Annotated in this window: 52 protein-coding genes and 1 tRNA gene; 24 read left to right on the forward strand and 29 right to left on the reverse strand. The window is 66.2% G+C overall.

Going from position 1 to position 55,752, the window contains the following annotated elements:
• Nucleotides 1-251 precede the first annotated feature (251 nt).
• From HUK65_RS00005 to cysS, 4 genes are all read right to left on the reverse strand, one after another.
• Nucleotides 252-341, reverse strand: a tRNA-Ser gene (locus HUK65_RS00005).
• A 56-nt stretch (nucleotides 342-397) separates the two neighbouring features.
• Complete coding sequence (locus HUK65_RS00010) at nucleotides 398-1,171, reverse strand: squalene/phytoene synthase family protein (RefSeq protein ID WP_179904065.1); 774 nt, start codon at nucleotides 1,169-1,171, stop codon at nucleotides 398-400.
• Nucleotides 1,172-1,269: 98 nt separating this feature from the next.
• Nucleotides 1,270-2,898 carry a citramalate synthase gene (cimA, locus tag HUK65_RS00015; protein ID WP_179904066.1) on the reverse strand — a complete coding sequence of 543 codons (1,629 nt, stop codon included), beginning with the start codon at nucleotides 2,896-2,898 and terminating at the stop codon, nucleotides 1,270-1,272.
• Complete coding sequence (gene cysS, locus HUK65_RS00020) at nucleotides 2,895-4,550, reverse strand: cysteine--tRNA ligase (protein ID WP_179904067.1); 1,656 nt, start codon at nucleotides 4,548-4,550, stop codon at nucleotides 2,895-2,897. Before cysS ends, cimA begins: the two co-directional genes overlap by 4 nt.
• A 217-nt stretch (nucleotides 4,551-4,767) precedes the next feature.
• Between cysS and HUK65_RS00025 the strand changes: the two genes are divergently transcribed.
• Nucleotides 4,768-5,112 carry an MmcQ/YjbR family DNA-binding protein gene (locus tag HUK65_RS00025; protein WP_179904068.1) on the forward strand — a complete coding sequence of 115 codons (345 nt, stop codon included), beginning with the start codon at nucleotides 4,768-4,770 and terminating at the stop codon, nucleotides 5,110-5,112.
• Nucleotides 5,113-5,116: 4 nt separating this feature from the next.
• Here the strand turns inward: HUK65_RS00025 and HUK65_RS00030 are convergent, their stop codons facing one another.
• Both HUK65_RS00030 and HUK65_RS00035 read right to left on the reverse strand, forming a co-directional pair.
• A complete protein-coding gene (locus HUK65_RS00030) occupies nucleotides 5,117-5,473 on the reverse strand; it encodes a DUF5368 domain-containing protein (RefSeq protein WP_179904069.1) in 357 nt (118 codons plus the stop codon).
• 109 nt (nucleotides 5,474-5,582) lie between these two features.
• Complete coding sequence (locus HUK65_RS00035) at nucleotides 5,583-6,902, reverse strand: NAD(P)/FAD-dependent oxidoreductase (protein ID WP_179904070.1); 1,320 nt, start codon at nucleotides 6,900-6,902, stop codon at nucleotides 5,583-5,585.
• A 236-nt stretch (nucleotides 6,903-7,138) separates the two neighbouring features.
• On the opposite strand from HUK65_RS00035, the gene HUK65_RS00040 reads away from it, so the two are divergent.
• On the forward strand, nucleotides 7,139-7,612 hold the full coding sequence (locus HUK65_RS00040) for an RrF2 family transcriptional regulator (protein ID WP_179904071.1): 474 nt from the start codon (nucleotides 7,139-7,141) through the stop codon (nucleotides 7,610-7,612).
• Between the two features lie 3 nt (nucleotides 7,613-7,615).
• Here HUK65_RS00040 and pepN read toward each other — a convergent pair whose 3' ends face one another.
• On the reverse strand, nucleotides 7,616-10,183 hold the full coding sequence (gene pepN, locus HUK65_RS00045) for an aminopeptidase N (protein WP_179904072.1): 2,568 nt from the start codon (nucleotides 10,181-10,183) through the stop codon (nucleotides 7,616-7,618).
• Between the two features lie 135 nt (nucleotides 10,184-10,318).
• Between pepN and HUK65_RS00050 the strand changes: the two genes are divergently transcribed.
• Together HUK65_RS00050 and HUK65_RS00055 are read left to right on the forward strand one after the other, a co-directional pair.
• Complete coding sequence (locus HUK65_RS00050) at nucleotides 10,319-10,906, forward strand: retropepsin-like aspartic protease family protein (RefSeq protein ID WP_179904073.1); 588 nt, start codon at nucleotides 10,319-10,321, stop codon at nucleotides 10,904-10,906.
• Between the two features lie 185 nt (nucleotides 10,907-11,091).
• On the forward strand, nucleotides 11,092-11,256 hold the full coding sequence (locus HUK65_RS00055; protein WP_179904074.1) for a hypothetical protein: 165 nt from the start codon (nucleotides 11,092-11,094) through the stop codon (nucleotides 11,254-11,256).
• A 28-nt stretch (nucleotides 11,257-11,284) separates the two neighbouring features.
• On the opposite strand, the gene coaD is transcribed toward HUK65_RS00055, so the two are convergent.
• Both coaD and HUK65_RS00065 read right to left on the reverse strand, forming a co-directional pair.
• A complete protein-coding gene (gene coaD, locus HUK65_RS00060) occupies nucleotides 11,285-11,776 on the reverse strand; it encodes a pantetheine-phosphate adenylyltransferase (protein ID WP_179904075.1) in 492 nt (163 codons plus the stop codon).
• A 69-nt stretch (nucleotides 11,777-11,845) separates the two neighbouring features.
• Nucleotides 11,846-12,280 (reverse strand): CBS domain-containing protein, encoded by a 435-nt coding sequence (locus HUK65_RS00065; RefSeq protein WP_179904076.1) that lies wholly within the window; start codon nucleotides 12,278-12,280, stop codon nucleotides 11,846-11,848.
• Nucleotides 12,281-12,526: 246 nt separating this feature from the next.
• On the opposite strand from HUK65_RS00065, the gene HUK65_RS00070 reads away from it, so the two are divergent.
• Complete coding sequence (locus tag HUK65_RS00070; protein ID WP_179904077.1) at nucleotides 12,527-12,832, forward strand: putative quinol monooxygenase; 306 nt, start codon at nucleotides 12,527-12,529, stop codon at nucleotides 12,830-12,832.
• A gap of 89 nt (nucleotides 12,833-12,921) precedes the next feature.
• Here the strand turns inward: HUK65_RS00070 and hpaR are convergent, their stop codons facing one another.
• Entirely contained in the window at nucleotides 12,922-13,428 is a 507-nt protein-coding gene (gene hpaR, locus HUK65_RS00075; RefSeq protein ID WP_179904078.1) for a homoprotocatechuate degradation operon regulator HpaR, read from the reverse strand.
• A 186-nt stretch (nucleotides 13,429-13,614) separates the two neighbouring features.
• On the opposite strand from hpaR, the gene HUK65_RS00080 reads away from it, so the two are divergent.
• The 4 genes from HUK65_RS00080 (at nucleotide 13,615) to xth (ending at nucleotide 18,544) form a co-directional block, all read left to right on the forward strand.
• Complete coding sequence (locus HUK65_RS00080; protein ID WP_179904079.1) at nucleotides 13,615-14,856, forward strand: multidrug effflux MFS transporter; 1,242 nt, start codon at nucleotides 13,615-13,617, stop codon at nucleotides 14,854-14,856.
• A gap of 74 nt (nucleotides 14,857-14,930) precedes the next feature.
• Nucleotides 14,931-16,328, forward strand: a complete 1,398-nt coding sequence (locus tag HUK65_RS00085) for a helix-turn-helix domain-containing protein (protein ID WP_179904080.1) — start codon at nucleotides 14,931-14,933, stop codon at nucleotides 16,326-16,328.
• Nucleotides 16,329-16,443: 115 nt separating this feature from the next.
• Nucleotides 16,444-17,709: a lytic murein transglycosylase gene (locus HUK65_RS00090; RefSeq protein WP_179904081.1), complete on the forward strand. Its 1,266-nt coding sequence runs from the start codon at nucleotides 16,444-16,446 to the stop codon at nucleotides 17,707-17,709.
• A 10-nt stretch (nucleotides 17,710-17,719) separates the two neighbouring features.
• Complete coding sequence (gene xth / locus HUK65_RS00095; RefSeq protein ID WP_179904082.1) at nucleotides 17,720-18,544, forward strand: exodeoxyribonuclease III; 825 nt, start codon at nucleotides 17,720-17,722, stop codon at nucleotides 18,542-18,544.
• Here xth and HUK65_RS00100 read toward each other — a convergent pair.
• Complete coding sequence (locus HUK65_RS00100) at nucleotides 18,526-19,056, reverse strand: CIA30 family protein (RefSeq protein ID WP_179904083.1); 531 nt, start codon at nucleotides 19,054-19,056, stop codon at nucleotides 18,526-18,528. The two genes, xth and HUK65_RS00100, sit on opposite strands and share 19 nt — an antisense overlap.
• 100 nt (nucleotides 19,057-19,156) lie before the next feature.
• Here HUK65_RS00100 and HUK65_RS00105 point away from each other — a divergent pair, with 100 nt between their 5' ends.
• The 4 genes from HUK65_RS00105 (at nucleotide 19,157) to HUK65_RS00120 (ending at nucleotide 24,023) form a co-directional block, all read left to right on the forward strand.
• Entirely contained in the window at nucleotides 19,157-19,537 is a 381-nt protein-coding gene (locus tag HUK65_RS00105; protein ID WP_179904084.1) for an HIT domain-containing protein, read from the forward strand.
• Between the two features lie 90 nt (nucleotides 19,538-19,627).
• Nucleotides 19,628-20,887: an aspartate kinase gene (locus HUK65_RS00110; RefSeq protein WP_179904085.1), complete on the forward strand. Its 1,260-nt coding sequence runs from the start codon at nucleotides 19,628-19,630 to the stop codon at nucleotides 20,885-20,887.
• 33 nt (nucleotides 20,888-20,920) lie between these two features.
• Nucleotides 20,921-23,164 (forward strand): phosphoenolpyruvate--protein phosphotransferase, encoded by a 2,244-nt coding sequence (gene ptsP, locus HUK65_RS00115; RefSeq protein ID WP_179904086.1) that lies wholly within the window; start codon nucleotides 20,921-20,923, stop codon nucleotides 23,162-23,164.
• 115 nt (nucleotides 23,165-23,279) lie between these two features.
• A complete protein-coding gene (locus tag HUK65_RS00120) occupies nucleotides 23,280-24,023 on the forward strand; it encodes a 1-(5-phosphoribosyl)-5-[(5-phosphoribosylamino)methylideneamino] imidazole-4-carboxamide isomerase (protein WP_179904087.1) in 744 nt (247 codons plus the stop codon).
• A 147-nt stretch (nucleotides 24,024-24,170) separates the two neighbouring features.
• Here HUK65_RS00120 and HUK65_RS00125 read toward each other — a convergent pair whose 3' ends face one another.
• The gene (locus HUK65_RS00125) at nucleotides 24,171-24,539 is read right to left on the reverse strand and encodes a hypothetical protein (RefSeq protein ID WP_179904088.1); all 369 of its coding nucleotides are present in this window, start codon (nucleotides 24,537-24,539) and stop codon (nucleotides 24,171-24,173) included.
• Between the two features lie 83 nt (nucleotides 24,540-24,622).
• On the opposite strand from HUK65_RS00125, the gene HUK65_RS00130 reads away from it, so the two are divergent.
• Together HUK65_RS00130 and gph are read left to right on the forward strand one after the other, a co-directional pair.
• Nucleotides 24,623-25,396: an alpha/beta fold hydrolase gene (locus HUK65_RS00130; RefSeq protein WP_179904089.1), complete on the forward strand. Its 774-nt coding sequence runs from the start codon at nucleotides 24,623-24,625 to the stop codon at nucleotides 25,394-25,396.
• Between the two features lie 3 nt (nucleotides 25,397-25,399).
• Nucleotides 25,400-26,059 (forward strand): phosphoglycolate phosphatase, encoded by a 660-nt coding sequence (gene gph / locus HUK65_RS00135; protein ID WP_179904090.1) that lies wholly within the window; start codon nucleotides 25,400-25,402, stop codon nucleotides 26,057-26,059.
• Nucleotides 26,060-26,065: 6 nt separating this feature from the next.
• On the opposite strand, the gene uvrA is transcribed toward gph, so the two are convergent.
• Entirely contained in the window at nucleotides 26,066-28,918 is a 2,853-nt protein-coding gene (gene uvrA, locus HUK65_RS00140) for an excinuclease ABC subunit UvrA (RefSeq protein WP_179904091.1), read from the reverse strand.
• Nucleotides 28,919-29,209: 291 nt separating this feature from the next.
• Nucleotides 29,210-31,024: an extracellular solute-binding protein gene (locus HUK65_RS00145; protein ID WP_179904092.1), complete on the reverse strand. Its 1,815-nt coding sequence runs from the start codon at nucleotides 31,022-31,024 to the stop codon at nucleotides 29,210-29,212.
• A gap of 336 nt (nucleotides 31,025-31,360) precedes the next feature.
• Here HUK65_RS00145 and HUK65_RS00150 point away from each other — a divergent pair, with 336 nt between their 5' ends.
• The 5 genes from HUK65_RS00150 (at nucleotide 31,361) to HUK65_RS00170 (ending at nucleotide 35,437) form a co-directional block, all read left to right on the forward strand.
• Entirely contained in the window at nucleotides 31,361-32,134 is a 774-nt protein-coding gene (locus HUK65_RS00150) for a 3-hydroxybutyrate dehydrogenase (RefSeq protein ID WP_179904093.1), read from the forward strand.
• A 165-nt stretch (nucleotides 32,135-32,299) separates the two neighbouring features.
• Nucleotides 32,300-32,956 carry a class I SAM-dependent DNA methyltransferase gene (locus HUK65_RS00155; protein ID WP_235441670.1) on the forward strand — a complete coding sequence of 219 codons (657 nt, stop codon included), beginning with the start codon at nucleotides 32,300-32,302 and terminating at the stop codon, nucleotides 32,954-32,956.
• On the forward strand, nucleotides 32,953-33,849 hold the full coding sequence (locus HUK65_RS00160) for a PfkB family carbohydrate kinase (protein WP_179904094.1): 897 nt from the start codon (nucleotides 32,953-32,955) through the stop codon (nucleotides 33,847-33,849). Before HUK65_RS00155 ends, HUK65_RS00160 begins: the two co-directional genes overlap by 4 nt.
• Nucleotides 33,837-34,754, forward strand: a complete 918-nt coding sequence (locus HUK65_RS00165) for a pseudouridine-5'-phosphate glycosidase (RefSeq protein ID WP_179904095.1) — start codon at nucleotides 33,837-33,839, stop codon at nucleotides 34,752-34,754. The genes HUK65_RS00160 and HUK65_RS00165 overlap by 13 nt, the downstream gene beginning before the upstream one ends.
• A complete protein-coding gene (locus tag HUK65_RS00170) occupies nucleotides 34,751-35,437 on the forward strand; it encodes a DUF502 domain-containing protein (RefSeq protein WP_179904096.1) in 687 nt (228 codons plus the stop codon). Before HUK65_RS00165 ends, HUK65_RS00170 begins: the two co-directional genes overlap by 4 nt.
• A gap of 121 nt (nucleotides 35,438-35,558) precedes the next feature.
• On the opposite strand, the gene tsf is transcribed toward HUK65_RS00170, so the two are convergent.
• The 7 genes from tsf to lipA form a co-directional block, all read right to left on the reverse strand.
• Nucleotides 35,559-36,434 (reverse strand): translation elongation factor Ts, encoded by an 876-nt coding sequence (gene tsf / locus HUK65_RS00175; protein WP_179904097.1) that lies wholly within the window; start codon nucleotides 36,432-36,434, stop codon nucleotides 35,559-35,561.
• A gap of 81 nt (nucleotides 36,435-36,515) precedes the next feature.
• The gene (gene rpsB / locus HUK65_RS00180; RefSeq protein WP_179904098.1) at nucleotides 36,516-37,307 is read right to left on the reverse strand and encodes a 30S ribosomal protein S2; all 792 of its coding nucleotides are present in this window, start codon (nucleotides 37,305-37,307) and stop codon (nucleotides 36,516-36,518) included.
• Between the two features lie 307 nt (nucleotides 37,308-37,614).
• Entirely contained in the window at nucleotides 37,615-38,880 is a 1,266-nt protein-coding gene (locus HUK65_RS00185; protein ID WP_179904099.1) for a glutamate-5-semialdehyde dehydrogenase, read from the reverse strand.
• Complete coding sequence (gene proB, locus HUK65_RS00190) at nucleotides 38,877-39,992, reverse strand: glutamate 5-kinase (protein ID WP_179904100.1); 1,116 nt, start codon at nucleotides 39,990-39,992, stop codon at nucleotides 38,877-38,879. The genes HUK65_RS00185 and proB overlap by 4 nt, the downstream gene beginning before the upstream one ends.
• A complete protein-coding gene (gene obgE / locus HUK65_RS00195) occupies nucleotides 39,980-41,011 on the reverse strand; it encodes a GTPase ObgE (RefSeq protein ID WP_179904101.1) in 1,032 nt (343 codons plus the stop codon). The genes proB and obgE overlap by 13 nt, the downstream gene beginning before the upstream one ends.
• Before the next feature lie 70 nt (nucleotides 41,012-41,081).
• Nucleotides 41,082-41,255 carry a PLDc N-terminal domain-containing protein gene (locus HUK65_RS00200; RefSeq protein WP_327787001.1) on the reverse strand — a complete coding sequence of 58 codons (174 nt, stop codon included), beginning with the start codon at nucleotides 41,253-41,255 and terminating at the stop codon, nucleotides 41,082-41,084.
• A 58-nt stretch (nucleotides 41,256-41,313) separates the two neighbouring features.
• A complete protein-coding gene (gene lipA, locus HUK65_RS00205; RefSeq protein WP_179904103.1) occupies nucleotides 41,314-42,270 on the reverse strand; it encodes a lipoyl synthase in 957 nt (318 codons plus the stop codon).
• 283 nt (nucleotides 42,271-42,553) lie between these two features.
• Here lipA and HUK65_RS00210 point away from each other — a divergent pair, with 283 nt between their 5' ends.
• Complete coding sequence (locus HUK65_RS00210) at nucleotides 42,554-43,474, forward strand: hypothetical protein (protein ID WP_179904104.1); 921 nt, start codon at nucleotides 42,554-42,556, stop codon at nucleotides 43,472-43,474.
• 151 nt (nucleotides 43,475-43,625) lie between these two features.
• Here HUK65_RS00210 and nusB read toward each other — a convergent pair whose 3' ends face one another.
• The 6 genes from nusB to HUK65_RS00240 all read right to left on the reverse strand — a co-directional run bounded on the left by nusB (nucleotide 43,626) and on the right by HUK65_RS00240 (nucleotide 49,351).
• The gene (nusB, locus tag HUK65_RS00215; RefSeq protein ID WP_179904105.1) at nucleotides 43,626-44,126 is read right to left on the reverse strand and encodes a transcription antitermination factor NusB; all 501 of its coding nucleotides are present in this window, start codon (nucleotides 44,124-44,126) and stop codon (nucleotides 43,626-43,628) included.
• Nucleotides 44,123-44,668 (reverse strand): 6,7-dimethyl-8-ribityllumazine synthase, encoded by a 546-nt coding sequence (locus tag HUK65_RS00220; RefSeq protein ID WP_179904106.1) that lies wholly within the window; start codon nucleotides 44,666-44,668, stop codon nucleotides 44,123-44,125. The genes nusB and HUK65_RS00220 overlap by 4 nt, the downstream gene beginning before the upstream one ends.
• A gap of 2 nt (nucleotides 44,669-44,670) precedes the next feature.
• The gene (gene ribB / locus HUK65_RS00225) at nucleotides 44,671-45,798 is read right to left on the reverse strand and encodes a 3,4-dihydroxy-2-butanone-4-phosphate synthase (protein WP_179904107.1); all 1,128 of its coding nucleotides are present in this window, start codon (nucleotides 45,796-45,798) and stop codon (nucleotides 44,671-44,673) included.
• A 95-nt stretch (nucleotides 45,799-45,893) separates the two neighbouring features.
• Complete coding sequence (locus tag HUK65_RS00230) at nucleotides 45,894-46,682, reverse strand: enoyl-CoA hydratase-related protein (protein WP_179904108.1); 789 nt, start codon at nucleotides 46,680-46,682, stop codon at nucleotides 45,894-45,896.
• A gap of 204 nt (nucleotides 46,683-46,886) precedes the next feature.
• The gene (locus tag HUK65_RS00235) at nucleotides 46,887-47,354 is read right to left on the reverse strand and encodes a cytochrome c-type biogenesis protein (RefSeq protein WP_179904109.1); all 468 of its coding nucleotides are present in this window, start codon (nucleotides 47,352-47,354) and stop codon (nucleotides 46,887-46,889) included.
• A gap of 5 nt (nucleotides 47,355-47,359) precedes the next feature.
• Nucleotides 47,360-49,351, reverse strand: a complete 1,992-nt coding sequence (locus HUK65_RS00240; protein WP_179904110.1) for a heme lyase CcmF/NrfE family subunit — start codon at nucleotides 49,349-49,351, stop codon at nucleotides 47,360-47,362.
• 162 nt (nucleotides 49,352-49,513) lie between these two features.
• On the opposite strand from HUK65_RS00240, the gene ligA reads away from it, so the two are divergent.
• From ligA to HUK65_RS18970, 3 genes are all read left to right on the forward strand, one after another.
• Nucleotides 49,514-51,628 (forward strand): NAD-dependent DNA ligase LigA, encoded by a 2,115-nt coding sequence (gene ligA / locus HUK65_RS00245; RefSeq protein ID WP_179904111.1) that lies wholly within the window; start codon nucleotides 49,514-49,516, stop codon nucleotides 51,626-51,628.
• Between the two features lie 2 nt (nucleotides 51,629-51,630).
• On the forward strand, nucleotides 51,631-53,718 hold the full coding sequence (recG, locus tag HUK65_RS00250) for an ATP-dependent DNA helicase RecG (RefSeq protein WP_179904112.1): 2,088 nt from the start codon (nucleotides 51,631-51,633) through the stop codon (nucleotides 53,716-53,718).
• An 88-nt stretch (nucleotides 53,719-53,806) separates the two neighbouring features.
• On the forward strand, nucleotides 53,807-53,929 hold the full coding sequence (locus HUK65_RS18970) for a hypothetical protein (protein ID WP_268839193.1): 123 nt from the start codon (nucleotides 53,807-53,809) through the stop codon (nucleotides 53,927-53,929).
• 156 nt (nucleotides 53,930-54,085) lie between these two features.
• Here the strand turns inward: HUK65_RS18970 and HUK65_RS00255 are convergent, their stop codons facing one another.
• Together HUK65_RS00255 and HUK65_RS00260 are read right to left on the reverse strand one after the other, a co-directional pair.
• Nucleotides 54,086-54,853, reverse strand: coding sequence for an ABC transporter permease (locus HUK65_RS00255; protein WP_179904113.1), 768 nt, complete (start codon nucleotides 54,851-54,853; stop codon nucleotides 54,086-54,088).
• On the reverse strand, nucleotides 54,850-55,644 hold the full coding sequence (locus HUK65_RS00260; RefSeq protein WP_179904114.1) for an ABC transporter ATP-binding protein: 795 nt from the start codon (nucleotides 55,642-55,644) through the stop codon (nucleotides 54,850-54,852). Before HUK65_RS00260 ends, HUK65_RS00255 begins: the two co-directional genes overlap by 4 nt.
• Nucleotides 55,645-55,752: the final 108 nt, after the last annotated feature.

Raw genomic sequence — 55,752 nt, forward strand, 5'->3', positions numbered from 1 at the left:
TGCAGGCTTACCCAGACGAACTTGCGCGGCTCAACCGCCGCATAGCGCTTCGGCACCCGCTTGTAGAGGTAGAGCGTGCCCTTCTTCGAGCCGTCGCGCGTCCTGATTGCCATGTGCCTGTCCCCAGTGCCTCGGGAAGCTTGTAGCACAGATTGTATTGCAATTTGTATAGCAATAATTGAGCCTATATCCGCGAAAACTTCTATAATATAGCGACATCAAAGGCTTGTATGCATCGCAATGAGATGAATTGGCGGAGAGAGCGGGATTCGAACCCGCGAGACGGTTTCCCGCCTACACGCTTTCCAGGCGTGCGCCTTCGACCACTCGGCCACCTCTCCGGCAGGGCGGTCTTACAGGGAAGTGGCGGGGAATGGCAAGACGGTATTCGGCTGATCTACCAGCGGCGCAGGAGGGCGCGGAAGAGCAGGGTGCCACGGCGATGGAACTCGGGGGAGGCAAGTGTTCCCCTGGCCACGCGCTCGGGCGAGCGGGCGGCGCGGTGAAGGACGGCGCCGGCTTGCCAGCCGGACAGCAGGGCTGGCGCCGCATCGCTCGGGACCTTCGAGCGCGCCGCGCGAGCGCGATGCAAGTGGTGCAGGCCCAGGTCAGCCAGGTGGGCCGGATCGGCACAGTCCTGCGGCAAAGGGGGTTGCCCCGCCGCCTCCAGGGCCGGAAACGCGCCCAGCCAGTTCGCCAGCCCGGCAGCGCGCGCCATGTCTGCGACCACCGGCACGGCCGCTTCATCTGCGCCAAGTACCCTTGCCGCCAACTGCATCACGCTTCCGGCTGTGGCGTCCATATGGTCCATCAGCGCCGCCGTATCCGCGAATGGTGCGCGCGAAATGTCGCGCTTGCGCGCCGCGATCAGCGCATCGAAATGCGCCTGTGGCAGGTCATGCTGCCGGATCACCTCGGCCAAGGGGGCGGCGACCTCGTGGTTGCGCACGGCCTTGCCCGCAATCGCCTCAGCCACGGTATCGGCCCAGAATTGCAGGCGCATTTCGGCGATCAGCGGCTCCTTGGTCACAAAGGGCGCGCGCGCGATTTCCAGATTGGCGGCGTAGATCGGCCAGAGCCTGTCGCGCATGGCCGGAGGCGCCGCCATGGTCGCCAAGAAGCGGTCCGGGTCGCCGCAACGGACCAGTTCGGCGCAGGCTTCCAGGCTCATGTTCCCGCCATCGCCGGACCATGGCGGAAACGGCTGGCAAATGTGGCGCTGTCGTCCCGCATGTCGATCATCGGCCCTTTCGTTGCATCCGGCGCGGATCAGACCGGCCGGGCGCCGGCGTGGATCAGTTTCCAGGTGATCGCATCCAGATAAGCCTCGAACGCGGCATCGATCAGGTTGGCTGAAACGCCCACGGTGGACCAGCTGTTGCCCGCGTCATCGGTAGAATCGATGATGACGCAGGTCACGGCCTCGGTTCCGCCTTGCGTGATCCGCACCTTGAAATCCACCAGCCGCATACCGTCGATATGGGTCTGATAGGGGCCCAGGTCCAGTGACAGCGCGCGCGACAATGCGTTGAAGGGCCCCGCGTCCTGCAGATCGGTGGCGTTGTCGTTCTTGTAGTAATTGGTGGTGCGCGTCCCGTCCGACAGCAACACCGTCACCACGGCCTCGGACTCCACCACCAGCGCGCCCATGGCGTTGCGGCGGCGCTCCGAGATCACGCGCGAGCGCTCCACATCGAAAAAGCGCGGCAGCTGGTTGAGCACCTTGCGCGCCACCAGCTCAAAGCTCGCCTGCGCGCCGTCATAGGCATAGCCGCGATCCTCGCGCGCCTTCACCTCATCGAGGATCGCCGCCAGCGCCGGATCGCCCGGGGCCACCGTGATCCCGGCATCGGCCAGCCGCGCGCGCAGGTTCGACTGCCCCGCCTGGTTGGACATGGGGATCACACGCGCGTTGCCCACCGTGCCGGGGTCGATATGTTCGTAGGTGGACGGGTCCTTGAGGATCGCGCTGGCGTGCAGCCCGGCCTTGTGCGCAAAGGCCGAGGCGCCGACATAGGGCGCGCTGCGCAGCGGCACGCGGTTGAGGATGTCATCGAGCCTGCGCGACAGCCGCGTGAGCCCGGCAAGGCCCGCTTCGGTCACCCCGGTGGTGTAGCGGCTGGCATAGGGCTCTTTCAGCAGCAGCGTTGGGATCAACGTGGTCAGGTTCGCGTTTCCGCAGCGCTCTCCCAAGCCATTGAGCGTGCCCTGCACCTGCCGCGCGCCCGCGTCGATGGCCGCCAGCGTGCCCGCCACGGCGTTGCCGGTGTCATCATGCGTGTGGATGCCAAGGCGCGCGCCGGGGATCCCGGCGGCGATGACCTCGGAGACGATCCGCCCGATCTCCGAAGGCAGCGTGCCGCCGTTGGTGTCGCACAGCACCACCCACCGCGCACCCGCGTCATGGGCGGCGTGCAGGCAGCCCAGCGCATAGTCCGGGTTGGCCTTGTAGCCGTCGAAGAAATGTTCGGCGTCAAACAGCGCCTCGCGCCCCTCGGCCACCAGATGCGCGATGGAGGCGGCGATGTTCTCGGAGTTTTCCTCCAGCGTGATGCCCAGCGCGGTGGTGACATGGAAGTCATGCGTCTTGCCGACGATGCAGACCGCCGGGGTCCCTGCGTTCAGCACCCCGGCCAGCACCTCGTCATTCGCCGCCGAGCGCCCTGCGCGCTTGGTCATGCCAAAGGCGGTGAAGGTGGCGCGGGTGTCGGGCCGGGCGTTGAAGAACTCGCTGTCGGTGGGGTTGGCGCCGGGCCAGCCGCCTTCGATATAGTCGACGCCCAGCCCGTCGAGCATCTGCGCGATGGCCTGCTTGTCGGCGGTGGAGAAGGCGACGCCCTGGGTCTGCTGGCCGTCGCGCAGCGTGGTGTCGTAGAGAAAGAGGCGTTCGAGGGTCATTTGAGCAACCTCCATGTTTGGCCGTCCTTTCCGTCACGGACAGTAATATTCAAAGATTGAAGCTCATCTCTAATTTCATCTGAGCGCCTAAAATCCTTCGTCGACCTTGCGACTTTACGGGCCTCCAATAGGTCAAGAACTTGCTGCATCCTTCCAGCTCTATGTAATTCAAACAATTCTCCCACCTCACCAGCGAACCCTGCCGGAATATCAAAATTGCTGTCATCTTTACTATCAAATAACGAGGAAACGAATTCGAATTTCGAGAAATATTCTGGTCCTAGGTACTCATGAATAAAACCTTTTGTATCAACCCCAGTTGACTGCAATCCCTCGAGTGCGTTCGCCAACTGGGAAATTGCCCTCTTGAGGGTTGTCGAAGAGCCCTTAATAGACTTCATGAAGCCGAGTAAAACTAGTGAGCTTCGTATCTTATCATGATCCGGATGACTTGATTGGCTGCAAATTTCACTTATGGCCACGAGGGCTGATCTGGTATCAAGATCATTGCAAAGAGCAGCATGGACCGCTTCAGGTACACACCCATCATCCCTCTGCGCAACGTCTGTGTTTCGGAAGAATTCTGTGATCTTCCTTCGGAAACTTGCAGCCTCATCCAATAGCCGCACACTGAAATCTAATTTTGATCTGTAGTGAACGAGGAGTATAGCCGCACGAATTGCCAAGCCATCTATCTTTCGAAGCTTACCTTGCGCCGGCGGCAAGGAATATCCAGCAAAGCGAATAGTATTATCGTCATAATACGAGGATAGCAGATCCCGAACCGTGAAAAAATTACCCAGCGACTTGGACATCTTATTCCCGTCGACCTGCACCATCTCGTTATGCATCCAGACCCGCGCGAATCCGCCCTCGGGGTGGGCGCAGCAGGATTGCGCGATCTCATTTTCGTGGTGCGGGAATTGCAGGTCAATGCCGCCGCCGTGAATGTCGAAGCTCTCCCCCAGCAACTCATGCGCCATGGCCGAGCATTCGATATGCCACCCCGGCCGCCCCCGTCCCCAGGGCGAGTCCCACCCCGGCTCATCCGCCGCCGAGGGCTTCCACAGCACGAAATCCATCGGATCGCGCTTGTAGGGCGCCACCTCGACCCGCGCGCCCGCGATCATGTCATCCACCGACCGCCCCGAAAGCCGCCCGTATTCGGGATAAGACCGCACATCGAACAGCACATGCCCCTCGGCGGCGTAGGCATGGCCCTTGGCCACCAACCCCTCGATCATGCCCACCATCTGGCCGATATACTCGGTCGCGCGCGGCTCCACCGAGGGCCGCAGCGCCTTCAGCTCGTCCATGTCGGCGTGATACCAGCCGATGGTCTGATCCGTCAGCGCGCGGATGATGGCGTTCAGGTCACGCCCGTCGCCGCCCGCCTGCATCTCCCGCGCCCGGGCGTTGATCTTGTCATCCACGTCGGTGAAGTTGCGCACATAGGTCACGGCATCCGCGCCATAGACATGCCGCAACAGCCGGAACAGCACGTCGAACACCACCACCGGCCGCGCATTGCCCAGATGCGCGCGGTCATAGACCGTGGGCCCGCAGACATACATGCGCACATTCGACGGGTCGAGCGGCGTAAAATCCTCCTTGCGGCGGGTGCGGGTGTTGTACAGGCGGATCCCGGTCATTGGTCCCTCATGGCCAGCGGCTCACGCGCGCGGCGGGGTCAGTGTCCGGGTTTGGAAAGGTTCAACCAGAGACGGCCCGCCGCGAATGTCAGCGGGTAATGCAGATGCAGATGGTGCAGCGGCGCGTTCTCATGGCACAGCCGTTAGCACGCCCCCCGCGCCCCTGTCCAGCACCAATCCGCTTGACCGTCACGCGCGCGCCCGGCACCCTGCCACCATGACCCGTGCCATCGTCAACACCCATTGCGCCACCCTGCCGGGGGCCGAAGTCTCGGACCCTTGGGGCGGCGGACATGATGCCTGGAAGATCGGCGGCAAGATGTTCGCCGTCGTGGGCACGATGGACACCGGCGTGTCAGTCAAATGTGCGGATATCGAAACCGCCACCCTGCTGATCGACCTCGGCCGGGCCGAACGCGCGCCCTATTTCCATCGCAGTTGGGTGCACCTGCCCTGGGGCACAGACACGGATGAACTCTGCGACCGGTTGACCGAAGCGTACCGGATCATCCGTGCCGGGCTACCGAAGCGGGTGCAGGCCGCCCTGCCCCCGCCTCCATAGTCACTCACACCTCTGACTGCCGCCCACGCATCAACGACTGCACAACATAGACCAGAATCCCCAGCCCAACAGCGCCCAGCGCCGCCACACCCAGAAGCACCAGCCAGTCAATCGGCCCACCAATATCCGCCAGCCCGGAATTGGTGATCCACAACACAAACCAGACGGCGGCCACCGCTCCAAACGGCATCGACAACTGCGCCACCAGATACTTGCGGAAGGAAAGCGACCGGTCCCGCACCAGCACGAACACCCAAGCCGCAGTAATCACCACCGCCACCGACACCATAATCCAGAACAACGCAATACCGAACATCTCCTCAAACACCGCGATCATGGTCAGCAGACTGAACTCTTCCATCATATCCTCCTCGGGGCACCGCCGCCCCCTTCACCTTTGCCAAAATATCCTCGGGGGGAGTCGCCCGGAACGGGCGACGGGGGGCAGACAGCCCCCCTGCCCTGCCGCCTCAAGCACGCCCGCGCAACATGGCGTTATACGTCGCCTTCAGCGCCACTTCCTTCATCAGCCAGGAGATCCACAACTCCTCCAGCGGCGCAATGACGCCCGGAAAGGACGGCGTCAGGTTGTCCTGGTAATCGAACTCCACCAGCATCGCCCGGCCCACGCGCGTGATCAGCGGGCATGAGGTATAGCCGTCATACATCCGCGTCCCCTCGCGCCCCGCGATCTCGGACACCAGGTGATCCTCGACCACCGGCAGATGGAACTTCACGCTGGCCGCGGTCTTGCCTTTGGGCACGCCGTTGATGTCGCCGATCCCAAACACATTCGGGTAGCGCGCGTGGCGCAGGGTCTGCATGTCCACCTCGATCCAGCCCTGATCGGTCCAGCGATCGGCCCAGGCCAGACCGGACTCCCGCACCGCCTGCGGGGCACGCTGCGGCGGCACCACATTGATGAAATCCCAGCTGTCGGTCACATCGCCTTCGGGCGTGGCGTAGGTCGCGGTCTTCGCGCCCGGGTCGATCGCCTTGAGCACATGGCTGTAGCGGTAAGTGATGTCGCGCTCATCCATGATCTGGCGCACGCGGTGATGGATGACCGGCACCCCGAACAGGTTCGGCGCCTGCGCGTTGTAGACGAACTCGCACCGATCCCGGTTGCCCTTGGTGGTGGCGATGTCTTCGGCCAGCAGGCAGATCTTCACCGGGGCGCCAGCGCATTTCATCTCGGTCGCGGGGCGGCCGAACAGGCCCACACCACCCGCATCGGTGAACTTGTCCAGCGCCCGCCAGCTGGCTTCGGCGTAATCGGGGCCGGCGTAATGGGCGGAGATGCCGGTATCGGGGCCGGCCAGCGACAGATCGAAGCCTTCGATCGCCTCCCAATCCAGGGTCAGGCCCGTGGCAACGATCAGATAGTCATACTCCAGCCGCTGCCCGCCGGTGGTGGTGACGCTGTTGCTTTCGGGGTCGATCCCGGCGGCGTATTCGTTGATCCAGTTCACGCCGCGGGGCAGCCAGTCGCCGGTGCCGCTGACCGCGTAATTCGCGCCGCGCAGACCGGCGGCGATCAGGGTAAAGCCCGGCTGATACCAGTGCTGCGACCGCCCATCCAGAATAGTGATCTCTGCCCCGTCCAGCCGTGACAGAAGCCGGTTTGCAATCGCCGCCCCGCCAGCCCCGGCGCCCAGAATCAGAATTCGTGCATTTGTCCGCACCGGCCGGGCCTGCACCGCCCCCGCCCCTGCAGCCATGGCTATCCCCCCGGCGGCCAGGCCCAGAAACGCCCGGCGCGATGCTGTCAGGTCAGTAAACTCACGCATGTCAAGATCTCCATCCCCAAGAACGTTCACATATTCACATATGCCGTAGTATACACAATGACTCAGATCAACAAAAACATTCGCATGCGACTATATGTCGTGCACGCCAATGCCGGGTTTCCAGCAGATTGGATGTACCTTTGCGCCCGGTCCTTGACCTCGATCAATGCCCGGCGCGCACCATGGGGTAGGCTTCACCATGCCCTGAACCGCCACCGATCGGATTGGAGTCTCTGATGCGCCTGACCACGCGAACCAACCTTGCCCTGCGCACACTTATGTTCAGCGCGGTCAACAACACGCGGGTGGTGCGCAAGCATGATGCCGCCGAAGCCGTCAATGCGTCCGAGAACCACCTGGCGCAGGTCATAAACCAGCTGGCCCATGCGGGGTTCATCACCACGCTGCGCGGGCGTCATGGCGGCTTTCACCTGGCCCGTCCCGCTAATCAGATCAGCGTCGGCGCCGTGTTTCGCACATTCGAGTCCGACATGCCCTTCATCGAATGTTTCAGCAGCGAAAACAGTTGCCCCCTGCGCCCGGCCTGCCGGATGCGGGCGCATCTGGCCCGCGCGGTCGAGGCATTTTACGCCACGCTGGACCCGGTCATGCTGTCGGACCTGACCGATTGCAACACGGCGCTGGACACCATCCTGTCGCTGGACAAGGTGCAGGCGCAGCTGTCCTGCCGCGCGCTCACCCCTGCCTGAGCGTCAGGCCCCATCAAGCATCCGGCCCACCATCTCGCCCATGTCGCGGCTCAGTTGCGGATGCGCGCGGATGCGCTCCAACTCGGCCCGGATCAGCGCCTGACGCTCAGGGCCATAGCGGCGCCAGGTTTCAAACGCGGTGGACTGGCGCGCGGCGGCCTGCGGGTTCAGCCCGTCCAGCCGGATCAGCCAGTCGGCCAGGAACCGGTATCCGGCGCCCGAGGCATGGTGGAACCCCGCCGGGTTCATCGCCAGCGCCCCCACCACCGACCGGAAGCGGTTGGGGTTCTTCACGTCGAAATCCGGATGCGCGGCCAGGGCTGTGGCCACATCGGCAGCGGCATCCGGGGCTGCATGGAGGACCTGCTGGGTAAACCATTTGTCCAGCACCAGCCGGTCACCCTTCCAGCGGCGATAGAACCGCGCCGTTTCCTCCTGCCCTGCGCCGACGGACAGCAGCGCGCCCCAGGCGCCCAGCGCCTCGGTCATGTTGTCGGCATCGGCAAACAGCGCCTGCGCGCGGGCGCCCCCGTCCAGCCGGGTCAGCAGCGACAGCGCCCGCAGGCGCAGCGCGCGGCGGCCAGCGGCGGCGGCATCGGGGCTATAGGGGCCGGGGGTGTCCATGGCGGCAAAGGTCGTGGCGAGGGGATCGGCCAGCGCCTCGGCCATGGCCTGCATCAGGGTTTCGCGGGCGGTGCGGATGGCCTCGGGGTCGGGGGTGTGGCCGGCCTCGAACAGCGATTGCGCCAGATCCTCCTGCCCCGGCAGGCCCAGGGCAAAGGCACGAAAGGCCGGATCCAGCGCCTCATCGCGCAACAGCCTGTCCAGCGACGAGAGGTATTCCGGCCCGGGCCGCGCGCCATTCAGGATCATGGCGTGCAGGATGTCGCGGGCCAGATCATGCCCGGCTTCCCAGCGGGCCACGGGGTCGGTGTCATGGGCCAGCAGATGGGCGCGGGTTTCGCCCTCCAGCCGGTGTTCGACGATCACCGGGGCCGAGGCGCCGCGCAGCAGCGACACCGCCGGGCGCGCCGCCAGCCCCTCGAACCGGAAGCTCTGTTCAGGCTGCGACAGTTCCAGCACCTGCGTCGGCACCACTTCGGCGCCATCGGCGCCAATGAGGCCCATGGCCACGGGGATCAGCAGCGGCGCCTTATCGGGCTGGCCGGGCGTGGGCGGGGTGTGCTGCGCAAGCCGCAGCGTCAGGGTGCTGCCGTCCCACTCCTCCTGAACCTTCAGCCGGGGCGTGCCCGCCTGTTCATACCAGCGGCGGAATTGCGACAGGTCCCGCCCGGTGGCATCCTGAAACACCGCCACCCAGTCGTCGATGGTGGCCGCCTGCCCGTCATGGCGCGCGAAATACAGCTTCAGCGCCTTGGCATAGCCTTCAGGCCCCACCAGCAGATGCAGCATCCGGATCAGCTCCGCCCCTTTTTCATAGACGGTGGCGGTGTAGAAATTGTTGATCTCAACGTAGCTGGCGGGCTGGACCGGGTGGGCGAGCGGCCCGGCATCCTCGCGGAATTGCCGCGCGCGCAGCGTCAGCACATCGCCGATACGCTGGACGGGCGCCGAGCGCATGTCGGCCATGAACTGCTGGTCGCGAAAGACCGTCAGCCCCTCTTTGAGCGAAAGCTGAAACCAGTCGCGGCAGGTGATGCGGTTGCCGGTCCAGTTGTGGAAATACTCATGCGCGATGATGCGTTCGATATTGGCGAAATCGGCGTCGGTGGCGCTTTCGGGATCGGCCAGAACGTAGCGCGAGTTGAAGATGTTGAGGCCCTTGTTCTCCATCGCGCCCATGTTGAAGTCATCGACGGCGACGATGTTGAACACATCCAGATCATAGGCCAGGCCATAGACCTCCTCATCCCAGCGCATGGAGCGTTTGAGCGCATCCATCGCATAGGCGGTGCGGTGCTCATCGCCCTTGCGCACCCAGATGTAAAGCGCCACGTCGCGCCCCTCGGACGTAACAAACCGGTCCGAGGTCGCCACCAGATCGCCCGCCACCAGCGCGAACAGATAGCTGGGTTTCGGGTGCGGATCATCCCATTCGGCCCAGCCCGGCCCGCTGGCCACAGGGTTGCCGTTGGACAGCAGCACCGGCAGGTCGCTTTCGACGCGCACCCGGAACGGTGCCATCACATCGGGGCGGTCAGGGTAGAAGGTGATGCGGCGAAAGCCCTCGGCCTCGCATTGAGTACAATACATGCCGCGCGACATATAGAGGCCCTCCAGCGCGGTATTGGTCTTGGGGGCGATCTCGACCTCGGCCTCCCAGTCGAAGGCGGCGGCGGGCAGCATGGCGGCGGACAGAGTCAGGCCGGTGGCATCGGGGGTCAGATCGACCGGCGCACCGTCGATGGCCGCGCCAACCAGCCGCAGCCCCTCGCCATCCAGCCGCAGGTCCTGGCCCGGGGCGGCATCGGGGTTGGGGCGAAAGCGCACGCGTGAAAGCACGCGCGTGGCCTGCGGGTCCAGGCGGAAGGTCAGCGTCACCTGCTCCACCAGCCAGGGCGGGGCGGTATAATCCTTCAGATGCACGGGCTGGGGCTGGCTGTCCTTCATGGCGTTCCTCGGGGTTGATATGGGCCAGACCTAGACCGGATTTCGCCCGAAGGCAAAGGCCGCGCGCGGCGCAGGGTGACAGGGGGTATCCGCGCGCCTACATATGGATCAGTCAGCAAGATCAGGAGCCGGGCCATGCAGGGCGGTGACATTGCCAGCATCTTCTACCTCACGCTGCTGGGCGGCGCGTTGCTGGCGTATCTGCTGATCAGCAGCCGCGAAGGCCTGAGCACCATGCTGCGCCATGCGGTGCTGTGGGGGTTGATCTTCATCGGCGTCGTGGCCGCCTACGGGTTGTGGCAGGATGCCTTTCCCGACCGCAGCGCGGCCCTGGTGACCGGCGAGGGGCAGATCAGCATCCCGCGGGCGCGGGACGGGCATTATTACCTGACGCTGGAGGTCAACCAGACGCCTGTGCGCTTCGTGGTCGATACCGGGGCGACGGATCTGGTGCTCAGCCAGCGGGATGCGGCGGCGGCCGGGCTGGACCCGGACTCGCTGGCCTATCTGGGGCAGGCCCGGACCGCCAATGGCGTGGTGCCCATTGCGCGGGTGTCGCTGGATCAGGTGGTCCTGGCCGAGGGCGATCTGCGGATCGAGGACCAGCGCGTTTCAGCCTTTGTCAATCAGGGCGAGCTGGACATGTCGCTTCTGGGCATGGGCTATCTGGAGCGGTTCGCGCGGATCGAGATTGCCAGCGGTCGGCTGATCCTGACCCGCTGAGCGGTCACGCCCCAACGCCGCCCTCCCCCCGCCTTGCCAAGGCTGCCCCAGTGCACCGAGCGGGGGATGTTTGCGCAAACATATGCAGCTGCTGCAACCCGGCCTTTCGCGCATGGGCGTTGTGCTGCGCTGCAGCACGGCCCATCTTTGGGGCATCCGAAGTTGATGACACAAAGGAGCCTGCCATGACCACGATCCTTGCACAGATCCAGGACCGCCTGCGCAAGCGGGCCGCTTACCGGCGCACAGTCACCGAATTGCGCAACATGCCGCTTGCCACCGCTATCGATCTGGACCTGTATCCGGGCGATGCCGAAAAGATCGCCGCGCGCGCCGTCTACGGAGGCTGACCTCTCGGCGCGCGGGCGTCCTTGAGGCTCAGCCCAGCTTTTCCATCAGGGCCTTGTGCACGCCGGGCGGCACGAACTTGCGCACATCCCCCTTCAGGCGGGCGATTTCCTTGACCAGCTTGGACGCAATGGCCTGGTGGCGGGCCTCGGCCATGAGGAACACGGTTTCAACCGAATCATCCAGCGCGCGGTTCATGCCGACCATCTGGTATTCGTATTCGAAATCCGTTACCGCGCGCAGGCCACGGATTATGACCTGTGCGCCGACATCATGGGCACAGTCGATCAACAGGTTTTCGAACGGGTGGGCGATGATCTCGACCCCGGTGCTTTCACTCAGCGCCGCGGATTCCTGTTCGATCATGGCCACCCGTTCCTCCAGCGAGAACAGCGGCCCCTTGTCACGGTTGATTGCCACCCCGATCACCAGCCGGTCCACCAGCCGACTGGCGCGGCTGATGATATCCACATGGCCCATGGTCAACGGGTCGAACGTTCCCGGGTAAAGCCCGATGCGCATGCTGCCCTCCTCTTCACGGCCAGCGCACGCAACAATATTGCGCCCGCAGATGCAAGAGGCGATGCGTTTTCAGTAGCCCATGATCATCCCGGTCAGGGCATCCTTTTCCAGCTGCAGCTCGGACAGGCGCGCGGCGACCACATCGCCGATGGAGATGAGCGCGATCATCTTCTCGCCCTCCATCACCGGGATATGGCGGAAGCGTTTCGCGGTCATGGTCTGCAGGATCAGGTCGGCACTGTCAGCGGGTTTGCAGCCATAGACATTGCGGGTCATGATGCTGTCCACCGTATCGGCCATGCAATCCGGCCCGCGCTTGCCCAGTTCACGCACGATGTCCCGTTCGGACAGGATACCGGCGACGGTCGCACCATCGGGCGAGACCACCACGGCGCCGATGCGCTGCTTCGACAGCAGGGCGGCGGCATCGGCCAAGGTGCTGCCGGGGCGGATGGTGATCACACCACCCTCGGGCTTGGATTTGATGATCTGGCTGACAAGCATGCTTTCCTCCTCGCGCAGGCTGGACCGATGGCGCCCAGAAGCCTCCTGATCAAAGCGTCAACCAAGGGACGGGGTCTGTCAAGCATTCCTGGCGCGTAGCCCTGCCCTGCGGGCGCCCTGGTGTCCAGGCAGGATCAACGGGGCGCGCGCCTTTGCGCTTCGGCACCGACAGGCCGCGATGCGGGACATTGCTGCCGCCCGTTATCCGTGCCAGCATGCGGCCCATCATGCAAAAGGCATCCTTCAATGGCTGACAAGATCAACACGGAGGCCGGGCATGTGCGTCTGACGGGCCGTCTGATTTGCCGATCAGCGCGCGATGTTGCGCTTGTGCAAGCTCACCTTCCTGAGCATCTTCACCTTACGAGAGCCGAACCGGGTTGCGTTTCCTTCAATGTGGTCCAGTCGGATGACCCCTTGATCTGGCATGTGGAGGAATGTTTCCTCGACAAGGCAGCTTTCGAATTTCACCAGAAGCGAACCCGTGCGTCCTCATGGTGGAGCGCAACAGCGGGCATCCCCCGCGACTATGACCTATCCGGGCTGGAGTGACCTGCTGCAACACGGACTGATGAGAATGCGGGCCGGGCCTGTCAGGGGCTCCAAGCCGTCCGCGCGCAACGCATCTCGGGTGGTGCGCATCAGCCCGCAGCGCGGCGCGGCGCGGGCGGTTCGATTGTGGGCGTATCGGCGGTGGGCGGCATCTGCTGCACCGTGTCGCGCAGGTCATTGAGCAGATCCAGCAGCGTCTGCATCCGGTCGCGGCCAAACGCCTCCTCCAGTTCGGCGTAGGTGGCTTCCGAGGTCTTGACCACATCCTCGAACACCGCGCGCCCCGCCTCGGTCAGTTCCAGCATGTGGCGGCGGGCATCCTCGGACGGCACCGCCCGGGTCAGCCCCTTGGCGGTCAGCGTGCGAAAGATGCGCGTCAGTGACGGCGGCAGGATCACGCAGCATTCGGCCACGGTCTTGGCGTCCAGCGGCCCGGCATCGGCCAGGGCACGGATCACCCGCCATTGCGGCATGGTCAGGTCATGGTGATCGATATGCGGCTTGAACAGGCGGGTGCTGGCCTCCCGCGCGCGCAGGAGCGCGATCGGCAGAGACTGGTCGAAACGGCGCAGGGCGGGGTTCAGGTCAGATGTCATCCGGTCGCCTTGGGTCTGTTTCGACCGGACCCTAGCACTCGTGCCGCATTGTTTCAAATGAAAGCGATAAGGTGGCGATTTCGCCGCAACCGGCTGTTATCCGCCGCCCCGCGCCCGGCCGCGCTTTGGGCTGGACAGTGCCCGTGATTGCATTACACTTGTGAAATAAAGCCAACTGGATTCCGCATGCCCCCAAGCGATGCCACAGCCGCGCCTTTGGCGCCGGCCTCAAGCCGGTTCCTGGATCGCACCAGCCCGCCTCATGTCATCACGCTGGTCCTGCTGGCGGGGCTGGCGGCACTGGCGATGAATGTGTTCCTGCCCTCGCTGCCGTCGATGGCCGCCTATTTTGGCACCGATTACCGGGTGATGCAGCTGTCGGTATCGCTGTATCTGGCGGTCAACGCGGTGATCCAGATCCTGATCGGCCCCATTTCGGACCGGTTCGGGCGCAGGCCCGTGCTGCTGTGGTCTTTGGGCGTGTTCGTTCTGGCCACACTGGGCACGTTGCTGGCGACCAATGCGGTGATCTTCCTGCTGTTCCGGATGCTGCAGGCGGTGGTGGTGTCGGCCATCGTGCTCAGCCGGGCCGCCATCCGCGATGTGATGGACGAGGCCGCCGCAGCCTCGCGCATCGGCTATGTGACCATGGGCATGGCGCTGGTGCCCATGGCGGCCCCGGCCGTGGGCGGGCTGCTGGACGAGGCCTTTGGCTGGCGCGGCAGTTTCATGCTGATGCTGCTGGCAGGCATGGGCGTGCTGGCGCTGACCTGGGCCGATCTGGGCGAGACCAAGCCCCGCGGCACCGGCGGCATGCGCGCGCAATTCGCGGAACTGCCAGAGCTGATGACCTCGCGCCGGTTCTGGGGGTATTGCATCACCGCGACCCTGGCCTCGGGGGCGTTCTTTGCCTATCTGGGCGGGGCGCCCTTTGTGGGGTCGGTGGTGTTTGGCATGTCACCGGCCACGCTGGGGATCTTCTTTGGCGCCCCGGCCATTGGCTATGCCATCGGCAACTTCGTTGCGGGGCGCTACTCCATCCATGTCGGCGTGGACCGGATGGTGCTTCTTGGCTGCCTGATCTGCATGGGCGGGGTGTCAGTGATGGTGGCGCTGTTCGCCCTGGGCTTTCAGAGTCCGGGCGTATTCTTCGGCTTCTTTGTCTTTGTGGGCCTCGGCAATGGCATGGTGCTGCCCAATGCCACCTCGGGGATGATGTCGGTGCGCCCGCATCTGGCCGGAACGGCCAGCGGGATCGGCGGGGCGATCATGATCGGCGGCGGCGCGGCGCTTTCGGCGCTGGCGGGCGCGCTGCTGACACCGGAAACCGGCGCCGCACCCCTGCTGGCGCTGCTGCTGATCACAACCGCGCTGTCGGTGGTGGCGATTGTCTATGTGATCCGGCGGGGGCGGCAACTGGGCGGCTGACATCGAGGGCGGTTGACCTTGGCCGACAGAGTTTGCAAAGCTTCGCGCAGGTGTTTTCAAACTCGGCCCCCGCCATGCCCCCCAAGAAGCTCTATGCCGGCGCAAAGCTGCGCGAAACCCGCACCCAGCTTGCGCTGACGCAAAAGGAATTCGCCGCGCGGCTGGGCATTTCGCTGCCCTATCTGAACCAGATGGAGAACAACAACCGCCCGCTGTCCACGGCGGTGGTGCTGGCGCTTGCGCGCGAATTCGGCATGGATGTGACCGAGCTTTCGGCCGGCGACAGCGAGCGGCTGGTCAGCGACCTGCGCGAGGCCCTGGCCGATCCGCTCTTCGCCGCCACCCTGCCCGCCCCGGCCGATCTGCGGCTGGTGGCCGCCAATGCCCCGGGCTTTGCCCGCGCCTTTCTGGACCTGCACCGGGCCTATCGCCAAAGCCATGAACGCCTGGCCTCACTTGATGAGGCGCTGGGCCGCGAAGGCTCCACCCTGCGCGCCTCGCCCTGGGAGGAGGTGCGCGATTTCTTCCATTACTGTGACAACTATATCGATGCCGTGGACCGCGCAGCCGAACGCTTCGCCACCCATGGCAGCGGAGACATTCTGGACCGCGCCCTTGAACGGCTGCGCGGGATGGGCGTCAGCATTGCCAACAGCGCCGATGCGCCCTTGCGCAGCTACAATTCCGATCGGCAGGAACTGCGCCTGTCCACCCGCGCCGCCCGCCCGACCCAGCGGTTTCAGGTGCTGCACCAACTGGCGCTGATCGCCCAGAATGACCTGCTGGAGGCCACGCTGGACCTGGCGCGGTTCCACAATGATGCCGCCCGTGCCATCGCCAAGATCGGCCTGGCCAATTACTTCGCCGGGGCGGCGCTGATGCCCTATACGGCCTTCCTGCGCGCCGCGCAGGACACCCGCCATGACCTGGAGCAACTGGCCGACCGTTTCGGCGCCTCGATCGAACAGGTAGCGCACCGGCTGTCCACCCTGCAGCGCCCGGGCGCCAAGGGGGTGCCGTTCTTCTTTGTCCGCGTGGATCAGGCGGGCACCATCACCAAGCGCCATTCCGCCACGCGGCTGCAATTCGCGCGCTTTGGCGGCGCCTGCCCGCTGTGGAACGTGCACCGCGCCTTTGAAACGCCGGGCCGGTTCCTGCGCCAACTGGCCGAAACCCCGGACGGCGTGCGCTACTTCTGCCTGGCCCGCGCCGTGACCAAGCCCGGCGGTGCCTTTCATGCCCCCGTGCGGCGCTATGCCATCGGGCTGGGCTGCGAAATCGCCTGGGCCGAGGCGCTGGTCTATGCCGATGACATGGACCTGACCCGCCCCCAGGCGTTCGAGCCCATTGGCATCTCCTGCCGCATTTGTGAGCGGGCCGATTGCCACCAACGCTCGGTCCCGCCGCTGGAGCGGCAGATCAGCGTCGATCACAACCACCGGGGGCTGCTGCCCTATGAGATCACGCGCTGAACCACGCCCGCGGCGGGCCAACCCGTGCCTTGATGCGCCCACATGCCCTTGCCGCATCCATCCATTCAGGTATGATCCCCCAAAACGGCAGGCACGAGCAGCAGGAGCCGCCACAATGCAGGCAAAGACGTTTCACATCACACGGCGCGCGACCGGGCTGGGCATGGCCGCGGCCCTTCTGGCGGGCTGCATGGGCGGGGTCCTGCCCGCCACCACCCGCCGCGCCGAGGATCCCGCCATGCGCCCCGTTCCCAACCCCGCCTTCGACGCCTGGCTGGCCGCGTTCCGCCCCCGCGCGCGGTCGCGCGGCATATCCGAGGCCACGCTGGACCGCGCCCTGTCCAGCGCAGGCTATCTGCCCGGCGTGATCGAACGGGACCGCAACCAGGCCGAGTTTCGCCGCACGCTGGAGGACTACCTGGCGCTCGTCGCCTCGGAGGCGCGGGTAAGCGAAGGCCGCGCCGCCGCGCGCCAACACGCCAGCCTGCTGTCGGAAATCGAATCGCGCTATGGTGTCGAATCCCACATCATCGCCGCGATCTGGGGCGTGGAAAGCCGCTATGGCCAGCGACGCGGCGATATCCCCGTGATCTCGGCCACGGCGACGCTGGCCTTTGACGGGCGGCGCGGGCAGATGTTCGAAAACCAGCTCATGGCGGCGTTGCGGATCATCCAGAACGGCGACACCTCGCCCGCCAACATGGTCGGAAGCTGGGCCGGCGCCATGGGGCACACGCAGTTCATCCCCACCACCTTTGCCGAATACGCGGTGGATTTCCGCGGCACCGGGCAGCGCGATATCTGGTCGGATGACCCCACCGATGCGCTGGCCTCGGCGGCGGCGTATCTGTCGCGCATGGGCTGGCGGCGCGGCCAACCCTGGGGGTTCGAGGTCCGCCTGCCTGAAGGTTTCCCCACCAGCGCGCTGGGGCGCTCCAGCACCCGCTCGCGCTCTGACTGGGCTGGCATGGGGGTGGTGCGCGCCGATGGCAGCGCCTTGCCCGATCACGGCCCGGCCTCGATCATCGCGCCCATGGGTGTTGGCACGCCCGCCTTCATGACCTTCGCCAATTTCACCACCATCACCCGCTACAACAATTCCGAGAGTTACGTGATCGGCGTGGGCTATCTGGCCGACCGTATCCGTGGTGGCGGCCCGCTGCGCACGCCCTTCCCGCCGGACCGTTTCGGCCTGACGCAGGATGATCGCATGGACCTGCAGCGCCGCCTGACCGCCGCAGGTTTTGACACCGGGGGCGCCGATGGCGTGCTGGGGCCGAACACGGAACGCGCCATCCGCGACTTCCAGCGCGCGCGCGGACTGTCGCAGACCGGCGAGCCGTCGCGCGCGATGCTGGACATGCTGCGCGGACGCGGATGAGGGCCCACCCATGAAGATCGCTACCTTCAACATCAACGGGATCAAGGCCCGCGCCGGTGCCCTGACCCGCTGGCTGGACGAAGCCCAGCCGGATGTGGCCGTGTTGCAGGAAATCAAATCCACCGATGAAACCTTCCCGCGCGAGTTGATCGAGGAGCGCGGCTATAACCTGGAAACTCACGGGCAAAAGGGTTTCAACGGGGTGGCGATCCTGTCGAAACTGCCGCTGGAGGATGTCTCGCGCGGGTTGCCCGGTGACAATGATGACACCCAGGCCCGCTGGATCGAGGCTACGGTCAGCACCGGCAGCGGCGCGCTGCGGGTCTGCGGCCTGTACCTGCCCAACGGCAACCCGGTGGAGCTGGACGCAGCTGGCACCCCGGTGGCAGGGGGCAAATACGCCTATAAGCTCGGCTGGATGGCACGGCTGGAGGCCCGCGTGGCCGCGCTGCTGGCCGCCGAAGAAGCCGCCGTCATCCTGGGCGATTTCAACATCATCCCCCAGGCCGAGGACGCGGCCAAACCCGATAGCTGGCGCGAGGATGCCCTGTTTCGCCCCGAATCGCGCGCCGCCTTTCGCCGGATCATGCATCTGGGCCTGACCGAGGCCTTCCGCGCCCGCACCCGCGGCCCGGGGCATTACAGCTTCTGGGATTATCAGGCCCGCGCGTTTGAAAACAACAACGGCATCCGCATTGACCATATCCTGCTGACACCCCAGGCCGCCGACCGCCTGCTGGACTGCGCCATCGACGCCGAGGTGCGCGCGGGCGAGAAACCTTCGGACCATGTGCCGGTCTGGGCGGAACTGGCGGATTACCCCTCCGCAGCGTAGAACCGGATATCGGCCACGGCCAGGTCAGCCTCGAACGCGCGGCCAATGGCCACCAGCCCCAGCCGCCGCAGCCGCGCGGGGCGCAGCGGCTGGTCCGTCCGGTGCGCGGTGAAATCGGCAAAGGGCAGATGCAGGCGCTGCCACCGGGGCGCGGCGGTGAAACTGTGGCGAAAGGATTGCCAGGGGCGGTCCAGATCGGTGCTGCGCAGGTGCAGGTTGTAGTCCTCGCCATTGCCGCAGACGGTGAGCGCCACGCCCTGCCACCCGCTGGCATCCACCGCCGCGCCCTGTGGCCCCAGATCCAGCGCGCATTGCAGGAAGCCGCCGTTGTTTTCCAACCTGACCGTCCCGCGCAGCCGCAGCGCGGGGCGCCCGGCGACCACCGCGCGCTCCAGCACGCCGCCCGAAACCCCGCCCATCACCCGGTCCGAGACCAGCTCCCACGCCTGCCCGTTCGCAGCCCGGGGCGCGGGATGGCGCAAATCATCAATCAGTTCCGCCGCCTTGGTCATGCCCCTGACCTTATCCCGCCCACGCCGGCGTTCAACCCCGCCCCTTGCACCCGCCGCCCCCGCCGGGCACAGTCTCCACAACCAAAGACGGAGACCCCCCATGGCCTATGCCTATGACCCGCAAAACATCTTTGCCAAGATCCTGCGCGGGGAAATCCCCTGCGACAAGGTGCTGGAAACGGACCATTCCCTGGCCTTTCGTGATATCGCGCCCAAGACGCCCGATCATGTGCTGGTGATCCCCAAGGGCGCCTATGTGACTTGGGATCATTTCGCCGCTGACGCCACGGACGCCGAACTGGCCGATTTTACCCGCGCCGTGGGACAGGTGGCGCAGATGGTGGGCGCCGCCCCGGGCGCGGATGGCGCGGGGTATCGGCTGATCTCGAACGCGGGGCGGGATGGGGTGCAGGAGGTGCCGCATCTGCATGTCCATGTGCTGGCAGGGCGCCCGCTGGGCTGGATGATCCGGCCCGAGTGAGCCCCGACTGAGCCGCGCCCGCCCCTTGCGCGCGCGCCCGCCCTGCCCTATCACGCGGGCCGATTGAGGCGGCAGCGCGAAGGTGGGTCCATGCCGATTCTGGTGATGAAATTCGGCGGCACCTCGGTCGCGGACCTGACCCGCATCCGGGCGGCGGCCGCAAAGGTCCGGGCCGAGGTCGCGCGCGGCCATGATGTGATTGTCATCGTTTCGGCCATGGCGGGGCGCACCAACGAGTTGGTGGGATGGGTCAACGAAACCTCGCCCATGTATGACGCGCGCGAATATGATGCGGTGGTCAGTTCCGGCGAGAATGTGACCGCCGGGCTGATGGCGCTGACGCTGCAGGAAATGGACGTGCCCGCGCGGTCCTGGCAGGGTTGGCAGGTGCCGATCCGCACCACCAGCGCCCATGGCGCCGCGCGGATCGAAGGGATCGACCGCGCCGCCATCGACGCCAAATTCACCGAAGGCTTCCGCGTGGCGGTGATCGCGGGCTTTCAGGGCCTCAGCCCCGAAGGCCGGATCACCACCCTCGGCCGTGGCGGGTCGGACACCACCGCCGTCGCCTTTGCCGCCGCGTTCGAGGCCATCCGCTGCGATATCTACACCGATGTGGACGGCATCTACACCACCGACCCGCGCATTTCCGCGCGTGCCCGCAAGCTGGAGCGCATCAGCTTCGAGGAAATGCTGGAACTGGCCAGCCTGGGCGCCAAGGTGCTGCAGACCCGGTCGGTGGAACTGGCCATGCGCTACAAGGTGCGGTTGCGGGTGCTGTCCTCGTTCGAGGATACGGATGAAACCTCCGGCACGCTGGTTTGCGATGAGGATGAGATCATGGAATCGAAAGTCGTCTCGGGCGTGGCGCATAGCCGCGATGAAGCCAAGCTGACGCTGGTCACGGTCGAAGACCGCCCCGGCATCGCCGCCGCCATCTTCGGCCCACTGGCCGAAGCGGGGGTGAATGTGGACATGATCGTCCAGAACATCTCCGAGGAAGCCCAGGGCCAGGACCCGCGCGAGGTCACGGACATGACATTCTCCTGCCCCACCGACCAGGTGGCCCGCGCGCAAAAGGCGCTGGAAGCCGCCCGCGACCGTGGCGAGATCAAGTATGACAAGCTGGAAGTGGATACCGAGGTCTCGAAGGTCTCGGTCGTGGGGATCGGGATGCGCAGCCATGCCGGGGTCGCCGCGCGCATGTTTGCAGCACTCGCCGCTGACGGGGTGAACATCAAGGTGATTGCAACCTCCGAGATAAAGATTTCCGTGCTGATTGACAGGAAATATATGGAATTGGCGGTGCAGGCCCTGCATGATGCCTTCGATCTGGACAAGGCGGGCTGAACCGCCGCCACCTGATGCGGAACCAGGAGGGCCATGCCCCATCGCACCGAATCCGACAGCCGCAGGCTGCTCCGGCGCCTGCGTGATGCCCTGGCCGATGGCGGCGCGGGGCAGGAACGGCTGGACCGCATCACCACCATCATCGCCGATTCCATGCAGACCGAGGTCTGTTCGGTCTATCTGTTCCGCGATGCGCAGACGCTGGAACTCTGCGCCACCGAAGGGCTGAACCCCGAGGCCGTGCACCAGACCCGCCTGAAGCTGGGCGAAGGGCTTGTGGGGCGCGTTGCCCGCAGCACGCGCCCGATCAACACCCCCAACGCCCCGTCCGAGCGCGGCTTCCGCTTCATGCCCGAAACCGGCGAAGAGGTGTTCAGCTCCTTCCTGGGCGTGCCCATCCAGCGGCTGGGGGAACGTCTGGGCGTGCTGGTGGTCCAGTCAAAGGATGCCCGCGTCTTTTCCGAAGATGAGGTCTATGCGCTGGAAGTCGTGGCCATGGTGCTGGCCGAGATGGCCGAGCTTGGCGCCTTTGTCGGCGAAGGCGCCGCGCTGGCGCCGCTGCATCAGCACCCGGCCCTGCTGCGCGGGGTCTGCGCACAGGAAGGCGTGGCCGAAGGGCATGTCTGGCTGCATGAGCCGCGCGTGGCCGTGACCAACCTGGTCAATGACGATTCGGCCGCCGAGATCGAGCGGCTGCGCGATGCGGTGGGCAAGCTGCGTGTGTCGGTGGATGATCTGCTGCGCATGGCGCGCACCACCGACAAGGACCATATGGAGGTGCTGCAGACCTACCGCATGTTCGCCCATTCCCGCGGCTGGCTGAAACGCATGGAAGAGGACATCCTGCGCGGGCTTTCCGCCGAAGCGGCGGTGGAAAAGGAGCAATCCACGGCCCGTGCGCGGCTGGAGACCGTGCCGGACGCCTATCTGCGTGACCGGCTGCATGATCTTGATGACCTGTCCAACCGCCTGCTGCGCCTGCTGACCGGTCAGGGCAATGACACCGGCGCCGAATTGCCCGAACGCCCGATCCTGGTGGCGCGCAACATCGGCCCCGGGGAATTGCTGGATTACGGGCGCAAGCTGCGCGGGATCGTGCTGGAAGAAGGCGCCGTGGGCAGCCATGCCACAATCGTGGCGCGCGCCCTGGCGATTCCGCTGGTGATCAACGTGCCGCGCATCACCACCGAGGCCCTGAACGGCGACCATATCATGGTCGACGGCACCGAAGGCACCGTGCATCTGCGCCCCGAGGACAGCATTGCCGCCGCATTCCGTGACAAGATGGCCATGCAGGCCAAGGCGCAGGAACGCTACGCCAGCCTGCGTGACCTGCCCGCCGAAGCCCGCTGCGGGGCCCGCATTGCGCTGCAGATGAACGCCGGACTGATGGCGGATCTCCCCTCGCTTGCCGGGTCCGGTGCCGAAGGCGTGGGCCTGTTCCGCACCGAGCTGCAATTCCTGATTCGCAACACCGTGCCCAAACGCTCGGAACTGGCAGCCCTTTACGCCCGGGTGATGGACGCCGCCGGAGAGCGCAACGTGGCCTTCCGCACGCTGGACATCGGTTCGGACAAGGTGATGCCCTACATGAAACGCCCGAACGAGCCCAACCCCGCCATGGGCTGGCGCGCGATCCGCGTGGGGCTGGACAAATCCGGCGTGCTGCGGATGCAGCTTCAGGCGCTGATCCGCGCCGCAGCAGGGCGTCCGCTTACCGTCATGTTCCCCCTTGTCGCGCAGATGAGCGAATTCGACGCCGCCCGCGACGCGCTGCAACGCGAACTGGATCGCGAGGATCGCCTCGGCCATCGCCTGCCCGAACGCGTCCAGGCCGGGGTGATGCTGGAAACGCCCAGCCTGGCCTTCGCGCCTGCAGATTTCTTCAACCGGGTGGATTTTGTCTCCATCGGCGGGAATGACCTCAAGCAGTTCTTCTTTGCCGCCGACCGCGAGAACGAGCTGGTCCGGCGCCGCTATGACACGCTCAGCACCAGTTTCATCGCCTTTCTGCAGTTGATTGTCGCGCGCTGCGCCGAAGCCGGAACGCCACTGTCCTTCTGCGGCGAGGATGCCGGCCGCCCTCTGGATGCGATCGCGCTTGCGGCAATCGGCATGCGCACCCTGTCCATGCGCCCCGCCTCCATCGGCCCGGTGAAATCCCTGCTGCGCAAGGCGCATCTGGAGGAGCTTCGCGCGGTGATCGAACACGCCCAGGCCCGCGGCCTGGAAAGCGCGCGCCCGGCGGTGCTGGACTACGCGTCAAAGCTGGGCTGACGGGGATCGCGGCAGTGTCGTTTCCCGGCGCAACCGGGTCGCAGGCGAACGCTGCCCGCAGCGCCAGAAGCGATACATCCATGGCGGAAGTTCCGCACCGAGGGGGGTCACGGAAATGATAATCTGTCCAATCATCGAATTGCAGGGCGGGCGCTGCGTGTCGCTCCATCGCGGGCGCCTGGATGAGCCTGAAATCTGGCACGTTGACCCGCTGGCCAAGGCCGCCGAATTTGCGGAAACCGGCGCCACATTGATGCAGGTGACCGATTTCGACGCCATCACCGGCGACGACAGCAACCGCGAACTGATCGAGCGGATCATCCGCGAAACACCGATCTCGGTTCAGGTTGCAGGCGGCATCCGCACGCGTGAGCGTGCCGCCGAATGGCTGGACCTGGGCGCCGCGCGGGTGGTCATCGGCACGGCGGCGGTGCTCAATCCCTCGATCGTGACCGAAACCGCCAAGTTCCACCCCGACGCCGTGGTGCTGGCCGTGGACGTCTATCAGGGCCATGTAATGAGCCAGGGCTGGCGCGAAACCAGCGCCTTCGAACCCGAGGCCTTCATCTCGCATTTCGAAGACAGCCCCCTTGCCGCGCTGTCGCTTACCGATATCGACGCCGATGTGGGCGACACCGATGCCACGCTCAGCCTGGTGCACCGTGTAGCCGCCAGCACCCGGCATCCGGTGCTGGCCAGCGGCATGGTGCGCGGGCTGGATGACATCAGCCGCCTGAAATACGCTGGCAAGGTTGCGGGCGCCATGGTCGGCCGCGCCCTGTTCCGCCGCCAGATCGACCTGGCCGAGGCGCTGGCAGTCGCCAGCGCCCCCACGGCACGAACCGCCGATTTCATCTGAACCGCGCCAAGGAGCCGAACCAGACACCACCCGCCAGAAAGCACCTGCCCTGTGCGCCCGCCGTCGGCGCGCAGGGTGGGCGGGGGGCCCGCGTCAATTCAAAGGCTTCGCGGTCAGGGCAAATACACCCCCGCAACCAGGCGCTGATCAGATGAACCCCCGCCAGCGCAGGACGATCACCAGCAGCACCAGAACCGCCAGCAACGCAAAGGCAAGGCTACCTGCGATGGCCAGTGCCAGGTCCCCCCTGCGCCGACGGCGCCCGATACCGCGCAAATGCCCCTGTAACGCGTCACAGGCGCGCAGCATACCGGCATGATCCAGCTGGCGGCTCAGCTTCGGATGCCGGGCCATGCCCTCATGTTCGGCCAGAAAATCGGCCTCCCGGCGCAACGCCCGCGGCAACCGACGGCGACAGGCGGGCAGCATCGCGGCCAGGGTCTCGCCCTCCACCCGGTATTCGCGGCGCAGCATATCTGCAACCTCGGCGATCTGATCGGCGGTCGATGGCTGCATGCTTCCCCTTGCCCCCAGTGGCAGGGTCCGTATTACTGCGCCGAAGCCCGGGGCTCAACCTGCCCTGACGACCGGAGGGCGCCATGCAACTCAATGTCATCCGCCACGGCAACGCAGACACTGCGGTCCCGCTGCTGATCGTGCACGGGCTGTTCGGTTCGGCGCGCAACTGGGGCGCCATTGCCAAACGGCTGTCGGATACGCGCACCGTCCTGGCCGTGGACATGCGAAACCACGGCGCCAGCCCCTGGGCGGACAGCCACGGCTATGACGAGATGGCCGCCGATCTGGCGCAGGTCATCGCCGATGCAGGCGGGCGGGCGGATGTGGTGGGCCACTCCATGGGCGGCAAGGCCGCCATGATGCTGGCCCTGAACCGCCCGGGGCTGGTGAATCGCCTGGTGGTGGCCGATATCGCCCCCGCCCGCTACGGCCATTCCCAGTCCCCGCTGATCGAGGCCATGCGCGATCTGGACCTGCAGGGTATCCACACGCGCTCCGAGGCTGACCAGCGTCTTGGCGCCCGCGTGCCAGAGCGCTCTGTCCGCGCCTTCCTGCTGCAATCGCTGGACCTGCGCGCAGACCCGCCGCGCTGGCGGCTGAACCTGGACGTGTTGCAGGCCGAAATGGACCGCATCATCGGCTGGCCCGAGATCGACGGGCAGTATACTGGGCCGACCCTGTTTCTGTCCGGCGCCGCGTCCGACTATATCCGCCCTGAACACCGCGCCCCCATCCGCGCCCTGTTCCCCGCAGCGCGTTTCGCCCGCATCCCCGGCGCCGGGCACTGGCTGCATGCCGACAAACCCCGCGAATTCGAGGCCGTCCTGCGCGCCGCCCTGCCGACAGAAGGATAATCCATGAAAACCATTGTCTTCGACCTGGACGGCACGTTGCTGGACAGCGCCCCGGACATCCGCGCCACGGCCAATACCGTGCTGGCCCGGCGCGGGATCGACCCGCTGACGCTGGAGCAGACCCGCGGCTTCATCGGCAGTGGTGCGCGCGTCTTCGTCGAACGCATGGCCGACGCCACGGGCCTTGATCCCGCCCCCCGGAATATCGACACGCTCGAGGCCGAATTCATCGCCATCTACGAACATGCCCATGACCTGACCCGCGTTTTCCCGGCCGTTGAGGTCGCGCTGGAAGAGCTGCGCCATGCTGGATGGGCGCTGGGCCTATGCACCAACAAACCCATGGGCCCCGCGCGATCGGTGCTGGCGCATTTCGGCCTGGACCAGTATTTCAGGGCCGTGGTCGGCGGGGATACGCTGGCCGTACGCAAACCGGATCCGGCGCCTCTGCGGCATGTGCTGCGCGAACTGGGCAGCGACCGCGCGGTCTATGTCGGCGATTCCGAGGTCGACGCCGCCACCGCCCAGGCCGCATCGCTGCCCTTCGCGCTGTTTACCGAAGGCTATCGCCACAGCCCGCTGGAGGCGATCCCCCACGCGGCCACGTTCTCCGATTTCAGCACCCTTCCCGCCCTGGCCGAGGACTTGCTGGCGCGGTCCTGAACACCCCTATTCGGCCGCCACCTTGCGCGCTTTCAGCAGCGGCGCCAGATAGTGCCCAGTGTGGCTTTCAGCCACTTCTGCCACCTTTTCGGGGGTGCCGGTCGCCACAATCCGCCCACCGCCATCGCCACCTTCCGGGCCGATATCGATGATCCAGTCAGCCGTCTTGACCACATCCAGATTGTGCTCGATCACCACCACCGTATTGCCCTGCTCCACCAGTTCATGCAGCACTTCCAGCAGCTTGCGCACGTCTTCGAAATGCAGCCCCGTGGTCGGTTCATCCAGGATGTAAAGCGTCCGCCCCGTGGAACGGCGTGACAGTTCCTTGGCCAGCTTCACCCGCTGCGCCTCACCGCCCGAAAGCGTGGTGGCCTGCTGGCCCACCTTGATATACCCAAGCCCCACGCGCATCAGCGCATCCATCTTGTCCCGGATCGATGGAACGGCGGCAAAGAAGCCCTGTGCCTCTTCAACCGTCATATCAAGAACATCCGCTATACTCTTGCCCTTGAACAGGATTTCCAGGGTCTCACGGTTGTAGCGCGCACCCTTGCAGGTCTCGCAGGTTACATAGACATCGGGCAGGAAATTCATCTCGATCTTCAGCACCCCATCGCCCTGACAGGCCTCACAGCGCCCGCCCTTGACGTTGAAGCTGAACCGCCCGGGCTTGTAACCGCGGGCCTTGGCCTCGGGCAGGCCGGCGAACCAGTCCCGGATCGGCCCGAAAGCGCCGGTATAGGTGGCCGGGTTCGACCGTGGCGTGCGCCCGATGGGCCGCTGGTCGATGTCGATGACCTTGTCGAGGTGCTCCAGCCCCTTGATCGTCTCGCAGGGCGCGGGGGTCTGGCGGGCGCCGTTCAGCCGCGCACTGGCGGTCTTGAACAGGGTTTCGATCGTCAGGGTAGACTTGCCCCCCCCCGAAACGCCGGTCACACAGACGAATTTGCCCAGCGGGAAATCCGCTGTCACATCCTGCAGATTGTTGCCGCAGGCCTTGACCACGCGCAGCTTCTTGCCATTGCCCTTGCGCCGCGCCTTGGGCACGGCAATCTCGCGCGCGCCGGTCAGGTATTGGCCGGTGACACTGGCCGCATCGGCCATGATATCCTCGGGCGTGCCCTGGGCGACAATCCGGCCTCCATGCACCCCTGCGCCGGGGCCGATATCGAGCACATGATCGGCGGTGCGGATCGCCTCCTCATCATGTTCGACCACAATCACCGTATTGCCCTGGTCGCGCAGGTTGCGCAGCGTGGTCAGCAGCCGGTCATTGTCGCGCTGGTGCAACCCGATGCTCGGCTCATCCAGCACATAAAGCACCCCGGTCAACCCGCTGCCGATCTGGCTTGCCAGGCGAATCCGCTGGCTTTCGCCCCCGGACAATGTGCCCGCATGACGCCCCAAAGTCAGATAATCCAACCCCACATTCACAAGGAATCCAAGGCGTTCGCGGATCTCCTTCAGTATGGCCCGGGCAATTTCATTCTGCTGGCCGCTCAGCGCGCCGGGCACCGTCTCCACCCAATCCAGCGCCTCGCGGATGGACATCTGCGTGACCTCGCCCACATGCAGCCCACCGATCTTCACCGCCAGCGCCTCTGGCTTCAGCCGATGGCCGCCACAGGTGCCGCAGGGGCGATGGTTCTGGTAACGCTCGAATTCCTCGCGGATCCAGGCGCTGTCGGTCTCGCGGTAGCGGCGCTCCATATTGGGGATGACCCCCTCGAAGGCCCGGGTCACATTGTAGATCCGCCCGCCCTCGTCATAGCGAAACGGCAGCTCTTCTCCGCCCGAACCATAGAGCAAGACCTGATGAACATGCGCCGGCAGGTCCTTCCAGGCCGTGCGGGCATCAAATTCATAATGCGCCGCAAGCGACTGAATCGTCTGCAGGAAATACGGCGACTTGCCCTTCCGCCACGGCGCAATCGCGCCATCGGCCAGCCGCAACCCGGCATCGGGCACCACCAGACGCTCATCAAAGAACAGCTCCACCCCCAATCCGTCACAGGACGGGCAGGCCCCGGTGGGCGCGTTGAAGGAAAACAGCCGCGGTTCGATCTCGGGAATGGTGAAGCCACTGACCGGACAGGCAAATTTCTCCGAGAACGTGATCCTCTCCCCGTCCTCGGCGGCCTCCTCCAGAACAGCGATCCCATCGGCCAGATCCAGCGCCGTGCGCAAGCTGTCCGCCAGACGCGTTTCCATCCCCGGGCGCACGACAATCCGGTCCACGACCACATCGATGTCATGGCGGAACTTCTTGTCCAGCGTGGGCGGGTCATCCAGCTCATGGAACGCCCCATCCACCTTGACCCGCTGGAAGCCCTGCTTGCGCAACTCCAGGAATTCCTTGCGGTATTCCCCCTTGCGTTCGCGCACGATGGGCGCCAGCAGATAGGCGCGCGTCCCCTCGGGCAGGGCCAGCACCCGGTCCACCATGTCCTGCACCTGCTGGGCCCGAATCGGCTGACCGGTCGCGGGGCTGTAGGGCGTGCCCGCGCGGGCAAACAGCAGCCGCAGGTAATCGTAGATCTCGGTCACCGTGCCCACGGTCGAGCGCGGGTTCTTCGACGTGGTCTTCTGCTCGATCGAGATCGCCGGCGACAACCCCGAAATATGATCCACATCCGGCTTCTGCATCATGTCCAGAAACTGCCGGGCATAGGCGCTCAGGCTTTCGACATACCGCCGCTGCCCCTCGGCATAGATGGTATCAAACGCCAGGCTGGACTTGCCCGAGCCCGACAGCCCCGTGATCACCACAAGCTGGTCGCGGGGGATATCCACATCGATCCCCTGCAGATTATGCTCACGCGCGCCGCGCACCTCGATGAACTTCGCTTCGGCCATGACCGGCACCCCCAGCGCCCCCACACGGGGCACCCCCACACATAATGCACCCGCCCCGCGCCTCCAACCAAAATATGTGAACAAACCGTCAACATCACGGCTTCGATTACGGATGCAGCTTCATCTTGCCGAAAACGCTCCGGGTGGATGCGCGCTTGCGCGCAGAGGGGCAGCGCCCCTGTCCCGGGGGGCGCCGCAGGCGCTCCCCGGCCCGGCCCAACGCCGCAAGCTGCGGGCTTGCCCGCCGCGCCGCGGGGGCGGGAGCGCCCGCTCACCTGCCAGGACCGTCGCTTACTCCTCGAACCACCACAATTCGGGCTGGAACCCCGTCCAGTCGCCATACATGGGAATCGTCTCGGGGAACTGCAGGCGGCGGTCATGGGCCAGACGTGACACCGGCGAAAACCACAGCGGCACCACATAGCGCCCCGTGGTCAGGACCCGGTCCAGGGCGCGGGTAGTGGCCACGAAATCCTCCTGGCTGGTCGCGGTCAGCAACCGCTCGATCAGCGCATCAATGGCCGGGTTGCGCGCGCCCATCAGATTGCGCGTGCCGGGCTGATCCGCGGCCGAGGATCCCCAGTACAGCCACTGCTCATTGCCGGGGCTGAGCGACAGTCCGCGCACCATATGGGTCATGTCGAAATCATATTCCAGCGTGCGCTCGGTATATTGCGCACTGTCCACGCTGGCCGTAACCACCCGGATCCCCAGACGGCGCAGCGCTTCGACATAGATATCGACGATGGCCCGCATTTCGGACGCCCCCTGTCGCAGCAGGATGGTGAATTCGAACGCCCGGCCCTGCGGGTTGCGCAACACCCCGGCGCTGTCGGCCTCCCACCCGGCCTCGGCCAGCAGCGCGGTCGCGGCGCGCAGGTTGGCGCGGTTGGCCACCGATCCGTCGGATACCGGCAGGCTGTAGCCCTCCAGCGCACCGGGCAACAGATGCTCGGACAGCGGTTCCAGAATGGCACGCACCTGCCCCTCGGCCGGACCATCGCGCATGCCCAGCACCGAGTTCGAGAAATACGAGGCAATGCGCGGGTCGTCGCCACCGGTGATGGTCTGCGCGACATACTCGAAGTTGAAGGCATGGATCAGCGCCTCACGCACGCGCCAGTCGGCGAAGAGGTCGCGGCGCGTGTTGAACACCAGCCCCATCATGCCCGATGGCCGCTGGTGCGGGATCTCGGACTTTACCACCTCTCCGGAAAGCGCCCGCGGGAAGTCATAGCTGTCCGCCCAGCGCGCGGCATTGCCCTCGCGCCAGAACATGACCTCGCCAGCCTTGAACTGTTCGAACAGCACCGCCGCATCACCAAAGTACTCGTAGCGGATTTCCTCGAAATTGTGCTGCCCGGCATAGAAATTCAGGTCGCGCCCCCACCAATCGGGGGTCTTGCGAAAGGTGATCGACCGGCCCGGCTCGAAACCGCCCACCTTGTAGGGCCCCGAGCCGATGACCGGCTCCAGCGAGGATGCGTCGAAGGGGCGATCCTCGAACTGCGCCTTCTGCAGGATCGGCCGCAGCCCCAGCAGCAGCGGCAATTCGCGGTCCGTCTCGGTAAAGGTGAAGCGCACGCTGCGCGGGCCTGTGGCCTCCATCGAGGCGACCTTGGACCAGGCCGCATGATACCGCGGCTGTCCCTCGGTTCCCAGCGCCTCCATGGACCACATGACATCTTCGACCGTCACCGGGCTGCCATCCGAGAATCGGGCCTCCGCGCGCAGGGTGAATTCGACGAAATCGCGCGCGTCATTGGTCTCGACCGATTCGGCAAGCACGCCATAGAGGGTGAAGGGTTCATCATAATTCCGGCCCAGAAGGGTTTCGACCGTCAGCAGGCCCACCCCCCATGGCGCGGTGCCGCGCCGGATGTAAGGGTTGAGCGAATCGAAGCCGCCGACCTCGCCGAAAATGATGCGCCCGCCCTGCGGCGCATCGGGGTTTGCCTGGGGCAGATGCGCAAAATCTGGTGGTAGCGCGGGGTCACCATACATAGCTATGCCATGGCCGGGCCCGGCCGCCAGAGGCACCGCAGACAACGCCCAGAGACTTGCTGCAACGGCGGCAAACAGGGTCGGGGAACGGTGCGCGGTCATGGGCGAAGATCCTTTGCAGCATGGGGCGCCATGGGCGGAAGCTACTGTGACTATGTCCAAGTTTCAAACTTTTAGCTTGGACAGTTGAGAAAGAAGGGTTATAAAGGGGGCACTGCTCGATAGGTTTCTTGCCTGTATGAAACCTGCCTCAACGACTTGCGCCCGCCTTGTGCGGGCGCTTTTTTTTCCATGCCGCCAGGGAGCATGTGCTGCGCGCGCCCTTTGGAAACGGCTTGCAGTGGCGGCGCGCCAGTGCGCCCTATGGCAATCGCTGGCCAAGCGGATATGCTGCAGCGCAACAGTCAATGCAATCACGGAATACGAGGGGGTTCGCAGATGTCGCTCAAGAGGAAACAGGCCGTTGTGACCGGGTCGAATTCAGGGATCGGACTGGGCATTGCCCGCGCGCTGGCCGGGGCGGGCGCCGATGTGGTGATCAATTCCTTTACCGATTCGCAGGAAGACCATGATCTTGCAAAGGAGATAGGCGCGGCGTTCGGCGTCACCGCTCGCTATATCCGTGCCGACATGTCGAAGCCAGACGATTGTCGCGCGCTGATCGAGGCCGCCGGAGGCTGCGATATCCTGGTCAACAACGCCGGGATCCAGCATGTGGCGCGGATCGAGGAGTTTCCGGCCGAGAAATGGGATGCGATCATCGCCATCAACATGTCCTCGGCCTTTCACACCACGGCGGCCGCCCTGCCGGGCATGTATGCCGCCGGTTGGGGACGGGTGATCAATGTCGCCTCGGCCCATGGGCTGACCGCCAGCCCCTACAAATCGGCTTATGTGGCGGCAAAGCACGGGGTGGTGGGGCTGACCAAGACCACCGCGCTGGAGGCCGCCGGCAAGGGTGTGACCTGCAACGCCATTTGCCCGGGCTACGTTCTGACGCCCATTGTCGAGGCGCAGATCCCCGACCAGATGAAGACCCATGACATGGACCGCGAAACCGTCATCAAGGAAGTGATGCTGGCGCGGCAGCCTTCGGGCGAGTTTGCCACGGTCGAACAGGTGGGCGGGACGGCGGTGTTCCTGGCCTCGGACGCGGCGGATCAGATCACCGGGACGACCATCAGCGTGGATGGCGGCTGGACCGCGCTCTGAGCGTGCACACCCGGGCCGGGGAGGCTCCCGCCCCCGCGGCGCGGCGGGCAAGCCCGCAGCTTGCGGCGTTGGGCCGGGCCGGGGAGCGCCTGCGGCGCCCCCCGGGCAAGGGGCGCTGCCCCTCTGCGCGCAGGCGCGCATTCACCCCGGAACAGTTGCCGCACGATGAAGACGCGGGCCATGAACGGAATGGAGGAGCAGATGAATGACGCCGGATCGAAGTTGCAGCGGGCCTATGCGCTGCGCAGCCCCGAGGAATGTCTGGCGCTCTATGCCGATTGGGCGGAAAGCTACGATGCGGGCTTTGCCGCGGCCCAGGGATATGTGTTGCCGGTGCGCGTGGCCGAAGCCTTCGTAGCCTCTGGGGCGCCTGACGGGGCGGTGCTGGATGTGGGCGCGGGCACCGGGCTGGTGGCGCAGGCCTTGCGCGGGTGTGGCTTTGCGGGCCCGGTCGATGGTGTCGATATTTCGGCCGAGATGCTGGCGGTGGCGGGCCGGAAGGGCGTCTACCGGGCGCAGCATGTGGCGGATATCACGCGGCCCTTGCCCGGCGGGTGCGGCCCTTATGCGGGGATCATCAGCGCGGGCACCTTTACCCATGGCCATGTCGGCCCCGAAGGATTGCCGCCGTTGCTGGACGTGGCGGCACCCGGTGCGGTGATGGTGCTGTCGGTGAATCTGGAGGTCTGGGAGGCGAAGCGCTTTCCGGCGGCGCTTGACGGGTTGGCGGGACGGATCGCTTCGGTGGAGCATCTGGATGTGCCGATCTATGGCGCGGCGGATGGTGGGCAGGCGCGGCTGCTGCGGTTGCGGCTTCGATGATCAATGTGGCGCCCTCCGGGCGGCGCGTTCTGTGTATCGGTGCTGCGCATTGGGATGTGATCGGCCATGCCGCTGATCCGGCTGTGCGGGGCGATGATCTGCCCGGGCGGGTGGTGCGCGCGCCCGGCGGCGTTGCCCTGAACCTGGCGCTTTGGCTGCGGCACGAAGGCGTGGCGGCAGAGCTTCTCACGGCGCTGGGGGATGATGCGGCAGGGCAGGAACTGCTGGCACAGGCCAGTGCGCTGGGGGTGATCTGTGACCGGGTTCTGCGGATACCCGGCCAAGCGACGGGCAGCTATGTTGCAATCGAGGACCCGTCCGGGCTGGTCGCTGCGGTTGCGGATACGGCGGCCATGGATGCGGCGGGGGTGGCCTTGCTGGAGCCGGTGCGCGGGGATCTGGACGTCCGGCGGGTGGTGATCGACGGGAACCTCGATGCGGCGGTCCTGGGCGCGGCTGCCGCCCTGCCGGCCCTGGCGGATGCAGAGATCTGCGTGGCCGGAGCGTCTCCGGCAAAGGCGGCACGGTTGCGCGCCCTGCTGGGGCACCCGCGGCTGGTGCTGCACCTCAACCGGGCCGAAGCGGCCAACCTGTGCGGCGCGGAGCTTGCCGACAGCCACAGCGCGGCCGGGGCGTTGTGCGCCCTGGGCGCCGCAGCGGCGCTGGTGACCGATGGGGCACGGCCCGCAGCATGGGCCGATGCGACGGGCCTGATGGAGGAGGCCACCCCGCCTGCGCTGCGCGCGCCGCGGGTCACCGGCGCGGGCGACCGGCTGATGGCCGCGCATATCGCCGCACGCCTGCAGGGGCTGGAGCCGCGCGCCGCCCTGACCTATGCATTGGACCGCACCGCCGACCATATTCGCCACGGAGAGACCGCATGTATTCCTTGACCTTCAGCGCCGAAACCGCAGCTGCCCGCGGGGCGCGGATGCCTCTGGTGGCGCTGGAATCGACCATCATCACCCATGGCATGCCCTGGCCGCAGAACCTGGACACCGCCCGCATGGTCGAGGAGGACATCCGCGCTGCAGGGGCCGTCCCGGCGACCATCGCCGTCATGGACGGGCGGATCCATATCGGCCTGGACGCACCGGAGCTGGAGCGCCTGGCCCGGGCCGAAAACGTCATGAAGCTCAGCCGGGCCGACCTGGCGGTTTGCCTGGCGCAGGGGCGGATCGGGGCCACCACGGTCGCCGCCACCATGATCTGCGCGCATCTGGCGGGCATTCCGGTCTTTGCCACCGGCGGTATCGGCGGGGTGCACAAGGGGGCCGAGTCCAGCTTCGACATCTCTGCCGATCTGCAGGAACTGGCGCGCACCCCGGTGACAGTGGTGGCGGCAGGCGCCAAGGCCATCCTGGACCTGCCAAAGACGCTGGAGGTGCTGGAAACCCTGGGCGTGCCGGTCATTGCCCATGGGCAGGACGCGCTGCCCGCCTTCTGGTCGCGCGACAGCGGGCTGGCCGCGCCCCTGCGGCTGGACAGCGCGCGCGACATTGCCCGCGCCCACCGCATGCGGGCCGAACTGGGTCTGGCCGGGGGGCAGCTTGTGGCCAACCCCATCCCCGGCGATGATGAAATCCCCGCCGAAACCCTGGCCCCCCTGATCGCCCGGGCGCAGTCCGAGGCCGAGGCCGCCGGGATTGCAGCCAAGGCCGTGACACCTTATCTGCTGGGGCGCATCCATGCGCTAACCGAGGGGCGATCCCTGGCCGCCAATATCGCCCTTGTGCGCAACAACGCGCGACTGGCCGCGGCCATCGCCATCGCCCTGCAGGACCTTGCATCCGAATGACCGAGCCGGAAGAGCATCACAAACGCAGCATCCTTGGACGGGTGCGGACCAACTTCCTGACCGGGCTGGCGGTGATCGCCCCGGCGGTGCTGACCATGTGGGTGGTATGGACCGCCGTCAACTGGATCGATGGCTGGGTGATTCCCTTCATCCCGCGCGCCTATCGCCCGGAAACGCTGCTGGGCTGGGACATACCCGGCACCGGGGTGGTCGTGTTCCTTATCTTTGCCGTGGCCGTCGGCGCCTTTGCCAAGGGGCTGATCGGACGCAGCCTGATCCATTGGGGCGAACGGATCGTCGAACGGATGCCGGTGGTGCGCTCCATCTACAACGCGGTCAAGCAGATTGCCGAAACGGTGCTGGCCCGCAGCCAGCCTACCTTTGACCGCGCCTGCCTGGTCCAGTATCCGCGCCCCGGCATCTGGGCGGTGGCCTTCATCTCGGCCCGGACACGGGGTGAGGTCTCCGAGAAACTTGACGGGCACGGCGAGATGATCAGCGTCTTCCTGCCGACCACCCCCAACCCCACCTCGGGGTTCCTGCTGTTCGTGCCGCGCGCCGATGTGCAGGAACTGGACATGTCGGTCGAAGAGGCGATCAAGCTCGTGATTTCGGCCGGGCTGGTCTATCCCGATGGCAAGGTCGCCCGGCAGCTGGGCCAGGCAGCCAACGCCCACACCTGAGGTCCCGGCGGCCCTGAAGGGCCCGTCCATGCCCGGCAGTCCCCCATGCCCGGCAGCCACCCACAAACAGGAAACGGCGGAGCAATGCCCCGCCGTCCTATGCCCGAAAATGGGCCGAAGCTCAACCGGCCAGGGTCTTGGCGACCTCGGCGGCGAAATCCTCTTCCTTCTTCTCGATCCCCTCGCCAACGGACATGCGCACGAAACCGGTGATCTCGACCCCGGCTTCCGCGGCAGCCTGCGCCACGGTCAGATCCGGGTTGATCACAAACTTCTGTCCCAGAAGGGTGACTTCCTCGAAGAACTTCTTCATGCGGCCTTCGATCATCTTGGCAATCACCGCCTCGGGCTTGCCGCTCTCGCGCGCCTGCTCGCTCAGCACGGCCTTCTCGCGCTCCACCAGCGCCGGGTCCAGATCCCCCTCGCCCAGCGAGGCCGGGTTGGTCGCGGCCACATGCATGGCGATCTGCTTGCCGATCCCGTTGTCAGCGCCCTTGAGCGCCACCAGAACGCCGATCTTGCCCATGCCGTCTGCGGCGGCATTATGGACATAGGACACAACGGTCTCACCCTCCAGCACGGCCATGCGGCGCAGCGTCATGTTCTCGCCGATCTTGGCGATGGCATCGGTGATGACCGTCTCGACCGGCGTGCCGCCAACCTCGGCCGCCTTCAGCGCCGCCACATCGGACACGCCCAGCGCGGCAGCGGTGATGTCGCGCACCATGCCCTGAAACTGATCGTTCTTGGCCACGAAATCGGTTTCCGAGTTGATCTCGACCGCAACACCCTTGCCGCCGTCGATGGCAACGCCCACCAGTCCCTCGGCCGCAGTGCGGTCCGATTTCTTGGCGGCCTTGGCCAGACCCTTGGTGCGCAGCCAGTCCTGGGCCGCTTCCATGTCACCATCGGTTTCTGTCAACGCCTTCTTGGCGTCCATCATGCCTGCGCCGGTAGCTTCACGCAGTTGCTTGACCATTTGAGCGGTGATGGCCATGTGGCTTCTCCTTTGACTTGTCCAACGCATCATGCCGGGACCCTCGCCCGGCATGATGACAGAATGATTTCACATCGCCCTTCAGGCAGTCTCGTTATCCGCAGCGGCGGCGTCACCACCCTCGGCCACGGCCTCCTCGGCCGGCGCGTCTTCCAGCGCACCCAGATCGATGCCCGCGGCCCCCATCTGCGCAGTCATGCCATCCAGCGCGGCACGGGACACCAGGTCGCAATAAAGCGCGATCGCGCGGGCAGCGTCGTCATTGCCCGGGATGATGTAATCGATCCCGTCAGGCGCACAGTTGGTGTCCACCACCGCAATCACCGGAATGCCCAGCTTCCTGGCTTCCTGAACCGCCAGGGCCTCCTTGTTCACGTCGATCACGAACAGCAGGCTCGGCAGCCCGCCCATCTCGCGAATCCCGCCAAGGCTGGCCTGCAGCTTGGCCTGCTCGCGCTCCATGCCCAGGCGTTCCTTCTTGGTCAGCCCCTCAGCGCCGCTTTCCAGCTGCTCATCCAGCGCCCGCAACCGCCCGATGGACTGGCTCACGGTCTTCCAGTTGGTGAGCGTGCCCCCCAGCCAGCGGTGGTTCATGTAATACTGCGCCGAACGCTCGGCCGCCTCGGCCACGGGCTTCTGCGCCTGCCGCTTGGTGCCGACGAACAGAATGCGCCCGCCCTTGGACACGGTCTCGCGCACCGCATTCAGTGCCGCATCCAGCATGGGAACGGTCTGGGTCAGGTCGATGATGTGAATGCCATTGCGATCACCATATATGAAGGGACCCATGCGCGGGTTCCAGCGCTGGGTCTGGTGACCATAGTGAACGCCAGCTTCCAGCAGCTGACGCATGGAGAATTCGGGAAGCGCCATGTCTTGTCCTTTCCGGTTTGCGCCTGAGCGGGGTCATTTCAGGGCATCGCCCCAACCGGTGGACCACGCAGGGATGTCTCCCCCGCACAGCCCGGACCCCGCCTGTGAAGTGCCGCCCCCTTACCCCATGCCGCCCCCCACCGCAAGAGCACCCGGCACGCCTGCCCTTCATCCTTGCAAAAATATCCTCAGGGGGTGAAACCAGCCCCCCGGGGCTGGTGAGGGGGCAGAATGCCCCCTGCCCGCACGCAGTGCCAGAAGCCGCGCGCGCGGCACGCGCGCACCGCCGGATCGCCCCGCCAAAGGCTCAGGGTCGGATGACACCATCTCCGGTTACCAGATACTTGAAACTGGTCAGCTGCTCCGCCCCCACCGGTCCGCGCGCATGCATCTTGCCGGTGGCAATGCCGATCTCGGCCCCCAGCCCGAATTCACCGCCGTCGGCAAACTGGGTCGAGGCGTTGTGCATCAGGATCGCACTGTCCAGCCGCTGAAAGAACCGCTCGGCCGCGGCGTCATCCTCGGTCAGGATGCACTCGGTATGGCTTGACCCATATCGCCGGATATGCGCGATGGTCGCGTCCACATCCGCCACCACCTTCGCCGCGATGATGCTGTCCAGATACTCGCGCCCCCAATCATCGTCCGAGGCCGCCACAACCCCCGGCAGATGCTGCAGCCGCGGGCAACCGCGGACCTCAACCCCCGCGGCCACCAGATCGGCCACCAGCGCCGCACCCAACCCCTCGGCCACATCCTCATGGATCAACAGGCATTCCGCCGCGCCACAAATCCCCGTGCGCCGGGTCTTGGCGTTCAGCACCACGCGGCGCGCCTTTTCAGGGTCCGCCGCCGCATCGACATAGACATGGCAGATCCCTTCCAGATGCGCAAAGACCGGCACCCGGGCTTCCGCCTGAACCAGCCCCACCAACCCCTTGCCCCCGCGCGGCACGATCACGTCGATATGCTCCACCATCCGCAGCATCTCGGCCACGGCAGCGCGGTCGCGGGTGGGGACCATCTGCACCGCGTCCTGCGGCAAGCCTGCCGCCGCCAACCCCTCCAGCAGGCAGCCATGCAGCGCCGTGCTGGACTGGAAACTCTCGGAGCCGCCGCGCAGGATCACCGCATTCCCGGCCTTCAGGCACAGCGCGCCCGCATCCGCCGTCACGTTCGGGCGGCTTTCATAGATCACGCCGACAACCCCCAGCGGGGTCCGCACCCGGCGAATGTTCAACCCCGAGGGCTGGTCCCATTCCGCCATCACCTGCCCCACCGGGTCCGGCTGCGCCGCGACCGCGCGCAGCGCCGCGGCAATCCCGGCCACCCGCCCCGCATCCAGCCGCAGCCGGTCCGTCATGGCCGCACTCAGCCCGCGCGCCTCGGCGGTGGCCATGTCCTGCGCATTGGCCTCCAGGATCTCGGCCTGCCGGGCCATCACCGTGTCGGCGGCTGCCCCCAGCGCGGCGCGCTTGGCCTCGGGCGCAGCAAAGGCCAGCTCTGCCGCCGCCGCCCGCGCCCGCGCGCCAATCCCCGCCATCACTTCGGCAATCTCTGCCCCGTCCTTCATGACCCGCTCCTCAGCACCATGTCATCCCTGTGTATCAGCGCCGCCCGCCCGGGATAACCCAGGATATCGACAATCCGGTCGGAACGCACGCCCCGGATCGCCTCGGCCTCGGGCGCGGTATAGCGCACCAACCCCAGGCCCAGCGCGCCGCCGGGGCCTTCGATCATCACCGGATCGCCCCGGCCGAACTGCCCCGAAACCCCGGCCACCCCCGCAGGCAGCAGCGACTTGCCCGCCCCCAGCGCCTGCGCCGCCCCGGCATCCACCAGGATCACCCCGCGCGGCTTCATGGCGGCAATCCAGCGCTTGCGCGCCGCCTGCGGGTCGCCCTGGGGCGCAAACCAGGTGCAGGGCGCGCCATCCATGAGCGCGCGCAGCGGATGCGCCAGCCCCCCCGCCCCCAGCACCATCGCGCAGCCCCCGGAGGTCGCAATCTGCGCCGCCATCAGCTTGGTCTTCATCCCCCCCTTCGACAGGCCCGAGACCGGATCCCCGGCCATGGCCTCTACCTCAGGGGTGATCGCAGCCACATGGTCCAGCCGCCGCGCGCCTGCATCCACCTGCGGGTTTGCCGTGTAAAGCCCGTCCACATCCGACAGCAGCACCAACCGGTCGGCGCCGATGGTCACGGCAATCTGCGCCGCCAGCCGGTCATTGTCGCCATAACGAATCTCATCGGTGGCAACGGTGTCGTTTTCATTAACGATGGGAACGCAGCCCAGCCCCAGAAGCGTTTCCAGCGTGGCGCGGATGTTCAGATACCGCCTCCGGTCCTGGGTGTCCTCCAGCGTCACCAACACCTGCGCCGCAGTGATGTCATGGCGCTGCAGAACCTCGGCATAGGCGCGGGCCAGCCGGATCTGCCCCACCGCCGCCGCCGCCTGAGACTGCTCCAGCGCCAATGTCGGCCCGGCCAGGCCCAGCACCGCCCGCCCCAGCGCGATCGACCCCGAGGACACCACCACAACCTCGGCCCCATCGGCCCGCAAAGCCGCCAGATCATCGGCCAGCGCCGCCAGCCACGCGGCCCGCAAGGCGCCCCCCTCTACCAGAAGGGCCGAGCCGATCTTGACCACGATCCGCCGCGCGTCGCGCAGGCTCAGGGCCGCCATGGCCCGTCCTCCTCCGCCTCCCCGGCTGCGCGCGCCGCAGCAATCTCGGCCCAGAGCGCGCGCAACACCTCCGTCACCCCCGCGCCCGAGACCCCGGACATCACCAGCACCTTCTGCCCCGCCGCCGCCTCCAGCGCCGCGCGCACCTCGGCCAGCATCTCAGGGTCCAGCGCATCGGCCTTGTTCAGCGCCACAACCCGAGGCTTCCCGGCCACCACCGGCGAATAGGCCGCCAGCTCCGCGTCGATCACCCGGTAATCCGCCGCTACATCCTCGGACGTGCCATCCACGATCTGCAACAATACCGCGCAGCGCTCCACATGGCCCAGAAAGCGGTCCCCCAGACCGCGCCCCTCGCTCGCGCCCTCGATCAGCCCGGGAATGTCGGCGACCACGAACTCGCGCCCATCCACGGCCACCACCCCCAGATTGGGGTGCAGGGTGGTGAACGGGTAATCGGCGATCTTCGGGCGCGCATTCGAGGTTGCCGCCAGAAAGGTGGATTTGCCCGCATTGGGCAGCCCGGCAAGCCCGGCATCGGCGATCAGCTTCAGCCGCAACCACAGCACCCGCTCCACGCCCGGCTGCCCGGAATTGGCCCGCCGCGGCGCCTGGTTGGTGGCCGATTTGAACTGCAGATTCCCCCAACCGCCATTGCCACCCCGGGCCAGCAATACCTTCTGCCCCACGTCGGACAGATCGGCGATCACGGTCTCTTCATCCTCGTCCAGAATCTCTGTCCCCGCGGGGACACGCAGGATCACGTCATCGCCATCCTTGCCGGTGCGTCCCTTGCCCATGCCCGGCTGGCCGGATTTGGCAAAGAAATGCTGCTGATAGCGGAAATCGATCAGCGTGTTCAGCCCGTCCACGGCCACCGCCCAGACATCGCCCCCGCGCCCGCCATCGCCGCCATCCGGCCCGCCATATTCGATGAACTTCTCGCGCCGGAACGAGACACAGCCCCCCCCGCCGCCGCCCGAGCGCACATGCACCTTCGCCAGATCCAGGAATTTCATCGCACACGCTCCGCAGCTTCAAGCCCACGCGCATAGTGCCAAACGCCGCCCGGCTCAACCCGGGATCGCCTCAGCGCAGCCGACGCGGCCCCAGCAACAGCCACAGGATGAACCCGATGATGGGAAAGAAGAACACCCCCAGGATCCACAGCGTCTTGGCCAGCGTCGTCGCCCGCGACCCGATCACCGATATGGTGACAAAGACCACGACAATCAGATGCAGAAGTCCACTGAATTCCAGCACCATCCCGCGTCCTTCATCTTGCCAGAACGACCCAACCACCCGCGCAGGCAGAGGCGCCTCAGCGCCCTGCCAGCCGCGCCTCGCGCGCCGCACGCAACCGCGCGAAATCATCGCCCGCGTGATAGGAAGACCGCGTCAGCGGCGTGGCCGAGACCATCAGGAACCCCTTGCCCGTCGCCGCCTTCTCATAGCTGGCGAACTCCTCGGGCGTCACAAACCGCGCCACCGCGTGATGCTTGGGCGTGGGCTGCAGATACTGGCCGATGGTCATGAAATCCACATCCGCCGCGCGCATGTCATCCATCACCTGCAAAACCGCCTGCCGATCCTCGCCCAGCCCCACCATGATGCCGGATTTGGTGAACATGCGCGGGTCCAGTTCCTTGACCCGCTGCAGCAGCCGCAGGCTGTGGAAATAGCGCGCGCCGGGGCGCACCTCGGGGTAAAGGCCCGGCACGGTTTCCAGATTGTGGTTGAACACATCCGGGCGCGCCGCAACGACGACCTCCAGCGCCTCGGGCCCACAGCGCAGGAAATCCGGGGTCAGCACCTCGATCGTGGTGCCGGGGCTGCGGTGGCGGATGGCGCGTATGGTCTGGGCGAAATGCTCGGCCCCGCCATCTTCCAGGTCATCGCGGTCGACCGAGGTCACCACCACGTGGTTCAGCCCCAGCTTGTCCACCGCATGGGCCACGCGCCCGGGTTCGAACGCATCCAGCGTATCCGGGCGCCCGGTGGCGACGTTGCAGAAGGTGCAGCCACGGGTGCAGATCTCGCCCATGATCATCATGGTGGCGTGGCCCTGGCTCCAGCATTCGCCCACATTGGGGCAGCCCGCTTCCTCGCACACGGTGGTCAGCTTGTGCTCACGCATGATCTTGCGGGTTTCGTTATACCCCGCCCCGCCCGGCGCCTTGACGCGGATCCAGCTGGGCTTCTTCGGTTGCGGGTTGTCGGCCCGATGCGCCTTTTCAGGGTGGCGCTGGTCAGGCAGGGACAGATCGCGGGGCGACATGGCATCCTCCGGTTTCGCTTCGTCATCACATAGCCGCAAACCGGTGGATTGTCCAAAATCTTTGTCCGGCAGCGCCCGGCTGCGGGACGGGGTTGCAGCGGTTGCATGACGGCTGCATCTTGACCGCCCGGAAACAGTGTTTTTCCACAAGCCAGCTTTGCTTGCCACATTGTTGCCGATATGGTTAACCGAAGCGTAGCGTATCGGGCGCCATATGGGCAGCCAGTATCCCGGAAATCGTGTTGAATCATCGGCCAGCGTGTACCGCTGCAGGGGGGAAGATATGAGCAAGACCTTTACCTATACGGAGAACGGCCTGTCCTACACGGTCACCGTCTTCGAAAATGACGACGGAATGATCCAGGCCACGATCACGATGACCGAAGGCTCCATGGACGTGAACGCGCTCTATTGGGGCGATGATGACTTCTCCGGCGCCAGCGCCAATCTGGGCGGTCCGCTGAACATGAACGGCGCCGGTTCGCAATACGAGGGTGAGCGGGTGCAATGGGACGGCGCCGAAGAACTGTCGCGTCCCGGGCTGGGCCGCGAGGGCGAGGACAAGGAAACCTTCCTGGGCGAGGGCGACTCCCTGACCATCGATCTTGAAGACGTGCACAGCCTGGATGAGATCGACTTCATCGGCATCCGCGCGACATCGGTCAACGGGGGTGGGTCGATCAAGGGTGTCTCGGGCGATCCTGAAGTTGAAGACCCCGAGGAACCGGAGGAGCCCGAAGACCCGGAAGAGCCTGAAGATCCCGAGGAGCCGGAGGAGCCCGCCACCTATGGCAAGGTCTGGTTCGCGGAGTTCAACGACGAAGGTGAGCCTACAGGCGGCTTCCAGGTTCTTGCCACCGAGCCCGAAGACAATGAGTTCAATACCCCCTTCCTGCCCGAAGGCACAGACCCCACGTTCGAGAACTACCTCGATTACTACCTCTCCTTCGGCTTCAACGACGTGGAGTATATCGATACGATCATCTTCTTCGAGGATGATGAAGAGCTGAACGAGGCCTTCCGCATCAACGCCCCCGAAGGTGGCTTTGAAGACCGCGATGCCGTTCTGGACGCCTATGCGGCGCAAGTCCAGCACCTCGACAGCGAAGCCGAATATGTCGTCGCGATGGGAGTCGACAGCCTCCCCGACGAAGACGAGGCCGAGGAGCTGGACAGCGACGACGACGACCTGGTCGCTGCCTGAACCACGCCGCTGCAGGCCAAGCCCAAAGCGAACAGGGCGCCGCGATACACGCGGCGCCCGTCTTCATGGTGTCACGGCATGAAGCGAAACGCAGCCCAACGGCCGCCAGGCTTCAACCTACGACTTGAAAGCCTTGGCCGATGTGAAGGGGTCAGGCGAAATCCTGCGGGCGCGCCTCGCGCGCCATGTGGTCCAGCACCGCGTTGACGAATTTTGCCTCTCGCCCTTCGGGGAAGAAGGCGCGGGCGATTTCCACGAATTCATTGATCACCACCCGCGGCGGGGTCCGCTCGGTCAGAAGCTCGGCCCCGGCGGCGCGAAACAGCGCCCGCAGGGTGGGGTCAATCCGGGCAATCGGCCATTTCGCCACCAACCCGCGGTTGGTCATCTGATCGACCTCGGCCTGCCGGTCCACGGCCAGTTCCACCAGATTGCGAAACAGGCGCCGGTCGGCATCGGCCCAGGTCTCCTCGGGGTTTTCGGCGCCGATGCGATGGGCTTCGAACTCTGCACTCACCGCCTCTATGGTCTGCCCCGAGGCCTCCATCTGGAACAGCGCCTGCACCGCATAGAACCGCGCCGCGCCGCTGAGCGCGCGCCGCGTGGCCAGATCCGGGCGGCGCGCCTTGGAACCGCCATCCGCCCGGGTCATGCGCTGGTTCCCCCGTTGCCACCCGCCAGCTCGATATTCTCCGATGCCGGACGGAACCCCACCTTGCCCTCGGGCCGCCCCCAGCGCCGCCCCAGCGCGATCAGATGCAGCGCCGCGGCCGCCGCGCCGCCGCCCTTGTCCTGATCGCCCGGGTCCGCGCGCACCAGCGCCTGGTCCAGGTTCTCAACCGTCAGGATGCCATTGCCAACGCAGGCCCCCTGCAGCCCCAGCAACATCAGCCCGCGCGAACTGTCGTTGCACACGGTTTCATAATGCGTGGTTTCCCCGCGGATCACACAACCCAGCGCCACATAGCCGTCGAAATTGGCCATCCGATGCGTCTGGGCAATGGCGCTCGGCAATTCCAGCGCCCCCGGCACCTCGATCAGCTCATGCGCGGCTCCCGCACGCTCCAGCATGGCCTGCGCCCCGGCGATCAGGTGATCCGCCACATCACGGTAATAGGGGGCAACGGCGATCAGAACCTTGACCGGCTTGTCAAACTCCGGAAGCTCCAGCACGCCATGCGACATTCCTGCCATGATCAGCCCCTCCTTGCCGGGATCTTGCGGGTGCCAACAATCGACAGCCCATAGCCCTCCAGGCCCACAACCTTTGGCGTGGCCGAATTGGTCAGCAAGATCAACTGCTTCAGCCCCAAAGAGGACAAAATCTGCGCCCCCAGCCCATATTGCCGCAAGGTCTGCGGCGAGGCCGCCTCCGTATCCGACAGTTTCATATGCGTGTCACGCAACAGCACCAGCACGCCGCGCCCTTCCTCGGCAATCAGCCCCATGGCGTCCGAGAACTCATCCGCCCGCCCCGGACCACCCACGCCAACCACATCCAGCAACGGGTCAAAGGCATGCATCCGCACCATGACCGGGTCATCGCCGGTGATATCGCCCTTGATCAGGACCACATGCTCCGCCCCCTGGGTGGTGTCGGAATAGATGCGCAGGGTCCAGTCACCGCCGAACTCCGATGTAATCTGGCGCTCCTCGGTCACGCGCACCAGATTGTCATGGCGGCGGCGATAGGCGATCAGATCGCTGATGGTGCCGATCTTCAGCCCGTGCTTCTGCGCAAAGGCCACCAGATCCGGCAGCCGCGCCATTGACCCGTCCTCATTCATGATCTCGCAGATCACCCCCGAGGCATTGAGCCCCGCCAGCCGCGCAACGTCCACCGCCGCTTCGGTATGACCGGCGCGCACCAGCACCCCGCCATCGCGCGCGCGCAAGGGGAAAACATGGCCCGGCGTGGCAATATCGGCCCCGGTCTTGCCCGGGTCGATCGCCACGGCCACGGTGCGCGCGCGGTCATGGGCCGAAATGCCGGTGGACACCCCCTCGCGCGCCTCGATCGACACGGTAAACGCCGTTTCATGGCGCGAGGAATTGGACGATGCCATCAGCGGCAGGCCCAGCGCGTCAATCCGCTCTCCGGGCAGCGCCAGGCAGATCAACCCACGGCCATGGGCGGCCATGAAATTGATCGCCTCGGGCGTGGCCATCTGCGCGGGGATCACCAGATCGCCCTCGTTCTCGCGGTCCTCGTGGTCCACCAGGACAAACATCCGCCCGTTGCGGGCATCCGTGATGATCTCATCGATCGGAGAAATGGCCTCGCGCCAGCTTTCCTCGACCTCACCGGGTTTTTCGAAACTCATCCATGCCTCCGCAACGCTTGCGCCCGCCAGATAGCCGATCCGGGCCGCGGGCGAAAGGGCGCGCAATGCGCCCGGGCGCACAATCGCTGTTTGGCCTAGCGCCCCTCGAACACCGCCGACCGTTTCTCCAGGAACGCCATGACCCCCTCGCGGAAATCCCGCGTGCGCCCGCACTCGCCCTGGGCCGAGGCCTCCTGCGCCAACTGCCGGTCCAGATCCGTGGACAGCGAAGATCGCAGCAGCTTGCGGATCCGCGCATAAGCCAGCGTGGGCCCTGCGGCCAGGGCTTCGGCGCGCGCGCGCCAGACCGCTTCAAAGGCGTCATCGGGCACCGCCTCCCAGATCATGCCCCAGTCGGCGGCGCGGCGCGCCTCGATCCGCTCGGCAAAGAGCATGGCCCCCATGGCCCGCGCCAGACCAATCTGGCGTGGCAGCCAATAGGTGCCCCCGGCATCGGGCACCAGCCCGATCCGCGTGAACGCCTGGATGAAACTTGCGCTTTCTGCCGCGATGACCACATCCGCCGCCAGCGCCAGATTGGCCCCCGCCCCCGCGGCCGACCCATTGACCGCCGCAATCACCGGCACCGGACAGTCCCAGACGGCGTTCAGCATCGGCTCGTATTCCTCGCGCAGGACCCGCTCCAGATCCAGCTCGGTCACATCCGCCTCCTGCCCCAGGTCCTGCCCGGAACAAAAGGCCCGCCCCGCACCCGTCAGCACCACGCAGCGCGCCTGCGGACCATCCACCGCCCCCACCGCGCGCAGCGCATGGCGCAACTCGGCCCGCATCTGGGCGTTGAGCGCATTCATGACCTCGGGGCGGTTGAGCGTGATCACCAACACCCCTCCCTCGAATGCCTGGGTCAGGGTCTCATACTCCATGCCGCCGCCTCCTTGCCTGCTCTGCCCAAACCTTATCCCACACAGCCCGCTCAGCGAAAGCGCCACCTTGCGTCACCCCGCCCCGCTTCACCCCACCCTGCTTCACCCTTGAAAAATATCCTCGGGGGGAGTCGCCCGGAACGGGCGGCGGGGGGCAGACAGCCCCCCATGCAACGCCAACCGCTCCGAAAGCGCCGTGTCCGCTCAGCCGCGATCCTTCAGCAACGCGTCCAGCCGCGCGCGCTCCTCTTCGGACAGCTCATCAGGGCCGATATCCGGTGCGCTTTCCCGCCGCCGCAGATACACTGCGGCCGAGATCAGCGCCAGCAGCAGCATGACCGGCGCGCTGATCCACAGGATCATGTTCGCGCCCTCGGTGGTTGGTCGAAGCAACACGAATTCCCCGTAGCGGTCCACCACAAAGGCCAGAACCTCGGCGTCATCATCGCCTTCCAACAGGCGCTCGCGCACCAGAAGGCGCATGTCGCGGGCCAGGTCGGCGTTGGATTCGTCAATCGATTCGTTGCGGCAGACCATGCAGCGCAGATCGGCCGACAACGCCCGGGCACGGGCCTCCAGCGCCGGATCATCCAGGATCTCATCCGGCTGCGGTCCGGCCATCGCCGCCGCACCCAGCCAGATCGCCATCACCCCTGCCACAACGCTTCGCATGACCATCACTCCGCCGGAACCGCGCCCGGTGGCCGCGGCCCGTCGCCGCCCCGTTTGGCCGCACCTGCCGCCACCCTGTAGCGCCTGTCACTCAGGCTCAATAGCCCGCCCAGCGCCATCAGCGCACAACCGAACCACAACCAGTTCGAGAAAGGCTTGATATGCGTCCGAATGGCCCAGCCGCCACCATCCTGCGGATCGCCCAACACCACATACAGATCATGGGTCAGCCCATAGCGCAGGCCCACCTGGGTCGTCGGCATCCCCGCCGCCGGATAGATGCGCTTCTCAGGCCGGACCTGCCCGGTCACACCGTCATCGCGCTCAAAGTCGATCAACGCCATGGTCGAGGTGAAATTCGGCCCCTGCACCTGCTGCACATCATTCAGGGTCAGCTCATAAGCCCCGTGCCGCCAGGTCTCGCCGTCGCGGACAACGCGGATGTCCTCGGTCTCCCATCCGACAAGGGCCGCAACGGCAAATACCGCCACACCCAGCCCCGAATGGGCCGTGGCCTTGCCCCAGTCGGCGCGCGGAAGACGGCGCAGCCGCGCCAGCCGACCGGCCACCGCGCCACGCCCGGTGCGCGACCACAGGTCAGCCCCCGCACCCAGCACCACCCAGACGCCCAACGCCACGCCGATCGGCACCAGGATCGCGCCCCCGGTCTGCAACGACCAGACCAGCGCGCCCATGGCCACCGAGAACGCCGCCAGGCCCAGAAGCGGGCGCGCGGTGCGGGTGATGTTTCCGCGCTTCCACGGCAGCATGGCGCCAATCGGCAGCACCATGGCCAGCGCCACCATGAACGGCGTAAAGGCCATGTTGAAGAAGGGCGGCCCGACGGACAGCACCCGGTCGAACAGCATCTCGGCAATCAGCGGCCACATGGTGCCCACGAAGACCACAAAGGATGACACTGCCAGCAGCACATTGTTGATCACCAGCGCCGATTCGCGGCTGACGGTGGAAAACACGCCCTTGGCCTCCATCACATTCGCCCGCGCCGCAAACAGCGTCAGCGCGCCGCCCATGAAGAAGGCCAGGATGAACAGGATGAATACCCCGCGTTCCGGGTCCATGGCAAAGGCATGCACGGATGTCAGCAGCCCCGAGCGCACGATGAACGTCCCGATGAGCGAAAACCCGAAAGCCAGGATCGCCAGCAGGATGGTCCAGCTTTTCAGCGCCTCACGCTTTTCGACCACGATGGCCGAATGCAGCAGGGCGGCGGCGAACAGCCAGGGCATGAGCGAAGCATTTTCCACCGGGTCCCAGAACCAGAACCCGCCCCAGCCAAGCTCGTAATACGCCCACCAGGAGCCCAGCGCGATGCCGATGGTCAGGAACACCCAGGCCGCCAGCGTCCAGGGCCGCACCCAGCGCCCCCAGGCGGCATCCACCCGCCCTTCGATCAGTGCGGCCACGGCAAAGCTGAACGCCATGCTCAGCCCCACATAGCCCAGATACAGGAACGGCGGATGCAGGGCCAATGCGGGGTCCTGCAGCAGCGGGTTCAGGTCGCGCCCGTCAAAGGGCGGAAAGGCCATCCGGTCGAAGGGGTTCGAGGTGAAGATGGTAAAGGCCATGAAGGCCGCGGTGATCGACGACTGCACCGCCAGCACCCGCGCCTGCAATGTCGCCGGCAGGTTCGAGCCGAACCACGCCGCCGAGGCCCCGAACAGCGTCAGGATCAGGATCCACAGCAGCATGGACCCTTCGTGATTCCCCCACACCCCCGATATCTTGTAGATCAGTGGTTTGGCGGTATGCGAATTCGCCACCACCAGTTGCACGGAAAAATCCGAGGTCACAAACGCCCAGGTCAGCGCCATGAAGCTGAGAGCCACCAGAAAGAACTGGGCCGAGGCCATGGGCCGCCCCACAGCCATCCAGTCCGACCAGCCCTTGTGTGCGCCCACCAGCGGCACAAGGGATTGCGCGAGCGCCACCGCAAAGGCGAGGATCAGCGCGAAATGTCCGATTTCCACGATCATGAAGATGTTATATGCACAGTTTCGCGCCCGGGCAAATGGTGACAGAGCGTCGCGCATGGCGCTTCGGGTCACGGCTGCGTCACCACCGCGCCGGATCGCGCTGGACCTACGCCGGGCTTGTCCCTAACACTGGCGCAAAACCGTGCATCGCAGGACAATGCAGTGACCGAACGCCCCCGCCCCTCTGACCTGACCGAGGATCAGGCCCGCGACGAACTGGCGCGGCTGGCCGATCTGCTGGGCCGGGCCAATGCCGCCTATTTCCGCGATGACGCGCCGGTGATGGCGGATGCCGAATTCGATGCGCTGAAGGCCCGCAACGCCGACATCGAATCCCGCTTTCCCCATCTGGTGCGCGAAGACAGCCCCTCGGCCCAGGTCGGCGCCGCCCCGTCCGAGGCGTTTGGCAAGATCCGCCACGCCCGGCGGATGCTCTCGCTTTCCAATGCCTTCTCGGCGCAGGATGTGGCCGAGTTCGTCCAGCGCATCCGCCGCTATCTGGGCCTGTCCGAGGACGCCCCCCTGGCCTTCACCGTGGAGCCCAAGATCGACGGGCTGTCCCTGTCCCTGCGCTATGAGGGCGGGCGGCTGCTCCATGCCGCCACCCGCGGCGATGGCGAGGTGGGCGAGGATGTGACCGCCAATGCCCGCACCGTGGGCGACATCCCCACCGGGCTGGAGGGCGCCCCGCAGGTGCTGGAGGTCCGGGGCGAGGTCTATATGTCCCACGCCGATTTCGCGGCGCTCAATGACCGCCAGGCCGCGGCAGGCGCCAAGACCTTCGCCAACCCCCGCAACGCCGCCGCCGGGTCCCTGCGCCAGCTGGACGCCCGGATCACCCGCGCCCGGCCCCTGCGCTTCTTCGCCTATGGCTGGGGGGAGCTGTCAGAGCCGCTGGCCACCACGCAATTCGACGCGCTGGACCGCCTGCGCGCGCTGGGCTTCAGCGTGAACCCGCGCACGAAACGCTGCAAGGACGCCTCGGAAATCCTTGATCTTCATGCGGAAACCGAAGCCGCCCGCGCCGATCTGGGCTATGACATCGACGGGATGGTCTACAAGGTCGATGATCTGGCGCTGCAGGACCGCCTTGGCTTCCGCTCCACCACGCCGCGCTGGGCCATCGCGCACAAGTTCTCGGCCGAAACCGCCTGGACCCGGCTGGAGGCCATTGACATCCAGGTCGGCCGCACCGGCGCGCTGTCCCCGGTGGCGCGGCTGGTCCCCGTCACCGTGGGCGGGGTGGTGGTGTCCAACGCAACCCTGCATAACGAGGATTACATCGCCGGGCGCGACAGCAAGGGCGCCCCGATCCGCGACGGGCGCGACATCCGCATCGGTGACAGGGTGGAGGTCTATCGCGCGGGCGACGTGATCCCCAAGATCCGCGATGTGGACCTCTCGGCCCGCCCCGCGGACGCCGAGCCCTACTCCTTCCCCGAAACCTGCCCCGAATGCGGCAGCCCCGCCCTGCGCGAGGAAGGCGACAGCGTGCGCCGCTGCACCGGCGGCATGATCTGCCCCGCGCAGGCGGTGGAGCGGCTGAAGCATTTCGTCTCGCGCGCGGCCTTTGACATCGAAGGGTTGGGCGCGAAACAGGTGGAGGCCTTCTGGCGCGATGGCTGGATCACAAAACCCTCCGAGATCTTCACCCTGAAGGACCGCTACGGCCCCGGCTGCCCCCGGCAGGTCAAGAACCGCGAGGGCTGGGGCGAAAAATCGGCCGAAAACCTCTTTGCCGCCATCGACGCCCGCCGCACCATCCCGCTGGCCCGCGTGATCTTCGCCCTGGGCATCCGCCATGTGGGCGAAAGCACCGCCGCGCTGCTGGCGGGCCATTACGGCACCTGGACAGCGTTCCGTGACACCATGCTTGCCGCCACGACCGAAGGCGGCGGCGAATGGGACGCACTGCTCTCCATCGACGGGGTCGGCCCGGTGCTGGCGGCTTCCCTTGTCACCGCCTTTCAGGCAGAGATCGACGAGATCGACGCCCTGACCAAGCATCTGAGCATCGAGGATGCAGAGACGCAGGCGACCGACAGCCCCGTAGCGGGCAAGACGCTGGTGTTCACCGGCACGCTGGAGCGCATGACCCGGGCCGAGGCCAAGGCGCGGGCCGAGGCGCTGGGCGCCAAGGTCGCAGGCTCGGTTTCAGCCAAGACCGACCTGCTGATCGCCGGGCCGGGCGCGGGGTCGAAGGCGAAGAAGGCCGCCGATCTGGGGGTCCAGGTGATCGACGAGGACGCCTGGCTGTCCCTCATCGGCGCGGGCTGAGCATGGCCGGGCGCCCGGAAATCCTGTTCCCGCTCTTCGCGGGGCTCGATACGCTCGAAGGGGTGGGCCCCAAGACCGCGAAATCCATGGCAGGGATCGGGGTGGAAAAGCCGCGTGACCTGCTGTTCCACCTGCCCCATTCGGTGATCGACCGCACGCGCCGCAACTCCATCCAGGGCGCCACCCTGCCCGCCACCCTGACGGTCGAGGTCACGGTCGGCCCCCACCACCCCCCACGCTCGCGCGGCCGTCCCTACCGCGTGCAGGTCGAAGACGCGTTGACCGAGTTCATGCTGGTCTATTTCCGCGGCGGCGACTACCTGCAGAAACTGCTGCCCACCGGGCAGCGGCGGCTGGTTTCAGGCAAGGTGGAGCTGTTCGACGGGATCGCCCAGATGGTCCACCCCGACCACGTTCTGCGCCCGGATGAAGAGGGCGATCTGCCCGCCCATGAACCCGTCTATGCGCTTTGCGCCGGGGTCACGCAAAAGGGGCTGGCCAAGGCGGTGCAGTCCACCCTCGCCCGGCTGCCCGAGCTGCCGGAATGGATCGACCCGCAGCTTGTCGCGCGCGAGGGCTGGCCCGCCTGGGCCGAGGCCATCCGCACCGCCCACGCGCCCGAATCCGCCACCGATTGCGCGCCCCACACCCCCGCCCGCACGCGGCTGGCCTATGATGAGGTCTTTGCCCACCAACTGACGCTTGCGCTGGCCCGCGCCACCCAGCGGCGCAAACCGGGGCGCGAAAGCCGGGGCGACGGACATCTGCGCGCGCGCGTCCTGGCCGCGCTGGACTACACCCCCACCGGCGCGCAGACCCGCGCCGTGGCCGAGATCGAGGCCGACATGGCCCATGCGCGGCGGATGAACCGCCTGCTGCAGGGCGACGTGGGCGCGGGCAAGACGCTGGTGGCCTTCATGGCGCTGCTGATCGCGGTGGAGGCCGGCGGCCAGGGCGTACTGATGGCCCCGACCGAGATCCTGGCACGCCAGCATCTGCAAGGGCTGGCCCCGCTGGCCGAAAAGGCCGGCGTACTGGTCGAAATCCTGACCGGGCGCGACAAGGGGCGTGACCGCGCGGCAAAGCTGGCCGCACTGGCGCGCGGCGACATTCAGGTGCTGATCGGCACCCACGCGGTGTTCCAGAAGGGGGTCGAATTCGCCGATCTGCGGCTGGCGGTCATCGACGAACAGCACCGTTTCGGCGTGGCGCAACGCGCAGCACTCTCGGCCAAGGGCGCAGGGGCGGATGTGCTGGTGATGACCGCCACGCCCATCCCGCGCAGCCTGGCGCTGGCGCAATACGGCGACATGGATGTCTCGGTCCTGGATGAAAAGCCGCCCGGGCGCACGCCGGTGAAAACCGCGCTTGTGGCGGCCAACCGACTGGACGAGGTCGTCGAGCGCCTGCGCCGCGCCCTTGCCGAAGGCCGGCAGGCCTATTGGGTCTGCCCGCTGGTCGAGGAATCCGAAGCCGTCACCCTCACCGCCGCGCAATCGCGGTTCGAGCACCTGCGCGCCGCGCTGGGCGAAGGGCGCGTTGGGTTGGTTCACGGCCAGATGCCCCCGGCCGAAAAGGACGCCGCCATGGCGCGCTTCGTCGCCGGGGATACCGGCGTTCTGGTGGCAACCACGGTGATCGAGGTGGGGGTGAACGTGCCCAATGCCTCGATCATGGTGGTGGAACGGGCCGAGAGCTTCGGCCTGGCGCAGTTGCACCAGTTGCGCGGGCGTGTGGGGCGCGGGGCGGCGGAATCGACCTGCCTGCTGATGTATGACGCACCACTGGGCGACGCGGCGGCCCGTCGCTTGAAACTGCTGCGCGATACCGAAGACGGCTTTCGCATCGCCGAGGAAGACATGGCCATTCGCGGCGCGGGGGACCTGATCGGAACCGCGCAATCCGGGCTGCCGCGCTTTCGGGTGGCCGATCTGGAACGCCAGGCCGGGCTGATGGCGCTGGCCCAATCAGACGCGCGCAAGCTGCTGCTGGACGACCCGGCGCTGGAAAGCGCCCGCGGCCAGGCGGTGCGCACCCTGCTGTGGCTGATGGAACAGGACCGTGCAATCCGGCTGATCGGGGTCGGTTAACCCTTCTTTGTTCTTTTTTGTTCACCTTTGTTCTTGACGATTCGCGTCAAATATGAGAACAAATGCGAACAAAGGACGGAGGCACCCCATGCACCCAAGTATCGGTTCCCTGATCGCCCGCAACCGCCAGCACCTTGTGGCCGATCTGGCCGGAGTGCTGTCACTTGTTGGAATGCTGGTGATGGGGCTGCACCTGCCCTTGCTGCTCTGAACTGCCTCGGTCTGGCCGGGGGCGCGCATTGTCCCGCGCAGCCTGCTTTATCCCGGACGCCACCGGACCACGCCTGCCGCCGCCCGTGCCCTGCACGCGCGGCGGTTTTTTTGGCGTCCACGCTTCAGCCAACACATATGGGGCGGCGCGTGCGGTTCAGGTGGGCGACCGCTCCGCCCAGCCAGCGAATATCCGCTCCAGCGCCACCACAACGTAATAGAGAACGATCCCCAGAATCGCGAGCGCGATGAGCACCGCGAACATCAGCGGGAAGTCGCTGTTGATCTGCGCCGACTGGAACAGATGCCCCAGGCCGCGCCCATGCGGGGTAATGATCTCGACCAGATTGGTGCCGATGAAGGCCAGCGTGACGGCCACTTTCAGCGCCCCGAAGAACTCGGGCAAGGTCTTGGGCAGCGCGATCTTCCAGAACACCGTGAAGCGCGAGGCCCCCAGCGAGCGCAGAATATCGCGATATTCAGGCTCCAGCGTGCTCAGCCCGATCGCCACCGACACGGCAATGGGAAAGAACGAGATCATGAAGGCCACCAGAATGGTGTTGAAATCATGCTGGCCCACGAACATCAGCGCCACCACTGGAACCACCGTCGCCTTGGGGATGGCGTTGAAGCCCACCAGCAGCGGATAAAGCGCGTCATTCATGACGCGGCTGAGCCCCATGATCATCCCCAGCAGGGTGCCCACCACCACGGCCAGACCCAGCCCCACCACCGTGCGCCACAGCGTCTGCCAACCGTATTCATAGAACAGCGGCTGGAACCGCAGGAAGGCCGGCCAGATATCCGAGGGCGCCGCCATCTTGAACGTGGGCCAGCCCATGTACCAGACCAGCGCCTCCCACAGGATGGCAAAAACCGCCAGTCCCAGGATCGGTGTCAGGATTTTCTGCCAGTTGATGCTCATGCCCCACCCTCCGCCGGGACCCGCCCCTGCGCAATCTCGATCTCGCGGCGCAAGCGCGCCAGCTTCTCCACCGCATCGGGTTCGTATAACATGTTGATCGGACGCGGCGATGGCATGGGAATATCCATCACATATTGCGTTGTTGCCGGCCGCCCGGACAGCACCACCACCTGATCGGCCAGATAGACGCTTTCGCGCAGGTCATGGGTGATCAGGAGCCCGGTAAACGGCTCCTCGGCGCGCAACTCATGCATGGTCTGCCACAGATCCTCGCGGGTGAACGCGTCCAGCGCGCCAAAGGGCTCATCCAGGATCAGAACCTCGGGCTTGTGCACCAACGACCGGCAAAGCGAGGCCCGCTGCCGCATTCCCCCGGACAGTTCCGATGGGCGCTTGTGCTCAAACCCTTCCAGCCCCACCAGCGCCAGAAGTTCCATGGCGCGCGCCTCTTTCTGCCGCTTCGGCATCCCGGGCGCGACAATCTCCAGCGGCAGGACCACATTCTGCAGGATCGTGCGCCATTCCAGCAGAACCGGGTTCTGGAACGCCATCCCCACCGTCTTGCGCGGGCTTTTCACGATCTGGCCGTGCAGCCAGACCTCGCCCGTGTCCGGAAACATCAGCCCGGCAATCAGCCGCGTCAGCGTGGACTTCCCGCAGCCCGAAGGTCCCACAACGGCACAGAACTTCCCCTCGGGGATCGCGATATTCAGATCATCCAGCACCGGCAGCGGACCGGCCTTGGTCTTGTAGGCATGGGTGACACCCTTGATCTCGATCAGATTTTCCATGCCCAACCGTCCATTCCATAACCTTCCATTACCCGCCACAGGCTTCATCTTGCCCGAAATACTCGCGGGGAGGGGAGCAGCCCCGCACGGGGCGCGCTGGTGGGGGGC

Source organism: Rhabdonatronobacter sediminivivens, from assembly GCF_013415485.1.
Lineage (GTDB): Bacteria > Pseudomonadota > Alphaproteobacteria > Rhodobacterales > Rhodobacteraceae > Rhabdonatronobacter > Rhabdonatronobacter sediminivivens.

Excerpts from the sequence above, each read along its gene's own strand:
- HUK65_RS00210 (WP_179904104.1), top strand. The coding sequence starts at position 42,554 with ATGAGCAAGACCTTTACCTATACGGAGAACGGCCTGTCCTACACGGTC.
- rpsB (WP_179904098.1), bottom strand. The coding sequence starts at position 37,307 with ATGGCGCTTCCCGAATTCTCCATGCGTCAGCTGCTGGAAGCTGGCGTT.
- HUK65_RS00185 (WP_179904099.1), bottom strand. The coding sequence starts at position 38,880 with ATGAAGGACGGGGCAGAGATTGCCGAAGTGATGGCGGGGATTGGCGCG.
- cimA (WP_179904066.1), bottom strand. The coding sequence starts at position 2,898 with ATGACCCTCGAACGCCTCTTTCTCTACGACACCACGCTGCGCGACGGC.
- HUK65_RS00090 (WP_179904081.1), top strand. The coding sequence starts at position 16,444 with ATGCAGGCAAAGACGTTTCACATCACACGGCGCGCGACCGGGCTGGGC.
- gph (WP_179904090.1), top strand. The coding sequence starts at position 25,400 with ATGAAAACCATTGTCTTCGACCTGGACGGCACGTTGCTGGACAGCGCC.
- HUK65_RS00010 (WP_179904065.1), bottom strand. The coding sequence starts at position 1,171 with ATGAGCCTGGAAGCCTGCGCCGAACTGGTCCGTTGCGGCGACCCGGAC.
- HUK65_RS00120 (WP_179904087.1), top strand. The coding sequence starts at position 23,280 with ATGATAATCTGTCCAATCATCGAATTGCAGGGCGGGCGCTGCGTGTCG.
- xth (WP_179904082.1), top strand. The coding sequence starts at position 17,720 with ATGAAGATCGCTACCTTCAACATCAACGGGATCAAGGCCCGCGCCGGT.
- HUK65_RS00255 (WP_179904113.1), bottom strand. The coding sequence starts at position 54,853 with ATGAGCATCAACTGGCAGAAAATCCTGACACCGATCCTGGGACTGGCG.
- recG (WP_179904112.1), top strand. The coding sequence starts at position 51,631 with ATGGCCGGGCGCCCGGAAATCCTGTTCCCGCTCTTCGCGGGGCTCGAT.
- HUK65_RS00050 (WP_179904073.1), top strand. The coding sequence starts at position 10,319 with ATGCAGGGCGGTGACATTGCCAGCATCTTCTACCTCACGCTGCTGGGC.
- HUK65_RS00065 (WP_179904076.1), bottom strand. The coding sequence starts at position 12,280 with ATGCTTGTCAGCCAGATCATCAAATCCAAGCCCGAGGGTGGTGTGATC.
- HUK65_RS00040 (WP_179904071.1), top strand. The coding sequence starts at position 7,139 with ATGCGCCTGACCACGCGAACCAACCTTGCCCTGCGCACACTTATGTTC.
- nusB (WP_179904105.1), bottom strand. The coding sequence starts at position 44,126 with ATGACCCGGGCGGATGGCGGTTCCAAGGCGCGCCGCCCGGATCTGGCC.
- HUK65_RS00145 (WP_179904092.1), bottom strand. The coding sequence starts at position 31,024 with ATGACCGCGCACCGTTCCCCGACCCTGTTTGCCGCCGTTGCAGCAAGT.
- cysS (WP_179904067.1), bottom strand. The coding sequence starts at position 4,550 with ATGACCGGGATCCGCCTGTACAACACCCGCACCCGCCGCAAGGAGGAT.
- HUK65_RS00070 (WP_179904077.1), top strand. The coding sequence starts at position 12,527 with ATGGCTGACAAGATCAACACGGAGGCCGGGCATGTGCGTCTGACGGGC.
- HUK65_RS00100 (WP_179904083.1), bottom strand. The coding sequence starts at position 19,056 with ATGACCAAGGCGGCGGAACTGATTGATGATTTGCGCCATCCCGCGCCC.
- hpaR (WP_179904078.1), bottom strand. The coding sequence starts at position 13,428 with ATGACATCTGACCTGAACCCCGCCCTGCGCCGTTTCGACCAGTCTCTG.
- HUK65_RS00085 (WP_179904080.1), top strand. The coding sequence starts at position 14,931 with ATGCCCCCCAAGAAGCTCTATGCCGGCGCAAAGCTGCGCGAAACCCGC.
- HUK65_RS00105 (WP_179904084.1), top strand. The coding sequence starts at position 19,157 with ATGGCCTATGCCTATGACCCGCAAAACATCTTTGCCAAGATCCTGCGC.
- HUK65_RS00170 (WP_179904096.1), top strand. The coding sequence starts at position 34,751 with ATGACCGAGCCGGAAGAGCATCACAAACGCAGCATCCTTGGACGGGTG.
- HUK65_RS00155 (WP_235441670.1), top strand. The coding sequence starts at position 32,300 with ATGAAGACGCGGGCCATGAACGGAATGGAGGAGCAGATGAATGACGCC.
- HUK65_RS00080 (WP_179904079.1), top strand. The coding sequence starts at position 13,615 with ATGCCCCCAAGCGATGCCACAGCCGCGCCTTTGGCGCCGGCCTCAAGC.
- HUK65_RS00160 (WP_179904094.1), top strand. The coding sequence starts at position 32,953 with ATGATCAATGTGGCGCCCTCCGGGCGGCGCGTTCTGTGTATCGGTGCT.
- HUK65_RS00165 (WP_179904095.1), top strand. The coding sequence starts at position 33,837 with ATGTATTCCTTGACCTTCAGCGCCGAAACCGCAGCTGCCCGCGGGGCG.
- HUK65_RS00130 (WP_179904089.1), top strand. The coding sequence starts at position 24,623 with ATGCAACTCAATGTCATCCGCCACGGCAACGCAGACACTGCGGTCCCG.
- HUK65_RS00150 (WP_179904093.1), top strand. The coding sequence starts at position 31,361 with ATGTCGCTCAAGAGGAAACAGGCCGTTGTGACCGGGTCGAATTCAGGG.
- HUK65_RS18970 (WP_268839193.1), top strand. The coding sequence starts at position 53,807 with ATGCACCCAAGTATCGGTTCCCTGATCGCCCGCAACCGCCAGCACCTT.
- HUK65_RS00235 (WP_179904109.1), bottom strand. The coding sequence starts at position 47,354 with ATGCGAAGCGTTGTGGCAGGGGTGATGGCGATCTGGCTGGGTGCGGCG.
- ptsP (WP_179904086.1), top strand. The coding sequence starts at position 20,921 with ATGCCCCATCGCACCGAATCCGACAGCCGCAGGCTGCTCCGGCGCCTG.
- HUK65_RS00030 (WP_179904069.1), bottom strand. The coding sequence starts at position 5,473 with ATGGAAGAGTTCAGTCTGCTGACCATGATCGCGGTGTTTGAGGAGATG.
- HUK65_RS00110 (WP_179904085.1), top strand. The coding sequence starts at position 19,628 with ATGCCGATTCTGGTGATGAAATTCGGCGGCACCTCGGTCGCGGACCTG.
- coaD (WP_179904075.1), bottom strand. The coding sequence starts at position 11,776 with ATGCGCATCGGGCTTTACCCGGGAACGTTCGACCCGTTGACCATGGGC.
- HUK65_RS00260 (WP_179904114.1), bottom strand. The coding sequence starts at position 55,644 with ATGGAAAATCTGATCGAGATCAAGGGTGTCACCCATGCCTACAAGACC.
- uvrA (WP_179904091.1), bottom strand. The coding sequence starts at position 28,918 with ATGGCCGAAGCGAAGTTCATCGAGGTGCGCGGCGCGCGTGAGCATAAT.
- pepN (WP_179904072.1), bottom strand. The coding sequence starts at position 10,183 with ATGAAGGACAGCCAGCCCCAGCCCGTGCATCTGAAGGATTATACCGCC.
- HUK65_RS00220 (WP_179904106.1), bottom strand. The coding sequence starts at position 44,668 with ATGGCAGGAATGTCGCATGGCGTGCTGGAGCTTCCGGAGTTTGACAAG.
- ribB (WP_179904107.1), bottom strand. The coding sequence starts at position 45,798 with ATGAGTTTCGAAAAACCCGGTGAGGTCGAGGAAAGCTGGCGCGAGGCC.
- lipA (WP_179904103.1), bottom strand. The coding sequence starts at position 42,270 with ATGTCGCCCCGCGATCTGTCCCTGCCTGACCAGCGCCACCCTGAAAAG.
- HUK65_RS00035 (WP_179904070.1), bottom strand. The coding sequence starts at position 6,902 with ATGCGTGAGTTTACTGACCTGACAGCATCGCGCCGGGCGTTTCTGGGC.
- HUK65_RS00240 (WP_179904110.1), bottom strand. The coding sequence starts at position 49,351 with ATGATCGTGGAAATCGGACATTTCGCGCTGATCCTCGCCTTTGCGGTG.
- proB (WP_179904100.1), bottom strand. The coding sequence starts at position 39,992 with ATGGCGGCCCTGAGCCTGCGCGACGCGCGGCGGATCGTGGTCAAGATC.
- HUK65_RS00055 (WP_179904074.1), top strand. The coding sequence starts at position 11,092 with ATGACCACGATCCTTGCACAGATCCAGGACCGCCTGCGCAAGCGGGCC.
- HUK65_RS00025 (WP_179904068.1), top strand. The coding sequence starts at position 4,768 with ATGACCCGTGCCATCGTCAACACCCATTGCGCCACCCTGCCGGGGGCC.
- obgE (WP_179904101.1), bottom strand. The coding sequence starts at position 41,011 with ATGAAATTCCTGGATCTGGCGAAGGTGCATGTGCGCTCGGGCGGCGGC.
- HUK65_RS00230 (WP_179904108.1), bottom strand. The coding sequence starts at position 46,682 with ATGGAGTATGAGACCCTGACCCAGGCATTCGAGGGAGGGGTGTTGGTG.
- HUK65_RS00125 (WP_179904088.1), bottom strand. The coding sequence starts at position 24,539 with ATGCAGCCATCGACCGCCGATCAGATCGCCGAGGTTGCAGATATGCTG.
- tsf (WP_179904097.1), bottom strand. The coding sequence starts at position 36,434 with ATGGCCATCACCGCTCAAATGGTCAAGCAACTGCGTGAAGCTACCGGC.